This window comes from Martinezella sp. CNPSo 3890, from assembly GCF_057784455.1.
On sequence record NZ_JBXSOR010000002.1, the window covers coordinates 746073 to 803207 of the forward strand.

Annotated in this window: 54 protein-coding genes and 1 pseudogene (2 of these 55 running past the window's edge); 32 read left to right on the forward strand and 23 right to left on the reverse strand. The window is 59.5% G+C overall.

Annotated features, from left to right (window positions below; all coding sequences use genetic code 11):
* The 6 genes in view from AC13RC_RS09595 to AC13RC_RS09620 are tightly spaced (at most 12 nt apart) and all read left to right on the forward strand, a layout consistent with a single transcriptional unit that may run on beyond the window.
* Positions 1-1043, forward strand: partial view of an acyl-CoA dehydrogenase family protein gene (locus AC13RC_RS09595; protein WP_488556991.1) — the 3' portion only. Its footprint begins 136 nt before the window's first position; only the last 1043 of its 1179 coding nucleotides appear in the window; the start codon falls outside the window, past its left edge; its stop codon occupies positions 1041-1043.
* An 11-nt stretch (positions 1044-1054) separates the two neighbouring features.
* On the forward strand, positions 1055-2410 hold the full coding sequence (locus tag AC13RC_RS09600) for an LLM class flavin-dependent oxidoreductase (RefSeq protein ID WP_488556992.1): 1356 nt from the start codon (positions 1055-1057) through the stop codon (positions 2408-2410).
* Positions 2411-2421: 11 nt separating this feature from the next.
* On the forward strand, positions 2422-2760 hold the full coding sequence (locus tag AC13RC_RS09605) for a DUF3088 domain-containing protein (RefSeq protein ID WP_488556993.1): 339 nt from the start codon (positions 2422-2424) through the stop codon (positions 2758-2760).
* Between the two features lie 12 nt (positions 2761-2772).
* The gene (locus AC13RC_RS09610) at positions 2773-3993 is read left to right on the forward strand and encodes an acyl-CoA dehydrogenase family protein (RefSeq protein WP_488556994.1); all 1221 of its coding nucleotides are present in this window, start codon (positions 2773-2775) and stop codon (positions 3991-3993) included.
* The gene (locus tag AC13RC_RS09615; protein WP_113395171.1) at positions 3990-5318 is read left to right on the forward strand and encodes an LLM class flavin-dependent oxidoreductase; all 1329 of its coding nucleotides are present in this window, start codon (positions 3990-3992) and stop codon (positions 5316-5318) included. Before AC13RC_RS09610 ends, AC13RC_RS09615 begins: the two co-directional genes overlap by 4 nt.
* A 12-nt stretch (positions 5319-5330) precedes the next feature.
* Positions 5331-6179 carry an NADPH-dependent oxidoreductase gene (locus tag AC13RC_RS09620; RefSeq protein ID WP_113395172.1) on the forward strand — a complete coding sequence of 283 codons (849 nt, stop codon included), beginning with the start codon at positions 5331-5333 and terminating at the stop codon, positions 6177-6179.
* Positions 6180-6187: 8 nt separating this feature from the next.
* Here AC13RC_RS09620 and AC13RC_RS09625 read toward each other — a convergent pair whose 3' ends face one another.
* Entirely contained in the window at positions 6188-7198 is a 1011-nt protein-coding gene (locus tag AC13RC_RS09625; RefSeq protein ID WP_152095086.1) for a LysR substrate-binding domain-containing protein, read from the reverse strand.
* Between the two features lie 316 nt (positions 7199-7514).
* On the opposite strand from AC13RC_RS09625, the gene AC13RC_RS09630 reads away from it, so the two are divergent.
* Positions 7515-9131, forward strand: coding sequence for an ABC transporter substrate-binding protein (locus AC13RC_RS09630; RefSeq protein ID WP_152095085.1), 1617 nt, complete (start codon positions 7515-7517; stop codon positions 9129-9131).
* A gap of 61 nt (positions 9132-9192) precedes the next feature.
* On the opposite strand, the gene AC13RC_RS09635 is transcribed toward AC13RC_RS09630, so the two are convergent.
* The 7 genes from AC13RC_RS09635 to AC13RC_RS09665 all read right to left on the reverse strand — a co-directional run bounded on the left by AC13RC_RS09635 (position 9193) and on the right by AC13RC_RS09665 (position 16883).
* On the reverse strand, positions 9193-10614 hold the full coding sequence (locus tag AC13RC_RS09635) for an FAD/NAD(P)-binding protein (RefSeq protein ID WP_488556995.1): 1422 nt from the start codon (positions 10612-10614) through the stop codon (positions 9193-9195).
* 3 nt (positions 10615-10617) lie between these two features.
* Complete coding sequence (locus tag AC13RC_RS09640; RefSeq protein WP_488556996.1) at positions 10618-11853, reverse strand: acyl-CoA dehydrogenase family protein; 1236 nt, start codon at positions 11851-11853, stop codon at positions 10618-10620.
* 61 nt (positions 11854-11914) lie between these two features.
* A complete protein-coding gene (locus tag AC13RC_RS09645) occupies positions 11915-12973 on the reverse strand; it encodes an aldo/keto reductase (protein WP_113353474.1) in 1059 nt (352 codons plus the stop codon).
* Between the two features lie 14 nt (positions 12974-12987).
* Complete coding sequence (locus tag AC13RC_RS09650; protein WP_113388814.1) at positions 12988-13923, reverse strand: oligopeptide/dipeptide ABC transporter ATP-binding protein; 936 nt, start codon at positions 13921-13923, stop codon at positions 12988-12990.
* Positions 13901-14896: an ABC transporter ATP-binding protein gene (locus AC13RC_RS09655; protein WP_113388815.1), complete on the reverse strand. Its 996-nt coding sequence runs from the start codon at positions 14894-14896 to the stop codon at positions 13901-13903. Before AC13RC_RS09655 ends, AC13RC_RS09650 begins: the two co-directional genes overlap by 23 nt.
* Positions 14893-15897 (reverse strand): ABC transporter permease, encoded by a 1005-nt coding sequence (locus AC13RC_RS09660; RefSeq protein WP_145321177.1) that lies wholly within the window; start codon positions 15895-15897, stop codon positions 14893-14895. The genes AC13RC_RS09655 and AC13RC_RS09660 overlap by 4 nt, the downstream gene beginning before the upstream one ends.
* Positions 15894-16883, reverse strand: coding sequence for an ABC transporter permease (locus AC13RC_RS09665; RefSeq protein WP_113388817.1), 990 nt, complete (start codon positions 16881-16883; stop codon positions 15894-15896). The genes AC13RC_RS09660 and AC13RC_RS09665 overlap by 4 nt, the downstream gene beginning before the upstream one ends.
* A gap of 288 nt (positions 16884-17171) precedes the next feature.
* Here AC13RC_RS09665 and AC13RC_RS09670 point away from each other — a divergent pair, with 288 nt between their 5' ends.
* From AC13RC_RS09670 to AC13RC_RS09685, 4 genes are read left to right on the forward strand one after another with little or no spacing between them, the layout of a single operon-like run.
* Positions 17172-18776, forward strand: coding sequence for an ABC transporter substrate-binding protein (locus AC13RC_RS09670; RefSeq protein ID WP_488556997.1), 1605 nt, complete (start codon positions 17172-17174; stop codon positions 18774-18776).
* A 23-nt stretch (positions 18777-18799) separates the two neighbouring features.
* Positions 18800-19978 (forward strand): LLM class flavin-dependent oxidoreductase, encoded by a 1179-nt coding sequence (locus AC13RC_RS09675; protein ID WP_488556998.1) that lies wholly within the window; start codon positions 18800-18802, stop codon positions 19976-19978.
* An 11-nt stretch (positions 19979-19989) separates the two neighbouring features.
* On the forward strand, positions 19990-21027 hold the full coding sequence (locus AC13RC_RS09680) for an ABC transporter substrate-binding protein (RefSeq protein ID WP_488556999.1): 1038 nt from the start codon (positions 19990-19992) through the stop codon (positions 21025-21027).
* 16 nt (positions 21028-21043) lie between these two features.
* The gene (locus AC13RC_RS09685; RefSeq protein WP_488557000.1) at positions 21044-22192 is read left to right on the forward strand and encodes an acyl-CoA dehydrogenase family protein; all 1149 of its coding nucleotides are present in this window, start codon (positions 21044-21046) and stop codon (positions 22190-22192) included.
* Positions 22193-22229: 37 nt separating this feature from the next.
* Here the strand turns inward: AC13RC_RS09685 and AC13RC_RS09690 are convergent, their stop codons facing one another.
* Both AC13RC_RS09690 and AC13RC_RS09695 read right to left on the reverse strand, forming a co-directional pair.
* Positions 22230-23831: an ABC transporter substrate-binding protein gene (locus AC13RC_RS09690; RefSeq protein ID WP_488557001.1), complete on the reverse strand. Its 1602-nt coding sequence runs from the start codon at positions 23829-23831 to the stop codon at positions 22230-22232.
* 327 nt (positions 23832-24158) lie between these two features.
* On the reverse strand, positions 24159-24737 hold the full coding sequence (locus AC13RC_RS09695; protein ID WP_488557002.1) for a TetR/AcrR family transcriptional regulator: 579 nt from the start codon (positions 24735-24737) through the stop codon (positions 24159-24161).
* 138 nt (positions 24738-24875) lie between these two features.
* Between AC13RC_RS09695 and AC13RC_RS09700 the strand changes: the two genes are divergently transcribed.
* The 6 genes from AC13RC_RS09700 to AC13RC_RS09725 all read left to right on the forward strand — a co-directional run bounded on the left by AC13RC_RS09700 (position 24876) and on the right by AC13RC_RS09725 (position 30096).
* Entirely contained in the window at positions 24876-25610 is a 735-nt protein-coding gene (locus AC13RC_RS09700; RefSeq protein ID WP_488557003.1) for an SDR family NAD(P)-dependent oxidoreductase, read from the forward strand.
* A gap of 60 nt (positions 25611-25670) precedes the next feature.
* Positions 25671-26438 carry an SDR family NAD(P)-dependent oxidoreductase gene (locus AC13RC_RS09705; RefSeq protein WP_488557004.1) on the forward strand — a complete coding sequence of 256 codons (768 nt, stop codon included), beginning with the start codon at positions 25671-25673 and terminating at the stop codon, positions 26436-26438.
* Positions 26422-27066 (forward strand): NADPH-dependent F420 reductase, encoded by a 645-nt coding sequence (locus AC13RC_RS09710; RefSeq protein ID WP_488557005.1) that lies wholly within the window; start codon positions 26422-26424, stop codon positions 27064-27066. Before AC13RC_RS09705 ends, AC13RC_RS09710 begins: the two co-directional genes overlap by 17 nt.
* A 10-nt stretch (positions 27067-27076) precedes the next feature.
* Positions 27077-27697, forward strand: a complete 621-nt coding sequence (locus tag AC13RC_RS09715) for an NADPH-dependent F420 reductase (protein ID WP_488557006.1) — start codon at positions 27077-27079, stop codon at positions 27695-27697.
* Positions 27698-27840: 143 nt separating this feature from the next.
* Complete coding sequence (locus AC13RC_RS09720) at positions 27841-28830, forward strand: AraC family transcriptional regulator (protein ID WP_162748844.1); 990 nt, start codon at positions 27841-27843, stop codon at positions 28828-28830.
* Between the two features lie 57 nt (positions 28831-28887).
* Positions 28888-30096 (forward strand): MFS transporter, encoded by a 1209-nt coding sequence (locus tag AC13RC_RS09725; protein WP_488557007.1) that lies wholly within the window; start codon positions 28888-28890, stop codon positions 30094-30096.
* 201 nt (positions 30097-30297) lie between these two features.
* Here the strand turns inward: AC13RC_RS09725 and AC13RC_RS09730 are convergent, their stop codons facing one another.
* The 5 genes from AC13RC_RS09730 to AC13RC_RS09750 all read right to left on the reverse strand — a co-directional run bounded on the left by AC13RC_RS09730 (position 30298) and on the right by AC13RC_RS09750 (position 35332).
* Positions 30298-31125 (reverse strand): carbohydrate ABC transporter permease, encoded by an 828-nt coding sequence (locus AC13RC_RS09730; protein ID WP_488557008.1) that lies wholly within the window; start codon positions 31123-31125, stop codon positions 30298-30300.
* Positions 31122-31979: a carbohydrate ABC transporter permease gene (locus AC13RC_RS09735; protein ID WP_488557009.1), complete on the reverse strand. Its 858-nt coding sequence runs from the start codon at positions 31977-31979 to the stop codon at positions 31122-31124. The genes AC13RC_RS09730 and AC13RC_RS09735 overlap by 4 nt, the downstream gene beginning before the upstream one ends.
* A gap of 35 nt (positions 31980-32014) precedes the next feature.
* Positions 32015-33232: an ABC transporter substrate-binding protein gene (locus AC13RC_RS09740; protein WP_488557010.1), complete on the reverse strand. Its 1218-nt coding sequence runs from the start codon at positions 33230-33232 to the stop codon at positions 32015-32017.
* A 207-nt stretch (positions 33233-33439) separates the two neighbouring features.
* A complete protein-coding gene (locus AC13RC_RS09745) occupies positions 33440-34609 on the reverse strand; it encodes a mandelate racemase/muconate lactonizing enzyme family protein (RefSeq protein ID WP_488557011.1) in 1170 nt (389 codons plus the stop codon).
* 27 nt (positions 34610-34636) lie between these two features.
* The gene (locus tag AC13RC_RS09750; protein WP_488557012.1) at positions 34637-35332 is read right to left on the reverse strand and encodes an RraA family protein; all 696 of its coding nucleotides are present in this window, start codon (positions 35330-35332) and stop codon (positions 34637-34639) included.
* Positions 35333-35669: 337 nt separating this feature from the next.
* Here AC13RC_RS09750 and AC13RC_RS09755 point away from each other — a divergent pair, with 337 nt between their 5' ends.
* From AC13RC_RS09755 to AC13RC_RS09775, 5 genes are all read left to right on the forward strand, one after another.
* Positions 35670-36866, forward strand: coding sequence for a mandelate racemase/muconate lactonizing enzyme family protein (locus tag AC13RC_RS09755; RefSeq protein ID WP_488557013.1), 1197 nt, complete (start codon positions 35670-35672; stop codon positions 36864-36866).
* A gap of 161 nt (positions 36867-37027) precedes the next feature.
* The gene (locus AC13RC_RS09760; protein ID WP_488557014.1) at positions 37028-37903 is read left to right on the forward strand and encodes a carbohydrate ABC transporter permease; all 876 of its coding nucleotides are present in this window, start codon (positions 37028-37030) and stop codon (positions 37901-37903) included.
* Positions 37900-38808, forward strand: coding sequence for a carbohydrate ABC transporter permease (locus AC13RC_RS09765; protein WP_488557015.1), 909 nt, complete (start codon positions 37900-37902; stop codon positions 38806-38808). The genes AC13RC_RS09760 and AC13RC_RS09765 overlap by 4 nt, the downstream gene beginning before the upstream one ends.
* 4 nt (positions 38809-38812) lie before the next feature.
* The gene (locus AC13RC_RS09770; protein WP_488557016.1) at positions 38813-39916 is read left to right on the forward strand and encodes an ABC transporter ATP-binding protein; all 1104 of its coding nucleotides are present in this window, start codon (positions 38813-38815) and stop codon (positions 39914-39916) included.
* A gap of 40 nt (positions 39917-39956) precedes the next feature.
* Entirely contained in the window at positions 39957-41204 is a 1248-nt protein-coding gene (locus AC13RC_RS09775; RefSeq protein WP_488557017.1) for an ABC transporter substrate-binding protein, read from the forward strand.
* Positions 41205-41284: 80 nt separating this feature from the next.
* Here AC13RC_RS09775 and AC13RC_RS09780 read toward each other — a convergent pair whose 3' ends face one another.
* Positions 41285-41728 (reverse strand): VOC family protein, encoded by a 444-nt coding sequence (locus tag AC13RC_RS09780; RefSeq protein ID WP_488557018.1) that lies wholly within the window; start codon positions 41726-41728, stop codon positions 41285-41287.
* 3 nt (positions 41729-41731) lie between these two features.
* Positions 41732-42166: a VOC family protein gene (locus AC13RC_RS09785; protein ID WP_488557019.1), complete on the reverse strand. Its 435-nt coding sequence runs from the start codon at positions 42164-42166 to the stop codon at positions 41732-41734.
* Between the two features lie 259 nt (positions 42167-42425).
* Here AC13RC_RS09785 and AC13RC_RS09790 point away from each other — a divergent pair, with 259 nt between their 5' ends.
* Entirely contained in the window at positions 42426-43223 is a 798-nt protein-coding gene (locus AC13RC_RS09790) for an IclR family transcriptional regulator (RefSeq protein ID WP_488557020.1), read from the forward strand.
* Positions 43224-43718: 495 nt separating this feature from the next.
* On the opposite strand, the pseudogene AC13RC_RS09795 reads toward AC13RC_RS09790, so the two are convergent.
* A pseudogene (locus AC13RC_RS09795) lies at positions 43719-44795 on the reverse strand (nucleotidyltransferase family protein); the annotation flags it as partial.
* 309 nt (positions 44796-45104) lie between these two features.
* Here AC13RC_RS09795 and AC13RC_RS09800 point away from each other — a divergent pair.
* From AC13RC_RS09800 to pqqE, 8 genes are all read left to right on the forward strand, one after another.
* A complete protein-coding gene (locus AC13RC_RS09800; RefSeq protein ID WP_488557021.1) occupies positions 45105-45599 on the forward strand; it encodes an NUDIX hydrolase in 495 nt (164 codons plus the stop codon).
* An 881-nt stretch (positions 45600-46480) separates the two neighbouring features.
* On the forward strand, positions 46481-46738 hold the full coding sequence (locus tag AC13RC_RS09805; RefSeq protein WP_113391326.1) for a type II toxin-antitoxin system ParD family antitoxin: 258 nt from the start codon (positions 46481-46483) through the stop codon (positions 46736-46738).
* Between the two features lie 5 nt (positions 46739-46743).
* A complete protein-coding gene (locus AC13RC_RS09810; protein ID WP_488557022.1) occupies positions 46744-47040 on the forward strand; it encodes a type II toxin-antitoxin system RelE/ParE family toxin in 297 nt (98 codons plus the stop codon).
* Between the two features lie 799 nt (positions 47041-47839).
* On the forward strand, positions 47840-47935 hold the full coding sequence (gene pqqA / locus AC13RC_RS09815; protein WP_069614208.1) for a pyrroloquinoline quinone precursor peptide PqqA: 96 nt from the start codon (positions 47840-47842) through the stop codon (positions 47933-47935).
* A gap of 32 nt (positions 47936-47967) precedes the next feature.
* Positions 47968-48873 (forward strand): pyrroloquinoline quinone biosynthesis protein PqqB, encoded by a 906-nt coding sequence (gene pqqB / locus AC13RC_RS09820; protein ID WP_488557023.1) that lies wholly within the window; start codon positions 47968-47970, stop codon positions 48871-48873.
* Positions 48857-49642: a pyrroloquinoline-quinone synthase PqqC gene (pqqC, locus tag AC13RC_RS09825; RefSeq protein WP_113355818.1), complete on the forward strand. Its 786-nt coding sequence runs from the start codon at positions 48857-48859 to the stop codon at positions 49640-49642. The genes pqqB and pqqC overlap by 17 nt, the downstream gene beginning before the upstream one ends.
* Positions 49639-49935: a pyrroloquinoline quinone biosynthesis peptide chaperone PqqD gene (gene pqqD / locus AC13RC_RS09830; protein ID WP_488557024.1), complete on the forward strand. Its 297-nt coding sequence runs from the start codon at positions 49639-49641 to the stop codon at positions 49933-49935. The genes pqqC and pqqD overlap by 4 nt, the downstream gene beginning before the upstream one ends.
* A complete protein-coding gene (gene pqqE, locus AC13RC_RS09835; RefSeq protein ID WP_113355820.1) occupies positions 49932-51080 on the forward strand; it encodes a pyrroloquinoline quinone biosynthesis protein PqqE in 1149 nt (382 codons plus the stop codon). The genes pqqD and pqqE overlap by 4 nt, the downstream gene beginning before the upstream one ends.
* Before the next feature lie 357 nt (positions 51081-51437).
* Here pqqE and AC13RC_RS09840 read toward each other — a convergent pair whose 3' ends face one another.
* Together AC13RC_RS09840 and AC13RC_RS09845 are read right to left on the reverse strand one after the other, a co-directional pair.
* Positions 51438-51650, reverse strand: coding sequence for a type II toxin-antitoxin system RelE/ParE family toxin (locus AC13RC_RS09840; RefSeq protein ID WP_488557025.1), 213 nt, complete (start codon positions 51648-51650; stop codon positions 51438-51440).
* Positions 51651-51742: 92 nt separating this feature from the next.
* Positions 51743-52009: a type II toxin-antitoxin system ParD family antitoxin gene (locus AC13RC_RS09845; protein WP_113421323.1), complete on the reverse strand. Its 267-nt coding sequence runs from the start codon at positions 52007-52009 to the stop codon at positions 51743-51745.
* A gap of 441 nt (positions 52010-52450) precedes the next feature.
* Between AC13RC_RS09845 and AC13RC_RS09850 the strand changes: the two genes are divergently transcribed.
* Positions 52451-52765, forward strand: a complete 315-nt coding sequence (locus AC13RC_RS09850; protein WP_488557026.1) for a hypothetical protein — start codon at positions 52451-52453, stop codon at positions 52763-52765.
* Between the two features lie 341 nt (positions 52766-53106).
* Here the strand turns inward: AC13RC_RS09850 and AC13RC_RS09855 are convergent, their stop codons facing one another.
* The 3 genes from AC13RC_RS09855 to AC13RC_RS09865 form a co-directional block, all read right to left on the reverse strand.
* Positions 53107-53883, reverse strand: a complete 777-nt coding sequence (locus AC13RC_RS09855; RefSeq protein WP_488557027.1) for an SDR family oxidoreductase — start codon at positions 53881-53883, stop codon at positions 53107-53109.
* A 508-nt stretch (positions 53884-54391) separates the two neighbouring features.
* A complete protein-coding gene (locus tag AC13RC_RS09860) occupies positions 54392-55348 on the reverse strand; it encodes an HD-GYP domain-containing protein (protein ID WP_488557028.1) in 957 nt (318 codons plus the stop codon).
* A 68-nt stretch (positions 55349-55416) separates the two neighbouring features.
* Positions 55417-57135: the 3' portion of a bifunctional diguanylate cyclase/phosphodiesterase gene (locus AC13RC_RS09865; protein WP_488557029.1), read on the reverse strand. 114 nt of this gene lie beyond the right edge of the window; only the last 1719 of its 1833 coding nucleotides appear in the window; the start codon falls outside the window, past its right edge — the gene reads right to left on this strand; it ends in the stop codon at positions 55417-55419.

The following is a 57135-nucleotide window of genomic DNA, read 5'->3' on the forward strand; positions in this document are numbered from 1 at the left end:
GCGGATTGCCTTCGGCGCAGATTCCGACCCGATATGGCGGTCGCGGCGCTTCCTGGCTCTCCATCTTGCGGATCGTGCGTGAATTCGCGCGTACCGACGGCTCGCTGGCGCATCTCTTCGGCTACCACCACCTCCCCTTGAGCCTCGTGCTCTTTCGGGGGTCGGACGTGCAGCGGGAGCGCCTGCTCAGGGCATCCGCCGCCGGCAATTTCGTCTGGGGCAATTCCGGCAACGCCATGTCGAAAACCTCGTCCGGAAGGCGGATCGGCCGCGGCTGGCTGGTCAACGGCAAGCGCCCGTTTTCCTCCGGCTCGCACATATCAGACTATATTCAAATCTCCTTCGAAAATGCCGAGGGCGAGCGCCTGACCGCAGTCGTTCCCGCCAATCGAAACGGCATTGTCATCGAGGACGATTGGGATGGCATCGGCCAGCGCCAGACCGGCAGCGGCACGGTCAGCTTTCACGACCTCGAGATTGGGGATGACGAACTCATCAGTTCCCCGGCGGTCCCGCTGACACCCTATACGTCGCTGACCTCCCTGCTGCAGCAAAGCGTGCTGCTCAACGTCTTCGTCGGCAGCACCCAGGGCGCACTGGAAGAAGGCCGGGCTTACACGACGACATCGTCTCGGCCATGGATCTATTCCGGCGTCGACAAACACACCGACGACCCCTGGATCAAGCGGCAATATGGCGATCTCTACATCCGCACGCTCGCTGCCATCGAGCTCGCCGACAAGGCGGCGCTGAGCCTTGATAAGGCCTTTAACCAGGGACCGGGCCTGACGCATGAAGATCGTGGCGCCGCCGCCATCGATATAGCCACGGCCAATGTCTATGCCGGCGAAGTCGGGCTTGCCGTCTCCAGCGAGATCTTCGAGGTCATGGGCGCGCGATCGGCAACGACGGCAAACGGTTTCGACCGCTTCTGGCGCAACGTGCGGACCCATACGCTGCACAATCCCGCCGAGTACAAGAAGCGCACGCTTGGCACATGGCTGCTGACGGGCGAGTTCCCCGTTCCGGCGATGTATCGCTGAAAGGACATTCCATGGCTAGACGCAAGGATCAGATCAAGCTCGGCGCCTTCCTGCTCTTCACCGGCCACCATGTCGCCGCCTGGCGGCATCCGGAAGCATCGGTGGGTACCGAGTTCGAGAACTATCTCGAGCTCGCCAAGCTCGCCGAAGCCGCTAAGTTCGACACCATCTTCTTTGCCGACGGTGTTGCCGCTCGTCTGAGGGACCTGGATGCGGCAAGCCGGAAGGCGCATAGCGGCATCTATCCGTTCGAACCGATCACGCTGCTCTCGGCGCTTGCCAGCGTCACCCGCAATATCGGCCTGATCGCAACCGCCTCAACAAGTTTTTCCGATCCCTTCAACCTCGCGCGCCAGTTCGGTTCACTCGACCGCCTAAGCGGCGGCCGCGCCGGCTGGAACCTCGTGACCTCCTCCGATCCGGACGCCGCCTTGAACTTCGGCCATGACGCGCAGGTTCTGCATGCCGACCGCTACGACCGAGCCGAAGAATTCGCCGATGTCGTGCTGGGCCTCTGGGACAGCTTCGAGGACGATGCCTTCATCCGCGATCGTGAGAGCGGCCGGTATTTCGATCCCGGCAAACTGCATAGGCTCGACCATAAGGGGCGCCACTTCAAGGTGCGCGGGCCGCTGAACATTCCACGTTCGCCGCAGGGGCGGCCGGTTGTCGTGCAGGCCGGAGCCTCCGAGCCCGGCAAGGAACTGGCCGCGCGCACCGCCGAGGCGATCTTCGCCGCGCAGATCACGCTTGGCGAAGCAAAAGCCTTCTATGCCGACGTCAAGGGCCGGCTCGGCAAATATGGCCGTTCGCCCGACGACTTGAAGATCCTGCCGGGAATCTTTCCTGTCGTCGGGCGAAGCGAAGCGGAAGCCGAAGACAAATTCCAGGCCCTGCAGAACCTCATCCAACCGGAAGTCGGTCTTAATCTCCTCTCGCAATTGACCGGCGTCGACTTGAGTTCCTATCCGCTTGACGGTCCCGTGCCCCCCGAGCCGCCTGTCACCAATGCCGGCAAGAGCCGCCAGGAACTGGTGCTCGATCTCGCGCGCCGCGAAAACCTGACCATCCGCCAGCTCTACCTGCGCATTGCGGGCGCACGCGGCCATTGGCAGGTTGTTGGGACGCCCGCACAGATCGCCGATGTCATGGAAGAACGCTTCGAAAACTTTGGCGCCGACGGCTTCAACATCATGGCGCCCATCATGCCCGGAGGCCTTGCCGATTTCATCACGCTTGTCGTGCCGGAACTGCGCCGCCGCGGCCTGTTCCGCAGCGACTATGAAGGCGCGACGCTGCGCGAAAATCTCGGGCTCAAGCGTCCGGCCAATCGTTTTTCCGCAGGCAATGCGGTCGCGGCGGAATAGGAGAAGATCAAGTGGCTCGTGACAAATTGTTCCTCATTTCCCCCGGCTTTGCCGATCCGAAACATCCAGGCGTCAGCTTCGTCTGCCCCTATTGCAACGCGATCGAGGGACTGCTCGCCTCATTCCCGGATCTTGCTTCGGCGATCGATGTCGAAAGGGTCGCGTTCCCGCGACCACGGCAAAAGGTGATCGAGGTTGCCGGCGAGGAAAACCAGTCGCTGCCGCTTCTCATTCTCGCGGAGAACCCGCCTGATGACGCCAGCGACTGGAACGGAACGCGCTTCATCAATTCGACCAATCGCATCCTCGAGCTGTTTGCCGAACGGCACGGCTTTCCGCGCCTACATTAGAACGAGGCCGTCATGACCATGAAACCAGATGGCTTCGAGCCACCCTATCCTCCACCCTCCCTTTTCGAGGCGGATCAATCGAATCCCCATCTCGCCAAAGCCGTGGAGCTTCGAGATATATTTGCCCTCGATGCCATCGAGAGAGATCAATCTGGCGGCAGGCCCGCCGAGCAGATCAGGCTCCTGAAGGAGAGCGGCCTCGTCAATCTGGTCATCCCGAAGGAATTCGGCGGTGCCGGCGAACCCTACTCCACCGCCATGCGCATCGTGCGTGAATTCGCCAAGGTGGACGGTTCGCTCGGTCATCTCTATGGCTATCATTTCAGCCCGCTGCAAAACGCCGTTACCACGCTCCGCGATGAGCGATCCCAAGACATCCTGCGCCGCTCCGCGACCGGTCGCTGGTTCTGGGGCAACACGACGAACAGTTTCTCGAAAAGTCTGTTCGGTCGAAAGAAAGGGGAAAAGGTCATCCTCAACGGCTTCAGGCCGTTCGCCTCGGGTTCGCATGTCGCCGACTATCTGATGGTCGCCTGGGAAGACGAGAACACCAACAAGCGGAGCTTTGCCTATATACCGGCCGACCGCAACGGCATCACCATCACGGACGATTGGGACGGGATCGGCCAGCGGCAGACCGGGAGCGGCCGTGTTCTCTACAAGGATGTCGAGATCAGCGACGAAGAGATCCTGCCGGAGCGCCCGCAGGATCCGATCGCCCTATTGGCACCATTGCAGCAGCAGAGCGTGCTTCTCAACGTGTTTGTCGGCTCCGCACAGGGAGCATTGGCAGCGGCGCGCGACTATACCGTCACGAAATCGCGGCCTTGGATCTATTCCGGTGTCGAGCGCCATTCCGACGATCCATGGATCAAGAGGCAATATGGCGAGCTGTGGATCAAGGTACAGGCGGCAACGGCGGTTGCCGACCGGGCTTTGGCGGCCGTTGATGCCGTTTATGCGAAGGGACACGATTTGACGGCGAAGGAGCGCGGTGAAGCGGCGATCGCGGTCGCCTCCGCCAATGTGCTTGCCGGACGCGTCGCGCTGGAGGTGACGAGCGAGATCTTCGAGGTCATGGGTGCACGATCCGCCGTCAGGCCACTCGGTTTTGATCGCTTCTGGCGCAACGTGCGCATCCACACGCTTCACAACCCCGCCGAATACAAGACCCGCAATGTCGGGACCTGGTTCCTCGATGGCGAGTTTCCCGAACCGGGGATATTCCAGTGAGCAGAAAACGCGAACTTCATCTCAACATCAACATATTGCACTCAGGATTTTCGCCGGCGGCGTGGCGTATGCAGGGAAGTGATCCGCGGGCGTCCTTCGATATCAATCACTATATCAATGTCGCTCGAATCGCCGAACGCGGTACCTTTGATGCGATCTTCCTTGCCGATCAGGCAGCCATTTCCGATCGCGTCGATTTCCGCCCGCTGACGTCTCTCGAGCCGACCATCGTGCTGGCCTCGGTGGCGGCCCATACCGAGCATATCGGCCTGATCGCCACCGCATCGACCACCTATAACGAGCCCTACAATATCGCTCGCCGCTTCGCGACCCTCGATCACGCCAGCGGCGGCCGCGTCGGCTGGAACATCGTCACCAGCGCCGATCTCTCGCAAAGCCGGAATTTCGGCCTGGAAAAGCCGGTCGCGCATCACGGCCGCTATGAGCGCGCCGAGGAATTTGCATCGGTCGTCAAGGCCCTATGGGACAGCTGGGAGGAAGATGCCTTCATCGGCGATGTCGAAAGCGGCCGGTTCGTCGATACCAACAAGGTCCATGCGATCGCACATCGCGGCAAGCATTTTTCCGTTCATGGCCCGCACAACGTCCCACGCCCGCCGCAAGGACATCCCGTCATCGTGCAGGCCGGCGGCTCGGATGATGGGCGGGGGTTGGCAGCGAGGCACGCTGAAGCGGTGTTCTCAGCCTCGCAATCCCTGGAGGAGTCGCTCGATTACGCGCGCGACCTCCGAACAAGGGCCGCCCGCCATGGCCGCGCGCCCGACAGCCTGCTGGTGCTCGCCGGCCTCGCCACCATCATCGGCAGCACGGAGGCGGAGGCCAGGCGACGGCAAGAGGAGCTGCGCGACCTCATTCCGCTGGAATACAGCCTTGCGCGCCTGTCCGGCGTCCTGCAGGTCGATCCAGGCAAGCTGAAACTCGATGAGCCCCTGCCCGACGATATTCCCTTGCCGGCTGACGGCGGGCATACCTTTTTCCGGGCAACGCTTGCTCTTGCCCAGCGCGAGAAATTGACCGTACGCGGCCTCATCCGCGCCTTGAATGGCGGGACCGGACACCGCACCATTGTCGGCACGCCCTACGCGATTGCCGATGATATCGAAAAATGGTTCGAGGCGGGCGCGGCCGATGGCTTCAACCTGATGCCCGATGTGCTGCCGCATGGTCTGGAGGTCTTCGTGGACGAGGTGGTGCCCATCCTGCGCCGCCGCGGCCTGTTCAGGAAAGTATATACGGGGCATACCCTACGGGACCATCTCGGCCTTTCCCGGCCGGCCAACCCCTATGCCGTTGCCGCCGAATAAAGGAGAAACAGCATGACATCAGCAACGACGGCGAAACTTCCCGACGATGATCGGCTCGCCTCTCTCGTCGGCGAGCGCTATCGCAACAGCCATCATATCGGCGCCGACTGGAATGAGACGATCGAGACGTTGCTGTCCCACCGTAGCGTGCGCGACTATCTGCCAAAGCCGGTTCCGGATGACATTCTCCACCTCGCGGTCGCCGCGGCCCAATCGGCGCCGAGCTCGTCCAACCTGCAGGCCTGGAGCGTCATTGCCGTCAGGGACGATACGCGCAAGGAAAAGCTGAATGCCGTTGCCGGAACACAGAGGCAGATCACGCAGGCGCCGCTCTTGCTGATCTGGCTCGCGGATCTTTCGAGGCCACGCCGCATCGCGGCGGACCAGGGTTCAGCCGCCGATGGCCTCGACTATGTCGAAAGCTTCCTGCTCGGTGTCATCGACGCGGCGCTCGCGGCGCAAAATGCCGTCGTCTCCCTGGAATCGCAGGGTCTCGGCACCTGCTATATCGGCGCCATCCGCAACGACCCGGAGACCGTGGCGCGTGAGCTGGAATTGCCGGAGGGTGTCTTTCCAGTTTTCGGCCTGACGGTCGGCTATCCCGACCCGGCCATACGGGCCGCCGTCAAGCCGCGGCTACCGCAAACGAGCGTGCTCCATAGCGAACGCTACGATCACCGCCGGCGGTCGGAGGACCTACGACATTACAACACGGTCCTGCAGGACTTTCAGACCGAACAGCGCATGCCGCGCATTGAGTGGACGGTGCAAGTGAAAAACAGGATCGGATCCGTCGAAGCCCTGAAGGGACGACACCTTCTCGGCGTGGCGGCTCGCCGCCTCGGCTTCAGACTGAAATAATCGGCCGGCTATTCGGCGGCGGCAATGTCGAGCCCGCGCAATATATCGCGCGACAGGATGTCGCCGATCGTCCGCACGACCTTGGCCTCTGCCCGCAGCCAGTTGCGGAACAGTTCGACGCGCATCAGGCGCTCCTTGGCCGGCGTCGTGACGAAGAAATAGGAAAAGCTCACGGCTTGCGAACCGCCGAAGGGCGTCACCAGACGTCCCGCCTTCAGCTCGGCCTCCGCCAGGCGGATTTTCCCAAGACCAAGTCCTTGCCCCGCCAACGCGGCATCTATGACGAGAGATGATTGACTGAGGCGGAAGCCGCCCTGTGGCAAACGCAGGGATAGTCCTTCGGCACGCAGCCAGCCATTCCAATCCGGGCAGGAATGATCATGCTCCGCGCCATCCTCGTGCAAGAGAGGCACCCCTTCGATCGCCCGCGGGCCGTTCCACAGCCAATGCCGCTCGGCGAATTCAGGGCTGCAGATCGGCACGACGGCCTCGGAGAAAAGGTGATCGACGACAAGGCCGGGATAAACGCCGCTGCCATAACGGATGGCGCAATCCGTGTCGCCTTTATTCAAATCGGTCAAATGCGTCGAGGCATCGACCAGAATCTCCAGGCCAGGGGCTGCTTGCCTCAGACCATCCAGTCTCGGGATCAGCCATTTGCTGGCAAAGGACGGCGCGACCGATACGCGGATCGGAAGATCGTGATCGCTGGCGATGAATTGCGTCATCGTCGCCAGAACCACGTCGAACGCATTTGTCAGTCCCGGTACAAGTGCCATGCCGGCAGCCGTCAACTGGAGTTGACCGCGGACCCTGTGAAACAGCGACTGCCCCAGATAGTCCTCCAGAAGCCGGATCTGTTGGCCGACGGCCGCCGAGGTGACGTGCAATTCCTCGGCGGCGCCAAGGAAACTCAGGTGCCGCGCTGTCGCCACGAAGGCGCGCAACGAAGTCAATGGCGGCAACCGCGCCAAGGTCGGCTGGATGGGTTTTCTCCGAGTGTCGGCAATCGTGTTCATTAGCCGATTGCAGCACAATCGGCCATCTCAAGACGAGAACGCGCTTTGCGTTTACCGGTGAGCGGATGGATATTTTCTTCCATGCCCAGACGGCGTGGGGGAAGCAAAAACTAAAAATGCGAAATAGTCTATATTTTTAATGGACAAAAGATTTGACCGGCCCGTTTCAGGCGATCCGGCGAAGCTTTTCTTTCGCGGGCGATCAGAAAAACATTCTTCCGTTTTACCCGCCCGGCGCCCGAAGATGCGCCGATCGCGGACATCTCCGCCAGCGGTTCACCGAAGGACCGATCCGTTCAACCGGCAAGGAAAGCGAATGACCATCAACCGCCGCCGTTTCAACCAATTGCTTCTGCTGTCGACCGCAGCAACCCTTCTGCCAACCGCCGCGATGCGCGCGGCCGAAACACCGCCGCGCGGCGGCACGCTTAATTTCATCGTCGAACCCGAACCGCCTACCATCCTGGCGCTCGCCCATACCGCTGGCGGCACGCAGAAGATCAGTCCGAAGATCACCGAGGGGCTGCTTACCTATGATTTCGGTCTCGTGGCGAAGCCGCAGCTTGCGACCGAATGGTCGGTGGCCTCAGATGGCCTCACCTATACGTTCAAGCTTAGACCCAACGTCAAATGGCACGACGGCAAGCCATTCACCTCGGCCGATGTCGCCTATTCGATCGAGCTCCTGAAACAGGTTCATCCGCGTGGACGAGGCACGTTCGCCAACGTCATCGCGGTCGACACGCCAGACCCCCTGACGGCGATATTCCGTCTCTCCAAGCCAGCGCCTTACCTTTTGAAAGCGCTCTACGCGGCCGAATCTCCGATCGTGCCGAAACACATCTACGAAGGCGTCAAGATCGCCGATGTTCCGACCAATCCGAACGGTAGCGCCCCTATCGGCACCGGTCCCTTTGTTTTCCGGGAGTGGGTGCGCGGCTCGCATATCATCCTTGAGCGCAATCCCGATTATTGGGATGCCGGCAAACCCTATCTCGACCAGGTTGTGGTTCGCTTCGTGCCTGATGGCGCCGCCCGCGCGGCGGGCTTCGAGACCGGAGAGTTCGATCTCGGTGGCGACAATCCCATTCCGCTTGCCGATCTCGAGCGCATCAAGGCGCTGCCGAATATCGGCATCGATTCCCGCGGCTACGAGACGAAGGGCGACCAGACGCAGCTCATCCTCAACCTCGATAATGAATACCTGAAGGATGTCCGCGTGCGTCGCGCGATCGCGCATGCCATCGACCTCAACGTCATCCTCAATACGGTCTGGTATGGCTATGGCCACGTCTCGCCAACGCCTATCAGCACCTTCCTGCCGCAATATCTCAATGCCGCGATCAAGCCCCATGCCTTCGATCTCAAGGCGGCGGAGCAATTGCTGGACGAGGCCGGCTATAAGCGAAACGGCGGCGGCACTCGGTTTGCGCTTCGCCTGACGCACAATTCCTACAATGAAGGCTTCAAACGCGTCGCCGAATATCTGAAGCAGAACCTCGCTCGCATAGGTATCGACGCGAGGATCGATTCCTACGACTTCTCGACCTATATCCAGAAGGTCTATACCGAGCGCGCCTTCGACCTCACGGCGGAATATCTCGGCAACCAGTTCGATCCGACGCTCGGCGTGCAGCGCATCTACTGGTCGAAGAACTTCAAGCTCGGATTGCCTTTCTCCAACGCCAGCCACTATCAAAATCCGGAGGTCGACAGGTTGCTCGAGACAGCTTCGATCGAAGTCGACGAGGCAAAGCGCAAGCAGGAATTCAACGACTTCCAGAAGATCATCGCCGATGAGCTGCCCGTCATCAATCTGATCTCGCTCGAAAACGTCACGGTCTTCAATAAGCGCGTCAAAAACCACACGATCGGCGCGGAAGGCGTGCAATCGAATTTCGCCGATGTCTATATCAAGGAGGGCGAAGGCTGACACTAAAAGCAGCCCGTTCTGCTTGCGGGGGCGATGCGGCGCCCCCTTCCTTTATGTCGGATTACGAGGCGGCAAGGGCGAGCGGCGTCAGTTTGGCGAGAATACGATCGGCCAGCGCAATCGCCTGCGCTCGTTGCTCCGAGATCGAGCTAGACTCCCAGGCAACGCCGCGCAGCGGATGGCCGATGGCGCTGATGTTGCGGTGAACACGCCCCTCTTCCGAAATGACATCCCCTTGTTCCGTGGCATCGATGCCGAAACCGGTGCTGTGCGGGCGAACCTCTCCGCTTTCGATGAGGCTCCTGACGAAGGGATCGGAAATGCGTCGCCAGTCGTGCAACTGATGGCCACGGCAATCGATGACGCCGCCGAAAGAATGGAACTCGGTACCCGAACGCGTCTTCAACGTCGCCGTGATCAAGCGGCCAGCGGGCTTCATGGAAAGCAATCGCGCGGTCCCGTGCCGGAGCCTGCCATCGGCAATCGCCTTGGAGACGGCGCGATAGCTGTCAGGCGCGGCGCGATGCGCCGTAACATCCCAGAATGCCCGCAGATGACGTGCGAACCGCGCTCTCTCGACATCGTCAGCCTTTTGCCACAAAGGCAAAATGTAGGGCCGGATGGCGAGCGGCAGCGCCTGCCAATCCTTGGCCTCGGCCGCCAGTGCGCGACGTTCGGCCTTGACGATCGAGAGCAAGGACCGCGCTGTGGTCGGTAGAGGTCTCTCTGCGAGGAAATCACGCTCCAGCGCGACATTGCGCCGATCCTCTATGAATTGACCACGCCTGGATATGACCTGATAGCGGCCCTGGAAGCCTCGCGCTTCCATGCTTGCGACCGCATCGACCATCGACAGGCTCGAGCCGATGAGCAGTATTTCGTCTGCTTCCACCAAGCGATCGAGAGCTGCGGCATCCCACGGAGATGCCGCAAAACCTGGATGACGGGCGACGGCGGCTTCCTGTCGCGCAAGATCGGGCTGGAAGACGCCGAGGGCCAGAATCACCTCGTCCGCTTCGATAGTCTCGCCTTCACTTGTCGTGATCTCCACCCTGTGTGGAGCGGAAACGAGACGGCTCGCGATGGCCCTGACATGCCGGAATGTCGATCCGGAGCGTGCTGTCGATATCGCCCGGCGCAGCTCATCGCGGACATAGGTTCCATAAAGGTGGCGCGGCGGAAAACTGCCTGCGATATCGGCGGGCGGTGTCCAGCCGTAACGTAACGCGTTCTCCGCCAGCCAATGAGTGAGATGGTCGGGCTCTTCCGGATGAAGGGAAAAGGTACCAGCGGGGCCATTGACGAGATGCACGGCCTCGGTCGTGCTATAGGCGACCCCACGCCCAAGCTCCTCGCGGGGCTCCAATATCGTGATCGAAAGCGGTACCTCCGTCTTGTCGAGCAGCTTTATCGCGGTCAGCGCACCGGCAAAGCCGCCACCGATAATGACGACGGATTGGTGGGAATGCGGGTCGATGTACATGGCTCAGAAGACCTTGCCTTCTTCCAGATGGGTCGTGGTGCCGTTGATGTAGTAATCGCCAACCACCCGCGCCTTGTGCAGCAAAGGGTTATGGTTCAGCACCGTGCGAATATTGCGCCAATGGCGATCGAGATTGAAATGGCGCGACGTCGCCGACCCGCCGCCGAGCTCGAAGACGTTGGTCGCGGCGGTAAGCGCGAGCTGCGATGCAACGATCTGGGTGCGCGCCGTCGTCAGCGCGCTTTCGACCAAAGCCGTCTCCAAGATCCGCGGATCATCCCCTGCGAAGGTCGCGGCCGTCCGATCGAGCGCGCGAGCGCTCTCGCGGATCAGCGTATCGACGGCAAAGGAGTTTGCTGCGATCTCGCCTAATATCTTCTGGACGAAAGGATCGGCATTGGCCGTCTCGGCGGCGCTGTGGGCTGCCGAACGCGCCTGCCTGCGCACGTAATCCGTGCCTTCTGTCAGCGCGCCGCGGACCGCGCCCGCCATCGAGGCGGCAAGATGCAGCTGACGTAGCGTCGAGGTGTGCCTGCCGACCAGCGTGCTCAGCCCGCGCCTCGAAATCTCGTGCGGCAGCACTTCCACGTCATCGAGCAGGACGCCACCGCTTGCCGTCAGACGCTGACCCATGCCGTCCCAATCGTCGAGGATGCTGATCCCCTTACGGTCGATGGGTAAAAGCACGCTGACGAGCTGGTCGTCATCATCCTTGGCGCTGAAGGAGGCGAAATCGGCGAATGCCGTGCCGGTCGCATACCATTTGCGCCCGTTGAGCCTGTAGCTCTCGCCGGATTTCGTCAGCCGCGTTGTGACATCACCAGGACGCTTCGTCCCCTGCTCCGTATGTGCGCCGCCGAAGAGCTTACCGCTAAGGACGCGGGCAAGCTGCGTGCGATCGACCGAACTGTGCGGATTGAGCAGCAGCGCTTCCGTGAAGTTGAAATGGCTGCGGAGCGCGTGGGCAACATTGGAATCGGCCGCGGCGAGCGTCATCACCATCTCGATATAATCGAGCACCGATCCGCCCGGCCCGCCAAGCGCCGTCGGTATACGCAACGCGCCAAGGCCGGCCTCCTTGAACAGCTTGAAAGCCTCATGGGGCAGCTCGCGTTCGAGGTCTCGACGCGCAGCGCCTTTTGCGATCTCCGCGGCAAGATCGGGTATTCTTGCAAGCAACGTCGTGCGATTGGTCTCAACGGGTACGGAGGGAGCGGCTGATGAAACTGTCATGGGCATGAAGAGGCTCTTTGCGCCGGAAGGGAACGGCCCCGCTCAAGCGGGGCTCTAGGCTTGGCAATCAGGCGACGGCGCGAGCAAGCGGCACGACGTTTTCATTGTCGCGGGCGGCGCTGACGGGAACGCGACCCTCGACCGGGTGGCTCGGATCGTTGAACCCCGGGGTCGATGGATGGCCCGTCGTGACCAGACGGTCGACCAGAGCTTCGTCCTCGGCGGTCAGCTTGACGTCGAGAGCACGGATGTAGCTATCCCAATGCTCTTGCGTGCGTGGACCGGTGATCGCCGAGGTGATCAACTTGTTGTTCAGTACCCAGGCGATCGCGAATTCAGTCGGCGTGACCTTCTTGGCGGCGGCGTGAGCGGCGATTTCCTTGGCAATGGCGATCGATTCCGGACGCCATTCGGTCTCAAGAATGCGCTTGTCGCCGCGGCCGGCGCGGGTATCAGCAGCGGGCTCCTTGCCCGGCTCATACTTGCCCGTCAGCACGCCACGCGCCAGCGGCGAGTAGGAAACGACGCCTAGACCGTAATGATAGGCAGCCGGCAGCTGCTCGGCTTCGGCGGTGCGGTTGACGATGTTGTAGAGCGGCTGGCTTGCAACGGGGCGATCGATGCCGAGCTGATCGGCGAGATGCGAGATCTCGGCGATGCGCCAGCCGCGGAAATTCGAGACGCCGAAGTAGCGCAGCTTGCCCGCGCGGATGAGATCGGCGATCGCGCGCACCGGCTCCTCCAACGGCGCGTCGAAGACAGCGCGATGGAAATAAAGGATGTCGATATAGTCGGTGTTGAGACGGCGCAGCGAATTTTCGACCGTCTCGATTACCCATTTGCGCGAATGACCGCCGAGATTGGGGCCCTTCTTGTGCGAGTTGACGAACTTCGTCGCAAGCACCCAATGATCGCGATTTGCCTTGATGCCGCGGCCGACGACCTCTTCCGACTTGCCATCATGGTAGACATCGGCGGTGTCGATGAAATTGATGCCCTGGTCACGGGCCTTGTCGATAATGCGGAAGGCGACGTCGTCAGGCGTCGGCCCTCCGAACATCATCGTCCCAAGGGTGAGAGGCGATACCTTCAGGGCGCTACGCCCGAGATAGCGATAGTCGACCATGTCATTTCTCCATTTCATTGTGCGTGATGGCAGGCGACCATGTGGCCACTGCCGATTTGCCGATAGACCGGATCGTCGCTCCGGCAGATGTCTGTTGCGAGCGGGCAGCGCGTATGAAAGCGACAGCCGGATGGCGGGTTGTGCGGGCTCGGCAGATCGCCTGTGATCGGGGCGGCCTGCTTGCGCCGCGACGGATCAGGCACGGCGGTAAGCAGCGCGCGCGTGTAGGGATGCTTGGCATCGCTCCAGAGCCTTGCCGTCGGTGCGCTTTCGACGATGCGGCCGAGATACATGACCAGCACGCGATCGGCGAAATAGCGCACGACCGACAGGTCATGGGAGATGAAGAGATAGGAGAGCGAGAGCTCCGTCTTCATCTCGACGAGAAGATTGAGGATCTGCGCCTGGATCGACAGATCGAGCGCGGAAACGGGCTCGTCGCAGATGACGAGCTCCGGCTGCAGGATCAGCGCGCGGGCAATACCGATGCGCTGGCGTTGGCCGCCGGAAAACTCATGCGGATAGCGGTCGAGCGAATCCGCCGGCAGGCCGACATGGGCGACCATCGCGGCGGCGATGGCGTCCCGGCCCCTGCGATCACCGATGCCATGGACGGCGAGCGGCGCCGTCAGGATCGAGCGGATCGTCTGGCGCGGATTAAGCGAGGCGAACGGGTCCTGAAAGATCATCTGGATATGCCGGCGGATCGACCGCAACTCCTTGCCCGACATCGCGGCGACATCGCGCCCCTTGAAGGCGACACGCCCGGATGTTGGATCGACGAGGCGCATCAGGGATTTGCCGAGCGTCGACTTGCCGCAGCCGGATTCGCCGACCAGCGCCACGGTCTCGCCCGCAAGGATCTCGAGCGATACGTCATCCACGGCCCGCACCGTTCCGGCCCCGGCAGGATAATGCGTGGAAAGCCTATCGACCGACAGAAGCGACATGGGCTTTCTCCGTAAGGCCTGGAACATGGGGGCAGGCCACCTCGCGGCTGGCCGACACCTCGACGAGCGCCGGCACGGACTGCCCGCAGGCCGCTCGCGCCACCGGACAGCGCGGTCGGAAGGAACAGCCCTGTTCGCCGGTCGCCGAAACGATCGAGCCGCGAATTTCCGTCAATGGCCCATCGCGATAATGATAGTCGGCCTTCAATCGCGGCGAGGCCGCGAGCAGCCCCTGCGTATAGGGATGATACGGCGTCTCGAACAAGGCACCGGGCAGGCCCTGCTCGATCTTTCGCCCCGCATACATCACGACGACGCGGTCGGCCCATTGCGCGACGATGCCGAGGTCGTGCGTGATGAGGATGACCGCCATGTTGAGCTGACCGCGCAGGCGATCGAGCAGTTGCAGCACCTGTGCCTGGATCGTGACGTCGAGTGCCGTGGTCGCCTCGTCGGCGATCAGGAGCCGGGGACTGCAGGCGACCGCGATGGCGATCATGACGCGTTGACGCATGCCGCCCGAAAGCTGGTGCGGATAGTCGTCGATACGTTTTGCCGCCTCTGGAATGCTCACGAGATCCAGCAGGTCGATCGCGCGCTGGCGCGCCTGCCTGCCACTCAGTTTTTCATGGATGCGCAGGACTTCGACGATTTGGGCGCCGATCGTCAGCACGGGATTGAGCGACGTCATCGGCTCCTGGAAGATCATGGCGATGTCGTGCCCGCGAATGCTCCGCATCTCCCGTTCGCGCAATTTCAGGAGGTCGCGGCCGTTGAACAGGATTTCGCCCGCCGTCTTGGCGTGCCGGGGCAGGAGCCCCATGAGGCCGAGCGCGGTCAGCGACTTGCCCGAGCCCGACTCGCCGACAACAGCCAGCATTTCGCCGGCCGCCACGGTGAAACTGACGCCCTTGACGGGCTGAGCGCTACCGAAACCCACCGAGAAATCGCGAACGTCGAGAAGTCCCGTCATCGACGCTCCTCCGAAAAACGCGGATTAAGGGCATCGTTCAGGCCATCGCCAATGAGATTGAGCGATAGAACCGTGAAGACAATGGCAAGGCCCGGCAAGGCGGTGAGATACCAGGCCGTGCGGATGACATCGCGCCCCGCGCCGATCATCGAGCCCCAGGAGACACGATTGGGATCGCCAAGCCCCATGAAGGAAAGCGCCGATTCCATCAGGATCGCGCTCGCCACCATCACGGATGATGTGACGATCAGCGGCGGCAAGGCATTCGGAAGGATTTCTCGAAAAATGATGCGGGCATGACCGAAGCCGAGGCTGCGGGCGGCGAGAACATAGTCTTTCTCCTTTATGCCGCGAAACTCGGCGCGCGTCAGGCGCGCGACCGTCGGCCAGCTGACGAGCGCGATCGCGATCGTCACCGTCGTCGTGGTCGGCTGTGCGATAGCAACCAGCACGACAAGCAGGACGAAACTCGGCATGGTCTGGAAAATCTCGATGAGCTTGACGAGGAGGTCATCGACGACGCCACCGAAGTAGCCGGCAAGCGCGCCGATCGTCACGCCGGCGCCCAGGCCGAGCAGGGTCGCGGCGATGCCCACGGTCAGCGAAATCTGGGCACCATGAAGAATGCCCGCCAGCACGTCACGCCCCATGGAATCCGTTCCCAACGGATAGACCGGATTTTGGCCCGGCCAAAGGAAGGGTCGCGCCACCATCTCCAGGGGATCACCAGGATAGAGGATCGGCGCAAGCAGGGCCGCAAACACGATTGCCGCCAGGACAGCGATGCCGAAGAGCGCGTTGGGGTTGGAAAGAAAGATCCTGAGCTCACGCCGACGCCCTTGCCAGCGCGGGGCCGAAACAGCCGTCGTGCGGGCATCGGGCGCATGGATGTGGGTCCAACGGCGTTCGGGAACGGGCGCGGCCTTTGCCGCTGTTTCGGGCTCCTCGGCGCTGAAATCACGCGCCGTGTCCGCATAGATCTTGAGTTCCTGCGCTTTCATCGGCTTGCTCCGATCCGCGGGTCGAGCCAGGCTTGTAGAAGATCCACGGCAGCGTTGGCGATGATGACGAGAAGTGACGAGAGCAAAAGGATGCCAAGCAGAACGCTGAAGTCGCGAGCCATGACGGCCTCGAAAGCCAACCGTCCAAGGCCGGGCCAGCTGTAGACCGTCTCGACGACGACGGCGCCGCCGAGCATGCCGCCGAAATGCATCCCGGCCATGGTCGTGATCGGGATCAGCGCGTTGCGCAGCACGTGTCGGGTTGTCAACATGAAGGGCGAGACGCCCTTCGCCCGCGCGGTGCGAACGAAATCCTGTGACTTGACCTCCAGCATGGCGGCGCGTGTCAACCGTGCATAGATCGCCAGGTAGAAGAGGGCGAGCGATATGGCCGGCAGCACCATGTAGCGCGCCCGGTCAAGCAGCGCCGGCAGGCCGGTGAGCCGTGAACCGATGGTGCTGTCGCCGCCGCTCGGCAGCCATCCGAGCTTGACGGAAAACAGCAGGATCAACATCAGCCCGATCCAGAAACCCGGAATCGAATAGAAGAGGAGGGAGATGATCGAGATCAACCGATCCGGCAGCCGCCCGGCAAATGTTGCCATCAGCGATCCGAGGATCAGACCGATCGCGATCGCGGCGGCGAGCGCGGCCACCATCAGCGTCAGGGTACCAGGCAATCGCTGGCCGATCAGATCGGCGACAGGCATGCCGTAGCGCGGCGAAAAGCCGAGGCTGAAATGCGCGAGATTGTTCAAATAGTTCGCGAGCTGCACGAGGATCGGATTGTCCAGGCCGAAGCGCTCGCGCAGCGCCGCCATCGTCTCGACCGTTGCCGATCCGGCTTCGGCCGCCATGACATCGGCCGCATCGCCGGGCGCCAGCTTAAGCAGGAAGAAATTCAGGATGACGATGCCAAGTATCGTCGGCACCGCCTGCGTGGCCGTCCGACGTAGCGTTCTTCCTATCCGCATGTAAGCCGACATCGAAACTCCTCGGCAGCGCCACCGAAATTCCGAGCGCTGCATCGCAATAGTAGTTGACTAAATCTGTAGGTTTTGTCAAATCGTTATTGGTAGATATTTCCGAAATTTGTCAGATCAATGAGGTAAATTAGAAAATGTTTGCAGAAAGATAAAATTTACGCATCAATTTTCCCAAGAAGTGAGCACGAGGCAATAAAGCAACCTACGAGAACGGCTCCCTTCGAGAACATAAAACCAACGGCAGTTCAGACACGGCAACACGAGTTTAGACGGGTGAGGCAACTTCAGATGACCAGACTTTCCACGATTACACGCCGGAGTTTCCTGCTCTCGTCGGCAGCGCTCGGTGCGATCGCCGTAACAGGAACAGCCGCCCATGCGGCTCCATCACGTGGCGGCACCGCGACGCTTCTGCTTTCGGCCGAGCCGCCGGTCCTGACGACGATCGCCCATACGGCCTTCAACTCGGTTTATGTCTCCCCGAAGGTAACAGAGGGGCTGCTGACCTATGATTTCGATCTTAACCCACAGCCGCTGCTGGCCAAGCAATGGTCCATCAGCGATGATGGGCTACGCTACACCTTCAAGCTGCGCGATGGAGTCAAATGGCACGACGGCAAGCCTTTTACCGCCGATGACGTCGTCTTCTCGATCAGGACGCTCAAGGATGTCCACCCGCGCGGACGCAATACCTTTCTGAACCTCGTCGAGATCGAAACACCCGATCCCTTGACCGCGATCCTGGTCCTGTCCAAACCGGCTCCCTATCTGATTACCGCGCTCGCCGCGTCGGAATCGCCAATCGTTCCGCGCCATCTCTATGAAGGCACGAAGGCCGCCGAGAATCCTGTCAATCTGGCGCCAGTCGGCACTGGCCCCTTCAAGTTCAAGGAGTGGGTGCGCGGCAGCCATATCGTCTACGAGCGCAATCCCGACTACTGGGATCAGCCGCGTCCCTATCTCGACCAGCTGATTGTCCGCTTCATTCCCGACGCCGCCGCGCGCTCGATCGCGATTGAGACCGGCGAGATCGATCTGGCGCCATCGACGCCCGTCCCCTTGAGCGATCTCGACCGCCTCAAGGGCGTGGCGAGCCTCGCCTTCGAAACAAGGGGTTATCAATATTCGAATGGCGTCAGTCGTATCGAATTCAACCAGGAAAGGCCGGTTTTCAAGGATGTCCGCGTCCGGCGGGCCTTCGCGCATGTCATCGACCGAAAGGTGATCCGCGACACCATCAACTACGGCTATGGCGAACCGATCCCCGGCCCGATCAATCCCAATCTGGCGAAATGGTTTGTCGCCGATCTCAAGACCTATCCGATCGACCTTGCCGCGGCGGAGAAGCTGCTCGACGAGGCCGGCCATCCGCGCGGTTCGGACGGTGTGCGCCTGCGCCTCAATCTTGACTATGTGCCGAGCGGCGAACCCTACAGCCGTGGCTCGGAATATATCCGCCAGGCACTCGCGAAGGTCGGCGTCGAGGTGACGGTGCGCAGCCAGGATTTCGCGACCTACACCAAGCGCATCTACACCGATCGCGATTTCGATTTCGCCTATGAGGGAATGAGCAATCTCTTCGACCCTACGGTCGGCGTGCAGCGGCTTTACTGGAGCAAGAACTTCAAGCCGGGCGTGCCCTTCTCCAATGGCTCGGCTTACAGCAACCCCAAGGTCGACGCCCTTCTCGAGGCCGCCGCCATCGAGGTCGATCCCCAGAAGCGGGTCGAGCAATGGCGCGAGATCCAGAAGATCCTCGTCGAGGATCTGCCGGCCCTCGACATCGTCAGCCAGCCGGAACTGACCATCTACAACAAGCGTATCGCCGACCACACGCTCGGCGGCGAAGGCATCGCCGGCAGCCTTGCCCATGCCTACATCGCAACCGCCTGAAGCATCGAAAGCAAGGAAACGCCATGTCCATCCAGCACCGTCCTGGTTCCATCGTGGGCCTGCCGAAATTCGCGGCACCTACCGATTTTCCAGATAGCCCGCTGTCACAGGCACTGAAACAACCCATTTTGCTCGGCCTCTTCCTGCCGATCCAGGCCGGCGGCTGGACGCAGTCGACCCTGGAACGCTCGACTGACTGGCGCTTCGACTACAACAAGGCGCTGACGCTGCGCGCGGAGGAACTGGGTTTCGATCTGGTGTTCGCCCTGTCGCAATGGCTTCCCAAGGGTGGCTATGGCGGCGTCTTCGACGGTCACGCACTCGACAGCTTCGTTTCGACCGCAGCGCTCGCAGGCCTCACCAAGAAGATCATGCTCATCTCGACAATGCATGTTCTCTATGGTCCATGGCATCCGCTGCACCTTGCCAAGTTCGGCGCCACGCTCGACCACATCACCGGCGGCCGCTGGGGCATCAACGTCGTCACCGGGCACAGGGCCGTCGAGCACGAAATGTTCGGCTGGCAGCGTATCGAGCATGACAGGCGCTATGAGCTCGCGGCGGAATTTCTCGAGGTCGTGCAGCGGCTGTGGAGCGACGACGAGAACTACTCCTTCGAAGGTGAAAGCAGCTGGAAGCTCGGTGGCGGCTACGTGACACCAAAACCGAATTTCGGTCGGCCGATCCTCGTCAACGCCACCGGCTCGGATGCCGGTATCGCCTTTGCGGGCCGCTACTCGGATATCGTCTTCATCACCAGCCCGACCGGTGCTGACATCGACAGCGCCCTCGCCTCCCTTCCGGCTCATAGCAAGAAGGTGAAGGATGCCGCCGCCGATGTCGGACGCAGCGTGCGCACCCTGCTCAATCCGATGGTCATTTGCCGTCCGACCGAGAAGGAGGCATGGGAACTCGCCGACCGGATCGTCGCCCATGCCGACCAGCGTTCCCGTAAGGGCTTCCAGTCGCTGGATTCCGACGCCCATGCCTGGAAGGGCCGCGACGCACAGGATCCCTATCGCTTCATCGGCGGCAATATCCGTGTCATCGGCTCGCCGGAGCAGGTGGTCGACCAGTTCATCAAGCTGAGGGCGGCCGGTATCGACGGCCTGCAGCTCAGCTTTTTCGATTTCCGCGACGATCTCGAATTCTTCGGCAGCGATGTCCTGCCGCTGATGAAACAAGCCGGCCTGCGCCACTGAAAGGAACGATCATGACCAGCAATGCCATTTCCGAAATCTGGTACACGCGCTGCCCCGTTCCGACCCCTGTGGGCCTTGCAGCGCAGCTCGGCTATCTCGAAGACGGTTTTCGCGGCGAAGGCGTCACGCTGAAATCCATTATCGACTCTCCGGATCGCAACATCCGGCAGAGCCATTTCAACCATACGCTCGATTGGTCCTTCCGCCATGGCGGCAACGTGCCGCCCATTCGTGCGCGCTCCGAAGGCCGGCGCACGCGCCTTGTCGGCATTACCTGGACGGATGAGTTTCAGGCGATCATCACGCTGCCGGGAACCGGCATCAAGACGACCAGGGATCTCAAGGGCCGACGCTTCGGCATCGCCCGCCGCCCCGAAGGGATCGTCGATTTCATGCGTGCCACGGCGCTCAAGGGATTGATCTCGGCCCTGTCGCTCGAAGGCTTATCCATCAACGATGTTGAGATCGTCGAGATCGCGCTAACCGATTCCGTGCTCGCCAGCCAGGAAGGCCCCTCCCTCTTCGGTCTTAAGCGCCGACAGGCCTATGGCGAGGAGATTGCCGCTCTCCTGCGCGGCGAGGTGGACGCGATCTACGTCAAGGGAACCGCCGGGATCAACGTCGCCAATCTCATCGGCGCGGTGCAGGTTGCCGAGTTCGGTTTTCATCCCGATCCGAAAATCCGCATCAATTCCGGCTCGCCGCGCGTGCTGACCGTCGATGATCGATTGGCCGACGAGCGTCCCGATCTCGTGCGCAAATTGATCGAGGCGATTTTCAAGGCAGGCGCCTGGGCGGAAGCCCATCCGGAAGAAACCCGCCGCTTCGTGGCGCGTGAGTCCGGAGCGACGGAGGAGCAGGTTCTTGCCGCCAATGGGCCGCAAATCCATCACCATCTCGGCCTGGGATTGGAACCGGAACTCGTCGGCGCAGTCGAACACTACAAGAATTTCCTGCGCGACTTCGGCTTCCTGGCCGGCGATTTCGATATTGGCGAATGGGTGGACCGCCGCCATCTCGACGGCTTTACCGCACGCGCCGTCGCCTGAACCACGTTGTAACGAAATGACAGAGACCACTGATGATCTGATCGGCAAGGCGAAAAACCTTGCCGAGGACTTTTCCAGGAGGGCCGCGCATCACGATGCAACGGGCGCCTTCCCTTTCGAGAATTTCGACCGGCTTTTCGATGCCGGCCTACTCGGCCTCGTCAGCGACCGGGATCATGGCGGCCACGGCGAGGGCCTGACATCGGCGCAGGCCATCATCAGCGAGATCGCCCGTGGTGAACCCTCGACCGCGCTGGTGCTCGCCATGCACTACACCTCGCATTTTACTATCCGCCGCCTTGGCAAATGGCCCCGCCATCTCGCGGAGCGCGTCCTGTCGGCAAACAGGCAGGGCGTGGCGCTGATCAACAATGCGCAAGCCGAGCCGCGCATCGGTTCGCCCGCCCATGGTGCCCTGCCCGAGACGATCGCGCGCCGTGATGGCGATCGATGGCGCATTTCCGGCCATAAGAGCTATGTGACCGGCATCCCCGTGCTGAAATGGGTGTCGCTTCTGGCCGTTACCGACGAGGAGGAACCGCGCCTTGCTTCGTTTCTGGTGCCGACCGATGCCGCCGGCTTTCGGATCGAGAAGAGCTGGAATGCGGCCGGCATGCACGCGACGGCGAGCGATGACATCATTCTCGAAGACGTATCGGTACCGCTCGATGATCTCATCGAGGCGCAACCGGCCAGCGAACTGATCCGCCGCGACGAGCATGCCGCCGCCTTCTTCTTCGGCTTGCTTGGTGCGGTTTATCATGGCGTTGCCAGAGCCGCGCGGGACCGCGTTCTTGGCTTTGCTAGCACGCATAGCCCTGCCAGCCTTGGCGCACCAATCGCGACGGTGCCGCGCGTCCTGGACGGCCTCGGTGAAATCGAGGTGCGGCTTGCGACGAACGCCCGGCTGCTGCGCTCGCTTGGGGAAGATGTCGATGCCGGCCGGCCGGTGGGAATGGACGGCATGCATGTTCGCCATGTCGTCGTCGACAACGCCGTCGCGGTCACCAGTCTTGCGCTGGAGCTCGCCGGCAATCCCGGCCTCAATCGCGACTTCCAGCTTGAACGCCATCATCGCGATGCGATCACCGCCCGGGCGCACGCGCCGCAAAGCCATATGATCCGCGCGATCGCGGCCAGGAACGCATTGAACCGGCTTGGATAAGCCGGCTCCCGTTCACAATCGGCCCTGCCTACCCTGTTCAGGCATTCGGGCTCAGCCATATCTGGCCGAAACTGTTGTTGATGCCCTGTGCCCCGGGCGCGAAATTCTTCACCCGCTTGTTGGCAACGATCTGCGCGCCTGCCGCCACCAGATCGACGGAAACCACGTCGTCGTGGATGATATGCTGGAACTTGTACCAGAGCTGCCGGCGCTTGGTCTCGTCCGGCTCGATGGCGGCCGCTTCAAGAACCGCGTCGACCTCCGGGTTTGAATAGTGGCTGGCATTGGAGAAGACCAGGCCGATCTTGAAATTCTTCGACCAATAGGCGCGCTGTACGCCAAGGGTCGGATCGAAGGTGTTGGACAAGGATTCGATCACCAGATCCCATGCACGATCCGTATAGACCGTCTTCAGGAAGGTGGCGAGATCGAGCTTGAGTATCTCGGCATCAATGCCGACCGCGGCAAGCGACTGCTTGATGAAGTCGGCATAGGAGGGCTGCAGGAATGAATTATAGGCGAGCCGCAGCTTGAAGCGCGTGCCATTGGGACCGCGCGGATAGCCGGCATCGTCGAGCAGCCTGTTGGCGAGCTTAGGATCGGGCACGCGGGCCTTGATGCTGGGATCATACCATTTCGGCAAGGCTGTGCTGATCGGGCTCGGTGAGACCTGCGCATAACCGAAGAGGGCGATGTCCACGAGCTTCTGCAGATCGATGGCATGCGCGATCGCCAATCGCACATCCTTCTTCTTGAGAATCTCGTTCTCATAATTGAAGAACAGCTGCTGCTGTGGTCCGGAATAGGCGTAGGTCGTGGTGTCGACAACGAGGTTGGTATTGGCCTTCAGCCGCTCGATGTCGGATAACGGCACGGGATTCGCGCCAATATCGATCTCTCCCGTCTCCAAAGCCGCGGCCCTTGCCGCTGGATCGAGGATGACGCGCAGGACGACGCGGTCGAGATAGGGTTTCGGCGCGTCCCAATAATTCGGGTTACGGTCGAAGATCAGATGGCTGCCAGGCACCCATTCCTTCAGGATGAAGGGACCTGTGCCGATCGTCTGCGCGAGGGTCGGCTGCTCGCTCGGCTTGAAGGTCTCGTAGACATGCTTCGGCACGATCGGTGATTCCGAACTGCCGAGCGCGGAGATCAGATAGGGAGCCGGTTTGGACAGAACGATGACGGCTGTGAGCGGATCGGGCGTTTCGACGGATGTCACGTTCTGGAACGTAATGCGCCCGCGTGGATGCGCCTCCTTGAGGCGAAGGATGGTGAACTTTACATCCTCGGAGGTGAAGTCCTTGCCATCGTGCCATTTGACGCCCTTGCGAAGCGCGAAGGTGTAGCGCAGACCATCGTCGCTTGCCGACCATGACGTCGCCAGAAGCGGCTTCGGGTTGAGATCGTAATCGAAATCGAGCAGTCCCTCGTTGATCTTCGGTCCGATCGCCTGGCCCGTACCGGAGGACGTGTTGATCGCGATCAGCGCCGTCGGATCGGGATAGTAGGCCCAGTTCAGGGTTCCGCCGCTCACCGGCGTTTCCGCGGCGCTTGCCCATGACGGAGAGCCTCCCCAGGCAAGACCCGCGCCGCCAAGGAGCAGCAATTGGTTGAAGTGACGGCGATTGATCGACATTTGCTCGCTCCGAAAATTGGCGTTACCGGGCACCAGTCCCGTCGCGGAAATGATCGTGTCGAAACCCGAAGATCCAAAGGCAGTTTTTCTAGCGTGAGGCGAAAGCAATCCTTCCCGCCAGCATTATCTGGCGTCCGCCGCATGGAGCGGTGCAGACGTCCACTTCCCTTCCGATCACAAGAAATCATGCGGGTTGGCGGCCGCATTTCATGGCGTTCGCGCGGCCGCGTCAGGCTTCCGCTACTCAAAGGCGTGGCTTTGTGCCAGGCGGCGATCCAGTCCGCTTCGTTGCGTGGGGCAATTTGAGGAAAAGTGCCCGGATCTTATTCAAACCGCTGCCTTCTTCACATCGTCGCGAGGCCAATGTGTCAGGATGGCGCTCGCCACGAGGTGAACGAGATGATCCGCCCGTGGCGCGAATGAGGGTTGATCGACCGCCCAGCCGAGAGCCGTTATCAGGGCAAACAGGTCGTCCCCATTCATATCGGGGCGCGCCGTTCCCTCGGCCTGGGCGCGCAGCAGTAGTCGCGCGCCCGCCGCGTGCACGGCCGCGCACGAGGCATAAAGGGCGGAGTCGGGGTTCGTATGAGCGGCCGCCATCATGGCGACAACGCCCCTAGAGCTTTGGGTGAATTCCACCAATTCTCGAAACCAGGAGAGAAGTGCTTCGTCGGCCGAAGTCGTCAGTTCGAGTTCGGTTGCCCTCCGGGTCAGAGCGTCCAGACGGGTACACAGCAGCGCTTCGAACAACGCCTCCCGCGTCGGGAAATGACGGAGCAGCGTGGCCAAGCCGACGCCGGCCCGGCGGGCAATGTCACGCATCGACGCGTCCACACCATGCTCGGCGACAACGTCACGCGCGACGGTGAGAATTTGGCTGCGATTTTTTTCCGCGTCGGCTCGCATGGACTACCTTGCTAAATGGATCAGTGATCCATATATGTGGATCGGTGATCCATTTATGAATCGGATCAGTGATCCATTAGATAGCGTCCGTCGGCGCAAATGACAACAGGCGCTGTCGACAGAGCGTAAGGAGACGTCATGGGAAAGCTTGAGGGTAAGATTGCAGTCATTACGGGTGGCGCCACCGGCATCGGTCGCGCCGCGGCGAAGCGGTTCATCGAGGAAGGCGCCTTCGTGTTCATTTTCGGCCGCCGGCAGGAAGCGCTCGATGCCGCCGTGGTCGATCTCGGGCCGAATGCCCGCGCGGTGAAGGGCTCGGTTTCCGATGAAGCCGATCTGGATCGGCTCTATGCGGCGGTAAAGGCGGAGCGCGGAACCCTTGACATCGTCTTCGCCAATGCCGGGGCGGGCAGCCCGCTTCTGCTCGGCAAGATCACCGCAGAGCATATTGACGAGACTTTCGACACTAATGTGAAAGGCACGATCTTCACGGTCCAGAAGGCGCTGCCGCTGATGGGCCGGGGCGGTTCGATCATCCTGACCGGATCGAGCGCCGGCACCACGGGCGCCCCGGCATTCAGCGCCTATAGCGCGAGCAAGGCGGCAGTGCGCAATCTCGCGCGGACCTGGGCCGAGGACCTGAAGGGCACGGGCATCCGGGTGAACGTGCTATCGCCCGGAGCGACGGCGACCGAACTCGCGAAGGAAGCGCTCGGCGAGGAGGGCCAGAAGGCCTTCGCCGCGATGACACCGCTCCAGCGCATGGCCGATCCGGCGGAGATCGGAGCAGTGGCCGCCTTCCTCGCGTCCGACGACAGCAGCTTCATGACCGCCAGTGAAGTCGCCGTCGACGGCGGCCTGGCTCAACTCTGACGTGCCCCGCACGGCCGGGTCAGTCATCCAATTATGCATACATCCACGGAAGGAAATGAAATGGCACATCCTCTCAAAGGAAAAACCGCTCTCGTAACCGGGGCGTCGCGCGGCATTGGTCGTGCCATCGCCGAGCGCCTCGCAAAGGATGGCGCGACGGTCGCGCTAACCTACAACACCTCCAAATCTGGCGCCGACGAGGTGGTGGCGGCCATCGAGAATGCTGGAGGCACCGCGTTCGCGATCCACGCGGACCTCGTTGACCCGGCGACCGTCCCGATCTTATTCGAGAGACTCGACGACGAGTTCACCAAGCGAAACGGAAGCAAAGCCCTCGACATTCTGGTCAACAACGCCGGCAACTCCGGCTGGGTTGGCTTCAAGGACGCGACGCCGGACAGTTGGGACACCCTGATCGCGGTCTATGCCCGCGCGCCCTTCTTTATCATTCAGGCGGCCCTGGAGCGTCTCGCCGACGGCGGATGCATCATCAACATCTCATCCGCCGCCGCCACGAAGCCCGTGACGGCCGCGCCTGTCTACTCGATGGCCAAGGCGGCCATCAACAACCTGACCCATGCGCTGGCGGCGGAACTGGGACCGCGCGGAATTACCGCGAACGCTGTCGCGCCCGGCTACACGCGAACGGATGTCAACGCCGCCATTCGAGAAAACCCCGAACTCGTCAAGGCGGTCGAGGCCGAAATCGCGATGGGACGCTTTGGAGAGCCTTCGGAAATCGCCGCCGTCGTCGCGTTCCTGGCCTCCGATGACGGCCATTGGGTGACGGGCCAGACAATTGAAGCAAGCGGTGGCTACAAGCTCTGACCGCGCCGAACAATCGAAGGAGAATATCATGAGCTACGCGATTATCGGCTTCGGCAAGATCGGCCGAGCTCTGGCCAAAGCGTTTTCCCGCAACGGCATCGAGGTGTCCGTTGCAACCACGCGCGACCCGGCAAGCTTCGCATCCGATGCAGCCGCGATGGGGCCCGAGATCATTCCCAAGACCCTGACAGAAGCCGTGAAGGCCGACGTTATCTTTCTAGCTGTCCGCTTCGAACAGCACCCGGACGTCGCCAAGGTGCTGTCCACGTGGCAGGGGAAGACGATCGTCGATGTGACCAATGCCTACGGCGTGCCTCCCGAGAAACTGGGAGGGCAGCCGTCGTCCAAATTCGTTGCGCAGGCCTTCTCCGGTGGAAGACTGGTCAAGGGCTTCAATCATCTGGCTGCCGCCGTGCTCGACCAAGATCCGGCCGTGCATGGTGGCAGGAGAGTCGTGTTCCTGGCGAGCGACGACGGCGGCGCGACAGCGGAGATTGCCGCGCTTGCCGAACAACTCGGTTTCGCGCCGATCAACCTTGGCGGCCTTTCGGAAGGTGGGCTGCTCGTTCAGGCGCGCGGCAACGACTGGGGTCATCTGATCTTTAAGGATCTGGTCAAGTTCGATTGAGGAATCATGCATGAGCACTATCAGCATCATTGGATCCGGCGGCATGGCCGCGGCAATCGGCGGCCTTGCCGCCAAGGCCGCGCATACCGTCGAGGTGGCCAGCCGCGATCCCGCCAAGGCGCGGGCGCTCGCCGAGCAGATCGGAGCCGGAGCGACGACAGCGACTTATGGCGCCGCTCCGACCGGGGATATCGTCGTCCTGGCAGTGCCTTACACCAGCGCCGCGGCTGTGATCGCCGATTACGGGAACTCGCTTGACGGCAAGGTGATTATCGACATCACCAACCCCGTTGCCACCGACCTTTCGGGTCTCGTCACTCCGCATGGCGGTTCTGGCGCGCACGAGATCGCCAAGCGCCTCCCTGCCCGCGCGCCTGTCGTGAAGACGTTCAACACGATCTTCGGTCACGTGCTGGCCAAGGGTGGACGCCTCGACGCGTTCATCGCAGCCGACGACACGAAGGCGAAGGCACGCGTCTCGACCTTCCTTGAAAGTCTAGGGCTCCGTCCGTTTGACGTTGGTGGCTTGCACATGGCCCAGACGCTGGAAGCGCTCGGCTTGATGATGATCAGCCTGGCCAGGAACGGCGCCGGTACCTGGGATTTCGCCATGAAAATCGATCTTGGCTGAACCATCGGCGCGGGCCGGATATTGGGAGCCCGCGCTTGACGGCATTCGTATGATTGAGACAGCGTTCCTTGCTGGCTAGGAGCGGTCATATTTGCATCGCTGACCCGCTTGAATGCTGGACGCTTGAGACCTAAATTGGCTCGATGCTTGATCATTCGTCTCAACCATTGTCGCCGTCAAATGTCCCAATGGACGCCCTAAGCGAAGTCCTGCAAGACTTTCGCTTGAGTGGCGTCAATTATGGACGCTGCGAACTCAGACATCCATGGAGCATCGCCTTTCCGCAACAACAGCTGCTTCGTTTTCACTTTGTCAGCCAGGGTCCGTGCTGGATCCATACCGAAGCGCAAGGATGGCAGGAATTGAACGATGGCGATCTGGTTCTGCTGCCGCAAGGTGTCGCACACCGGTTGGCCAGCGCGCCAGATGTCGAGGGTGACTCGCGCAAGAGCTGCCAGATAACAAGATTGGGAAGCAACGTATGCGACGTGGTGCGGGACGGAACGGGTGCGACGAGCACCCTCTTCTGCGGCTCCATGGTCTTGGGCGCGCATGCACTTAATCCCTTGATCGCCTTGATGCCGCCAATCATCAAGGGCTGTGATGTGGCCGGCAATGACCCGATCGTTGGCCCCCTGCTGGCGGCCATGTCGGCGGAGGCGACACAGCCGCAGATGGGAAGCGCGACCGTCTTGTCGCGCATGGCCGACTTGCTCGCGGCAAGGCTCATCCGCTGCTGGGTCAATTGCAGCGGGGGCTCGACCACCGGCTGGCTCGCCGCCATCCGCGATCCCCATGTCGGTCGTGTGCTGGCGGCCATGCACCGAGACCCCGGCCGTAACTGGACCCTCAAAAGTCTCGCGGGCTTGGCGGGTCAATCGCGTTCGATCTTCGCCGAGCGCTTCAATGCTATGTTAGGAGAAGGCGCGGCCCATTATCTCGCCCGTTTGCGGATGCAGCTTGCCCGCGACCTGTTGGGGCAAAGCGGCATGTCAGTCGCCGAAGTTGCTTCTCGGTTGGGCTATGAATCCGAGGCATCCTTCGCTCGCGCCTTCAAACGCATCACCAGCGTCTCACCGGGCGTTGTGCGACGCACAAGTTCCGGACGAATGGACATGGATTTCGGATTTTAGGACACATACCGTCCCGAATAGTTCGTCTATGACCTCTCCTAACTTAAGGAGATACCTATGACGGACACGACATCGCAACTTGACGGGGTAGCCATTGACCCGGATACCCCGGAACCATCCACGTGGAGCGCGGCGACCTGGTTCGCCGTCCTTTCAATGGCGGCCACCAGCTTCGCGCTGGTATCGGCTGAATTCCTGCCGGCGGGTCTGCTAACCCCGCTGGCGCGCGATCTTGCGATTACCGAGGGAACAGCCGGACAGGTCGTCACCGCCACAGCTTCCGTCGGCGCTGTCACCGCCCTATTGAGCAATGTTCTGATCGGCAGGCTGAACCGCAAGACGGTGTTGGTCGGCCTCAGCGCCTTGGCGATCGGCTCCAATGTCCTTGCGTCATTGGCGACGGACTTTTGGCTATTGTTGTTGGGCCGGGCTGGGCTGGGCATCGCGCTGAGCGGTTTCTGGGCGCTTTCAGTCGCCGTCGTGGCGCGACTGGTCGGCGCCAATTCGACGGGTCGGGGCATGGCCATCGTCACCCTCGGCGTCTCGCTCGCCACCATAGCTGCGCCCTCGGTTGGAGCTTTGATCAGCGACTGGCTGGGATGGCGCGTGGCAATGGCGATGACCGCCGGACTTGCCGCGCTCGCCTTGCTGCTGCAGGTACTGAGCTTACCGACACTGCCCGCGAGCACAAGCAACAGTCTCGCCGATGTTTTCCGGCTGACGCGGCGGCGTAGCGTTCAGCTGGGGATGCTTGCCATTCTTTTGCTGATGACGGGCCATTTTGCCGGCTCGGTCTATGTGCGTCCCTTCCTCGAACAAGTGACGCTCCTTGAAACCAGATCGATCGCCCTGGCTCTGCTTGGGTTTGGCATCGCTTCCGTGATCGGCAATGTGGCCGGTGGCCGAATGGCCGACGCCAGCATTCGCCTGGCCCTGGCTCTCACGGCGGCGCTGATGGCGTTTGCCGCGCTTGCCTTGGTGCTTTGGGGCGCTCAAACCGGTATTGCCTTCGGCCTCGTGGCGCTTTGGGGCTTCGCCTTCGGCATGGCACCGGTTGTACTGCCGACCAATCTTTCCCGCGGGGCAACCGACGCTTTGGAGGCGGCCGGCAGCCTGATGGTCGTCTCTTTTCAGGTCGCCATCAGCATCGGCGCGGTTTTCGGCGGCTATATCGTCGATCGCTATGGCGCTGTCGGCCCTCTGACGCTTACCGCCGTCCTAGCCGTATCGACACTCGCCTTGGCGCTGACACAACCTCGCGGCTAATCCTTGCTTCTGGATTGAGAAGCAACCGCGATCGAACCGAGGATGCCATGAGCCTCGGCCATCCGGCAAGCGCCGAGGGGGCAATCCATGCCAGGCCGAGTGCCGCACTTGTGGCGCTCCGAAGACGAAGCCGCCGACCATCGCCGGCGGCCTGGGCGATGCTCTTGAGCGGGTTGAACCTATTTATCATTCGTCATGCTATCATCCCTTGGTTGCGCCGGCCGTCAGACCGCCGACGAACAGGTTCTGAAAGAAGAGAAAAAGCACGGCGATCGGAACGGTCATCACCATGGATGCCGCCATGACACCACCCCAATCGGTGTTGAATTCGGTCGAGAACTCTGCAAGCCCAATCGGTAGGGTTTTGACCGACGAGTCGGTCGCAAAGCACAGTGCGAAGATAAATTCGTTCCAGGTTGTGACAAAGGCATAGACTACGACGGCGACCAGCCCGGGGGTCGACAATGGCAGCGTGATTCGGAACAGAATGCCGAGGCGCGAAGCGCCATCGATTGTCGCTGCCTCTTCAAGCTCGACTGGCAGCGCCTTGAAATAGCTGGTCAGCATCCACACGCTGAGCGGCAGGGTAATGATCATATAGACCAGGATCAGTCCCCAATAGGTGTTGACGAGATGCAGATATCGCAGCGTGATGAACAGTGGCACGATGATCGCCGCCGTCGGCAGCAATTGTCCAATCAGGACCAATGACTGCAGCAGGCGCTTGCCGCGGAAATCGAAGCGCGCAAATCCATAAGATGCGAAGATCGCCAGGATCAACGCCAGCGCGGTCGAACCGACCGAGATGATGACGCTGTTCAAGAAATAGCGGGGAATATTCGAGTTGAAGACGACGTTGATATAGTTGCCGATCGTAGGAACCGAGGGCAGCCAGTGCGGCGGCACGGTGTAGAGCTCCGGCAGCGTCTTGATGGAAGACAGCGCCATCCAGGCGAAGGGAAACAGGCAGATAAAGGCCAGCACGAGGCAGGAGGAGACGATTGCCAGGGAGCTGAAGCGGATTTTCATCGTGCCTCTCCCTCAGCGGCCGAGGACACTCTCAGATAAAGCGCGACCAGAGTGCCGGCGACGACGACGAAGATTACGGAAAGCGCGGCTGCCTGATTGAACTGAAAGCTTTCAAAGGCGAGGCGGAAGATCTGGATCGGCGTAATCAGCGTTTTATTGGCGGGCCCGCCCTTGGTAATCGCATAGATCAGCGTGATGGAGTTCAGCCCCCATATGACGAGAAGCAACGTCACCGCCACGATGACGGAGCGCACTTGCGGCAGCGTGATGTACCAGACCTCCTCGAAAAACCCCGCTCCATCCACCTTTGCTGCCTCATAAAGCTCTTTCGGGATCGCCTGCAATCCCGCGAGCACCATGATTGCGACAAAGGGGAAGAGCTTCCAGACATTGATTGCGATCAGCACTGGCATGACAGTATTGCCGTTCGTCAGCCAGCTGATCGGCGCAGGAAAGAACCCAATACCCGTCATCATATAATTGATGATGCCGAATTCAGTGTGGAACATCCACGCCCAGGTCGTGGCGGCAACGATGCCCGGCACGACCCAGGGGATCAGCGTAATCGAGCGCAACAGGGCGCGGCCCGTGAAATGCTGGTTCAGCAGGATCGCTACAGCCGTGCCCAGCACGACCTGAAAGATGATGGATCCGCCAACAAAATAGACGAGATTGAAGAAGGCCTGCCGCGTGACCGGCGCGCGCAACACGTTGGTAAAGTTTCGCACCGTCAGCGCGCCGTGCATATCGGTCGCACTGAGAAATATCGTATAGGCGACGGGATAGGCTATCAACATGGCCAGCACGATCATGGCGGGAAGAACGAACAAAAGACCGGTAGACTGGCGATCCATTAATCACCTTTTTCTCTCATCCGACCACGGCAAGCTCAATTATCGAGCAGGGCTTCAATCTCATCATTGGCCTGATCCATCGAGGCTCTTGGATCCTGATCGCCAGACAATATGCGCTGAACGCCATCAAACAGCGTCTGTGAGATCTCCACCCAATGAGGCGTATTCGGCGCGGGCCGGCCATAGGGCAGCATTGCGGCGAATTGTTTCAGCATCGGGTCCTGGAAGCGCGGCAAGTTCAGCGCCGATGCTCTGGCAGGGAAGGTGTCTGTGAAGAAACCCTGATTGTCCGATCTATTCAGAAATTGAATGAGCTTTTTGGCATCGTCCGGGTTTTTAGCCTCCTTGGGGACGACATAGCTCCAGCCGCCGATGACGGCCGCCGTCTGCCGGCCATCGGGATGGGGCGTTGCCATAGCGCCAAGCTTCAGATCGGGCCTTTCCTTGATGATCGGCGCGATATCAAACTGTCCCGTCTGGTACATGGATATCTTGCCGGCAATGAACAGTTGCCGATTGGCGATGCCATCGTTCTGGAGCGTCGAGTCCGGCGAATACTTGTTCTTGTAGAAATCCGTATAGAACTTAACGGCCGCGACTGCTTCCGGCGAGTTGACGACAGCACGTTTGCCATCGGTGCTGATAATGTCGCCACCGTTCATCCAGATCAGCGGCAGCAGGCGCGTGATCGTGTTTCCGACCTCCCCGCCTCCGGTGATCGCCATGCCGAATTTGCCGCCCGTCGTCATCCTCCCGGCGGCATCCATCCATTGATCCCAGGTCTGTGGTGGATTGGCGGGATCGAGACCGGCAGCCTTGAAGTCGTCGAGATTATAAAGAAGACCAACGCATTCGATGCGGTAGGGAATTCCGTAAAGCTTGCCTTCATAGGTGTCGTAGTTAATCGACGCCTGGTTGTAGTCGTCCTTATCCTGGATGACGTCGTCAAGCGGCTGCACGAGATCGGATTGAGCATAGCCCTGCACCCAGGGGTGCTGCACCTCGATAACATCGGGTGTGGCTCCCGATTGCAATGCTGTCAGGATGCGTTGCGGCAGGCCGTTGGCGGTGGTGATCTCCATTTTGATGGTAATGCCGGGGTTGGCCTTCTGGAAGTCCGCCGCCAACTTCTCGGCGCGAGCCTGACCCCAGTTGGGCGTCCACCAGACAACTTCGCCGGCAAAGGCGCCGCCGGCCGTCAATGCAAATACCAAGACCGTGGCGGGCGCGGCCGCTATCCTCGAACTCTTCATCGCTTGCTCCTCCGTCGCGCGGTTTCAGCGCCGCGCCTGTCTCCTTAATTCACCTCTATCCTGCGCAAGGATCGGGCGGCTCCTCTTTCCGGCCCAGGCGCGGTGAGCTCTGTCGGTCGCGACATCAGATCGCCGCTTGCGTCACCCCCCTTATTCACATGCGAATTACACAATTTCCCCCACAACTTCGCGCGGTGCCCGCCGGTGTCAATCGCGGGGAAAGGTCGCCGCGCCCGTCGCAACACCGCTGTTATTCAGGCTGCCGTCGAAAAGTGGCACATTGTGAGGTGTATAGGGATAGCGGGCGCAGGCCTCCTCAATGAGCTCCACACCCAGGCCAGGTGCTGTCGGCGCAAGAATCGAACCGTTCTCGAATTGCAGCGTTTCGCGGACAAGCTCCTTGCGCCACGCCACGTCGACGGAGACGGTTTCGAATATGGAGAAATTCGGGATCGCGACCGACATATGCAGCGTCATCGCATTCATAACCGGTCCAACGGGATTATGCGGAGCAACAGGGATCAGATGATGATGCGCCATGTGCGAGATGCGCTTTGTCTCGCCGAGACCGCCCGCATGCGAGACGTCTGGTTGGAGAACATCGACGGCTTTCTTGCTGAGCGCTTCCAGAAATTTTACCGGTTCGAACCAGCGCTCGCCGGCGGCGATCGGCACAGGGCTTGCGGCGCGAACATCGACCAACGCGTCGATGCTTTCGGGCGGCGTCGGCTCCTCGATCCAGCGCAGATCATAGGATGCGAGTTCACGACACATGGCAATCGCTGTCGGCACGTTCAGCCGGCCGTGGACGTCGAGCATGAGATCGACATCAGTGCCAACCGCATCGCGCACCGCGGCTACGATATCAATCGTCTGACGACGCTGTTGCCTGTCCATTTCCAAATCGGCGGCATCGAAGGGATCCCATTTCAGGGCGCGATAGCCCATCGCGACGGCCTTACGGGCGTTTTCGGCATATTGTTCGGGCGTCACCGCGCCGAAGAACCAGTGATTGGCATAGCAGGCGACGTGGTCACGGTATTTCCCGCCAAGCAGTTCGAAGACCGGTATACCGAGCGCCTTGCCCTTGATGTCGAGCAGCGCCGCCTCGACGGCGCCGAGCGCGGTACGAAAGACGGCGCCCGTACGCCAGTAGGAGTCGCGATGCAACTGCTCGATCGTGGCGTCGATTGCGAAGGGATCGCGGCCGATCAGAACGCGCTCCAGCTCTTCCAGAGCCGAGACGATGGTTAGCGTCTTCCATTCAAGCGTCGCCTCGCCCACGCCCTCGTAGCCCTCGTCTGTATAAAGCTTCACGAAGACAAAGTTGGTGCGCGAGACATTGGCAGTGAAAACTTTCTGCGCCGTGATCTTCATGCTTCCTCCCAGCCGATCATGCCATGCTCACAGCCGCCCATATTTCGCATAGATATCGGCGACATCACCCCCGGCGCGGATTTCGTTGCGGGAGCGATTCTCGATCGTCGTCACCTCTTCCGCCTTGGCCAGAACGATATCCACCTTGTCGGCGGGAATGACGACCACGCCGTCCATGTCGCCGAACAACCAGTCGCCAGGATTGACGCGAATCTGCGTCGTGAGCGTACCCGCCACGGCAATCGGAACCTCAATGCCGCCGATGCGCGTGCGGCCGCGGGACTCGATCGGCGAGAGATAACGGGTAAAGACCGACCAGTCCTCCATGCCCATCAGAATATTGCCGTCGCGAATGCCGCCATCGACCACGATGCCGACGGCGCCGCGCGCCTTTGAGGCAGTACTCATCAGCTCGCCCCAATGCCCGGCCTTGCGCTCACCGGCCGCTGATATAAGCACAACACAGCCCTGATACATACGGCGAAAGAAGGTAAAGCTTTTAACTTCCTCGAGATCATATTCATCGTCGCTGCGCATATCCGCTGTCACGGCGACCGTGAAAGCGGGGCCGGCGATCCGCATCGCGCGATCCAGTGCGCGAATGCCGAGATCCAGGCACTGATTGGGCAAGCCCATCTCATCCATGATGTCGTAGACTGCGGCCGTATAGAGTTTCTTGAACCGCTCGGCCCTGCCGGCGATTTCGCGAGCTTGCTTGTCCATGGCTTTCCTCCGCTGGCGGACCGCCGACAAGCCCGCCTGGATTGATCGATCTTTGTCAATCAATTCACATTTGAACATCCCTTGTTCACATTTGCATGGTAGTGGGATGGATGGAGGATTGTCAATCTCCGTCGGTAGATGGGACGGAATGAGTGTTCCGTGGGACGAAGCCGCGCCCGTCTTTGATCGCCCGGTCCTGATGGTCTCGGCTGCCGGCATGCTTCCTTCGCAGGCACGGATACCGCGCGCCTGGAGGAATTCCGCATCGCGGCGATCGAACCTCCGTCCAGCCAGCGAAGCGACGCCGATCTAAAACCGCTTTTAGGGAGGATCAGGAATGAAGATCGTTGATCTCAAATGTGCCGTCATCGGCAAGAGCCCGGTCGTGCGTATCATCACCGACGAAGGCATTTGCGGCTATGGCCAGGCGGAAACCTGGAAACCCTACCTGAAGACCCATATCCTCGCATTTCGCGAGGCGCTGGTGGGCGAGGATCCGACAGACATCGAGCGCATCATGCTGAAGATCCGCCAGCGCGGCGGCTTCAAGCCTTGGGGATCGGCGGTCAGCGTCATCGAGATGGCGCTCTGGGATACGGCCGGCAAGGCCGCTGGACTTCCGGTCTACAAGCTGCTTGGCGGCAAGGTGCGCGACCGCATTCGCGTCTATAACGGCGCGATCCGCTTTCCGCTGTTCGGCTATCGCCCGGAGGATTATGCCGACGATCTTAAGAAGATGATGGCCCTGCCAGAGGGCTTCACCATCATCAAGCAGCCGATCGGCTTTCATTCGCCGATGAAACGCGAAGTTCCGAACTTCTATTACGGCGAACCATCGGACGGTCCTTTCCACGGCGCCCTGGATCGCGGTCCGATCACCGAAAAAGGGCTTCGCCATCTTGTGGATTGCGTTGCCGCGATGAAGCAGGTCGCGGGCGAGGCGATAGGACTGGCCCTCGACTGCGGCCCGGGTTGGCTACTGCCGGACGCCATTCGTCTAGCGCGGATGGTGGAACCCTATCACCTGATGTGGCTGGAGGATCTCATCTCCGGTGACTATACGCCCTGGGTCAATGCCGGCGTCTATCGGGAATTAACACGCGTCAGCACGACACCGATCCACACCGGCGAGCAGATCTATCTGCGGCAGAATTTCAAGGAGCTGATCGAGACCCATGCGGTCAATATTATCGGGCCGGATCCTGCCGATGTCGGGGGCATCGCCGAGCTGAAATGGATCTGCGAATACGCCGACCTCCACTCGATCCTGATGGCGCCGCATGGCACCGCCAATGGTCTGCTCGGCCTTGGTGCACTGATCCAGGTCTGTGCCACGCTACCGAACAATTTCATCGCTTTCGAATACACGACCGGAGACCCGGACTGGTGGTATGACATCGTGGAGGGCCTGCCGCAGACCATTGTCCGCGATGGCTTCGTCGACGTCTTGGAGCGTCCCGGCATGGGAATCGATCTCGTGCCGGAGAAGGCAAAGCGCTATTTGGGACCGGATGATCTGAGCTTCTTCGATTGAAGTCATGCAACCCCCAAGGACGGCATGGCTAGCCGAAACCGTTTGACATCGGAAGTTTTCGATTCCTATATTTGGTCTGTTATGAACAAGATATAGTTCATATAGAAACTGATTGCGACGTTTCAGAGGAGTGAAGCGCTTGCGGTCGTAGGAGGAGGCTCATGGGAATCCGATGGAGCCGCGCCGCCCCGCATCTGGCCATTGTGCCGGCGGTGCTGTTGACGCTTGTCTTTTTCATTGGTTCGATCGGCTGGACCGTTTATCTCTCGTTCACCGCGAGCCGGCGTTTTCCGGACTACGAACTGGTCGGTTGGAAACAATATTGGCGGCTGTTTCACGACGCCTCTTGGCTGCTGTCGCTGCAAAACCTTCTCATCTTCGCCCTCGGCAGCCTGCTTTCGATCGTCCTGGGCTTCGTACTGGCGGCACTCGTCAATAAAGAAGTCCATGGAGAAGGCATCTTCCGTACGGTCTTTCTCTACCCTCTCGCCGTTTCGTTGATTGTAACGGGCCTCGTCTGGCGCTGGCTTTTCAATCCCGGTCTCGGCGTGGAAAACGTGCTTCATTCGCTCGGTTGGCAGAGCGCATCATTCAACTGGCTTGCGAGCCAGGATACGGTCATGTTCGGCGTCATTCTCGCCGCCGTCTGGCAGTCGACGGGCTTCTTCATGGCACTGATGTTGTCAGGCCTCAAATCCATCAACACGGAAATCTGGCAGGCGGCGAGACTCGATGGCGTACCTTTCTGGCGGCTCTATATCGAGGTCATCATCCCCACGATGAAGCTCACCTTCCTGACCTGTATCATTCTGCTCTGCATCGGGGTCGTGAAAGCCTATGACATCATTGTCGCCATGACCAATGCGGGACCAGGCGGCGCCTCCATCATGCCTGCCTATTTCGTTATCGACGCCTACTGGCAAAAGCAGAATCTCGGCTTCGCCTCGGCGGGCGCCACCGTCATGCTCCTGACGACCCTCGTCCTCTTTCTGCCCCTCGTCATCATCACCGTTATCCGACAGAGGAACGGGACATGACGGCCATTTCCGTGGTATCGCAGTCTGATCGCCAGGCGAAGGCACGGCGCCGTCCAATCATCCGGCCGCATCGCATCGTCATCTTCGTCTTCCTGCTGATGGCCGCAGCTTTCTTTGCAGTGCCGCTCTACGTCATCGTCGTTACGTCCTTCAAGACCATGAACCAGATCCGCGAAGGCCAGATCTTCTCCTGGCCGCACCCCTGGACGGTGGACGCCTGGGTCTATGCCTGGACACAGGCCTGCTCCGGCATGAATTGCAACGGGGTGCGCGTCGGCTTCGTCAATTCGCTCTATATTCTCGCGCCGAGCCTGGTGCTGACGATCTCGCTCTCGGTCATCACTGGCTACGGACTCGCGCTCTGGAACGTCAAATGGGCGAACGGCTTCCTGTTCGTGCTCTTCATCTGCGCCTTCGTGCCCTTCCAGATCATCATGTATCCGCTGATCAAGATTGCCGGCACGCTGCACATCTATGGCACGACCTTTGGCATCGCCGTCATCCATAGCGTCCTGTCGCTCCCCTTCTTGACGCTGATCTTCCGCAACTATTTCCGTGGGATGCCGCCGCAGATCATCGCAGCGGCGATGATTGATTCCGGCTCCTTCTGGCGAATCTTCTTCGAAATCGTGCTGCCCATGTCCGGCAACATCATGATCGTCGTTTTGATCCTGATGATCACGGGCATTTGGAACGACTTCCTGGTGGGCCTCACCTTCGGGGCGCAGGATGCGCAGCCGATGACAGTCGTGCTCAACAACATCACGGTCACGACAACGGGCGCCAAAAACTATGCGGTAGACATGGCCTCGGCTCTGCTGACCGCCCTGCCGCCACTCGCCATCTATTTCGTTCTCGGCAAGTTTTTCGTGCAGGGCATCACGGCCGGCGCCATCAAGGGATGAAAGCATGCCATCCATCTCATTCAACAATATCGTCAAGAAGTTTGGCGCACTCACCGTCATCGAGAATCTCAACCTCATTATCGGGGACGGGGATTTTCTCGTTCTTCTTGGACCGTCCGGCTGCGGCAAGACCACACTTCTCAATCTGCTGGCCGGCCTGCTCGAAATCGACAGCGGTCAGATATTCATCGGCGAACGCGATGTCAGCCATCTGGACCCGAAAGACCGGGGCCTTGCCATGGTTTTTCAGTCCTACGCGCTCTATCCGACCAAGACGGTCCGCGGAAACATGAACTTCGGTCTTTCCTCGCGCGGCATCACCAGGGCGGAAGCGGATCAGCGCATCGCTTGGGCGGCCGAGCTTTTGCAGATCGGGCACCTTCTCGATCGCAAGCCCTCCCAGCTCTCCGGCGGTCAGCGCCAGCGCGTCGCGATCGGGCGGGCTCTCGTCAAGCAATACGGCGTTTGTTTGTTCGATGAACCACTCTCCAATCTTGACGCCAAGCTACGCAACGAAATGCGGATCGAGATCAAGAAGCTGCACAACCAGCTTAAAAATACCGTTGTTTATGTGACGCATGATCAGGTCGAAGCCATGACCATGGCGACGAAAATCGCGGTGATGGACAAGGGCGTCATCCAGCAGTTCGGGACGCCGGACGAAATCTACAACGAGCCCGCCAACCTGTTCGTAGCCGATTTCGTCGGCTCGCCGGCTATGAACCTGCTCGACTGCACCATAAAAAGCAACGGTCGCGATTTCGTGGCAGCCGATGAAACAAACATCGTCGAAATCGACCTTGGGCAATACAAATGGAAGAACCGGCCAATCGACGGCGCGGCGGTCAAGATCGGCTTCCGCGCTGAGGACCTTCTGACCGAGGAGCGTAGCGATGCCGGTGATGCCATCCGCTTCGATTGTCCGGTCGAATATTTCGAAAAGTCCGGCCCTGACGCCTTCGCTTTCTTGACCTTTTCCGGCCGGAATATCGCCGTCCGCATCGACGGTCGCAGCGCCAACCGCTATCGCGGCAGGCAAGTACTGCCAATCTATCTGCCGCTCGACAAGCTGAACGTTTTCGACGCACCGAGCGGCCAACGGCTTTAGTCAAAGTCCCGTGCCGGAATTTCAAAGGGAGGAATGACGCATGAGAAGATTAAATTTTGTAGCGGGAATGTCCCTGCTGATCACCGCCGCCGCTTTTGGTGGCACCGCGCGTGCGGATGAGGTTGTTGTCTATCACACCTGGTCGAAGCCTTCCGAGATCGCAGCACTCGGCGTGCTGCGCGATGCCTGGGCCAAGGACGGGCACCAATGGAAGGACCTTTCCATCGCGCATGATTCCGGCGCCAATGTCAGCCTGATGAACATGATCACCGGCGGCAATCCGCCGGCGATCTTCATGAATTCCGATCCAGGCATCTACCGTGATCTGAACAAGCAGAATCTCGGCGTGCCACTGAACAAGCTCTTCGACAGCATCGGTGCGACGAAGAACTTCCCACCTTCGGTGCTGAAGAACATCACCGTCGACGGGCAAATCATGAAGGCGCCGGCGACCGTGCATATCGATGGCATGATTTATTATAACAAGCATGTCGCCGATGCAGTCGGCATCGATCCGAAATCCTGGACGTCGCTCGATGATCTGTTCGCCGCCTTCGATAAGGTGAAGGCCGCCGGTTATATCCCAATCGCCCAAGGCGGCGACCAATTCCAGAAGGCCTATCTGCTGCAGGCATTGATCGCGGCCGAGGAGGGCCCCGATATCTATAATCGCTTCTACGGCGAAAAGCCCGACAAGAGCGTACTCGACACACCGGAAATGCGGGCCGCACTGAAGCGATTTCGCCAGATCGCCGACCACACCGATCCCGGTTCGCCAAACCGTCAGTGGAACGACACGACGAACCTCGTGATAACAGGCAAAGCGCTGCTGCAGATCCACGGCGACTGGATGAAGGGCGAATTCTTGGCGGCGAACAAGAAGCTTGGCACCGATTTTGACTGCATGAACATTCCAGGCACCAAGGCTGTGGTCGTGACGGTCGACGCCTGGGGCTTCCTCAACACCAACAATCCGGAGACTGCCAAGGCGCAGGAAGATTTCGCCAAGCTTGATGTCGACCCTAGACTCAACGCAGAATTCGTTCTCAAGAAGGGCGCAAGCCCTGTGCGCACCGATGCCGATACCACCAATCTCGATGCGTGCAACAAACTCGTATTGGATACACTGAAAGACCCGAACAAGCAGGTCTCTAATCCCTTCAATACAGCCGATGCCGATTGGTACCGGACGATATGGGAGGAGGCCGACAAATACTGGAGCGACCCGAAGCGTACGGACGAAGACTTCATCCATGCCATGCAGGATGCCTATGATCAGATCTTCTGATCGTAAGCCTTCCCAGCTCTCGTCAGAAGAAGACCGCCCGGCTAGGGCGGCCACTCACCTATCATCGTCAGGCAGATTCGTCAGGCAGCTTCCGTGCGCAGTCTTTCGATCGCCTTCAATTGAATACAGTCAGGTGCCATTTCCATGATCTCGATCTGCGTGCCGTCGGGATCTTCGATCCACCCGCCGCGATTGCCATCGACGCCGCGGTTGGTCGGTCGCGGCTGGCTCGGTTGGATGCCGGCCTTTGCAAGCTCCGCGAATGTCTTGTCGATGTCGTCGACCGTAAGGCAGATATGGAAAATGCCAATCATGTCCGGGCCGGTTTGTGGCCGTTTCACGCCTTTTGGGAAAAGTTCGAGATACTGGTCGTCGTTGATCCTGAGATAGACGATCCACGCCTCTCCCTGCTCATTGAGCAGGCGTGTCATTTCGCGAAAGCCAAGCTTTTGGTAGAAGGAAAGCGACTTGTCGAGATCGCTCACGCGCAGGGCGATATGCCCGAGATGTCGGAACAGATCCATGGCTCATGCCTGTCCATTGATGCGGCGGATGGCCGCCGTCTGCATGGCGTTGGCGCCAAGTTGCATAAGCTCGATTCGATTGCCTTCTGGATCGGCGATCCAAGCCTGGTAGTTGTGGTCGACACCGAGCTTCTTTTCGGCCGTGAGCGTCACTCCGCGCGCCGTGATTTCGGCTATCGCCGCATCGATATCGTCGACTTCGAGGCAGAGGTGATTGTAACCAACATTGGCGAAGGGCGGTGCGCTATCGCCCACGCCATCGGGAAAGAGTTCAATGAACTGCGTGTCCGTAATGCGCAGATAGACAATCCAGAGGCGGCCGTCCCGCTCCAGCCGGAACATCTCCTCGAAACCAAGCTTGTTGACGTAAAAGTCCATCGAACGCTCGATGTCCTTTACGCTAACGGCAATATGGCCAATTGCTTTGACATTCTTCATTTCACATCCTCCTCGTTGGAAACCTCTCCGCCTGCGACGGCTGCCGTGTCGGTGAGCAGCCGTGCGCTTACCAAACCAAGGCAAACAGAAAATCGAAAGCGGCGACTGACTTGTTTATATTTGAACTGATATAAGTTCATTTATGAATTTACCGAGGATGTGTCGCGGAAGTCAACCGAGGCGAACCGCGATTGCGCCAAAAGCAAGCATTGCTTATTGAAGTGGGAGCTTTACCTGAAGAAGCCGACCAAGGTTGCGAATGAACGAGATCAGTGAAGACGCCGCACAGAAATATCGTATTCCGGTCATCGAACAGATGGTGGAAGTCTTCGCGCTATTGGAACGTACCCCAGAAGGCGCGACGATCCGTGATGTTGTCAAGGCCGTGAAGCTGTCGCGCACGACGGTTTACCGCATGTTGAACACGCTGAGCGCCCATGACTTCGTCCATCGCTCGCCTGCGGGCAGCTATACACTCGGCCGGCGGCTGCTGACGCTTGCCGCCCATGTCGCGCCGAATGTCGCAAGCTACGATCTCTTGGCGATTGCACAGCCGCATCTCAACAGGATTTCGGAGCTGACTGGCGAAGGTAGCAAGCTCACGGTGCCCTCGGGCGACAGCGTTCTCGTCGTTGCGGCTGCGCAAGGGCATGGCCAATACGCACTGACCGCGGTGGCGGGCCAGCGGCTCCCTTTTCATGCTGGTGCTGCTGGCAAGGTCCTTCTCGCCTTCGCCGCACAGGAGGATATCAATCGTCGGCTGACAAAACTCGAGCGTTTCACCAGTCACACGATTTCCGATCCGGACCGCATGCTGGAAGAACTGGAGCACATCCGCACCACTGGCTGGGCGCGGGATATAGGCGAGCAGATGTCCGGCGTTCATGCCATTGCTGCCCCTATACGCGACCATGAAAATACGGTCATCGCGGCGGTCAGCATTCCATTCGTCGCTGGTGTCGATGAGAAAAGGATCGGGGAAATCAAGCGCGCGGTGCTGTCGACGGCGGAGGCGATCACCAGAGAGATCGCTCGGGCAAAACCTTCAGCCCTGTGAGCCGAAATCATTGTCTCACCACAATTCCAAAAGGAACAATAAGGGCTATCGGTTTTGAAAGAATGGAACTTGCAGCCCTCTTCGTCGATCAGCGGATACGTCGAAATAACCGTACAATGTATCACGGAACTGACAAGATCGTTCCAAGGAGCAGTTAAGTTTTGTTTGTGCTCAGATTCGATCTGCACGAATGCAGGCTATGGGCACGCGCTTGCAAGCAAATCTGATACCTTCTGCGCACTAGATGTAATCTTGCTCACAGGAGTGACCGCGTTCGGTCGAAGGCGTTCAGCGCTATAAGCCGAGTCTGACCGTCCAGGGTGTTGCCACCTGTACTGACCGGATCAGCAACGCAAGCGCGGGTGTCGGTTCCGTTAGTGTGACTAACGCCGAGTAGTTTTCAGGTTCTTGAGAGGACTCGAACTCTCGCCATATCTGACCTTCACCGCTTCTAATCAGATCAACTGCTTGGCTTTCGAGACGGAATAGTGCATATTCTCCAGACGGGAGTTCAATTTCTTCACGTTTTTTTTTCGCGCCCTCGATCAGGACCGCTCTAAACTGCTCGGCATCTTGTGCCGTTAGCATTCCCACGCCAGTTCGAATAATTGCTTGCCACGCAGGCCCGCGCTCCCTGGCTTCCTTGTAGGCGAGCGCCAAGTCAGCAGATCGCCTTGTCTGCTGTAGGGCTTAAAAGAGCAGCGCAGCCTGGCGAAGATCCTTCTCTCGCTTTGTCAATCCGTGCCCGTCGATGTGTCTGCGGCTGGTTACTATGAGCTTATGGACTGCATAGCGGGACGGGTCAGGAACGATAACTGGGACTTCGCTTCGGTGGAGCAGCATTGTCCTGACGGGCTCCCTCATGAGGAAGTCGAGAAAGCGTAGTGGGTCGGCGCTGGCGCCGAGGGCGGGCATCATCGCCGGATGATCGATATAGTCGTCTGAATCGCGGTTCGACGTCAGGAACTCAACCCTGACCCTCGGCATTCTGAAAGGCCGCCGATCCCGATCAATGTGGAACTGGACGAAAGCTGGCGTCGCCGGCCCGCAGCAGCTCAAGGATCGGAGGCAGACTATCTTCAACCCCTCGACTGATGGCATAATCTTGAGCGATTTCGGCATCGCCGGTTAGGATTGCAGCCATGGGAAGGCGGGCGCCCAGCAATCCCGAATAGTACTGAAAGGCTACCGTGCCGATGAGAACACTCCCGAGCCGAACAAGACCACCATTGGCAAGAGCCTCAACGATGTCTCCCGACATGGCATCAGGGGCGATCATGCCGCCGCCGCGTGTCAGGATATTTACCAAACGTCTGCGAGCGCGTAGATCGTCCTTGTCCCGCCTATGATCAGCGACACGCCGCGCGATGTCCGGATCGTCAGCAGGACCGACGTAACGCCGTTTCGTACTGTCATGGCCATCTGGGATGTCGAATTACCAATAGTTTCGCCCCTTGATGTTCGCCGGAGTGAACCGACCCTCGGGAGGAAAATCGGCTGTGCAAGCGGCATCGAGCGAGCGCTGACCGAATTCGGCGAGCATCGTCTGATAATGAGGTCGATGGATTTCATAGGCTCGACTCCGGCGTTATACTGTTTTTGAAAAACAGTATAACAATCGAAGAAAAAGTCGCGAGATGTCGTCAGTGGCGGCATAGCCATCCTGACGATCCGACAATCATTGTGCTGCAGCGAGAATTCCAACGATGACAATTCTCTGCCGTTGTTCGTACCTTTGTTGGAGGCCTGTGAATATCTTGCTGATCAGGATAGTCTGGGTGGGTTAACCACTTTATTAGCACATTCAAACGCGGTTTTGGCTGTCAACAAATCCGAGTTTGCATAAGGGCCAGTCTCGCCTCCCGGCGGAAATGATCAGCCATGAAGAAAAGCGCTGGCATCTTAATGTACAAAGAGGCGGAAAGCGGTTTTTTGGTCCTGCTTGTCCACCCAGGCGGCCCCTTCTGGCACAAGCGAGATGAGGGCGCGTGGTCCATTCCCAAGGGCGAGTATAAGGAGGATGAGGAAGCTGAGGCCGCGGCCCGGCGGGAATTTGCCGAAGAAATGGGACACGTGCCCGAAGGCAAGCTGCAACCGCTTGGCCAATTACGCCAGAAGAGCGGTAAGCATGTCATTGCCTTTGCGCTGGAGGGGGAATTCGACACCTCCAGCCTGCGCAGCAACATGTTCGAAATCGAGTGGCCGCCGCGAAGCGGACGCATGCAAGCATTCCCCGAGGTCGATCGTGCCGAGTGGTTCGCCCTGGCCGAGGCGCGCCAAAAGATCGTCAGCGGCCAGGCCCCCTTCCTGGAACGTCTGGAGGAGCTCCATGTGGCAGCCGCGCGACGCGTCGTCGACCAGACGGGCAAAAAGTAATGCTGTATCATAGCTGTGGCGAACTCCGAGATCGCCGGCTGACATTCTAACAACAGGGCGTCGACGTTCGCGAAAAATGACAATTTACTTGACCAGGATCAGGGTTTATCGCCGCCGCCCAGTGTCCAGTGTCTCCCATGGATATTTTCGATCCTTGGGAGAAGATCATGACTTCGATCGGCATAAAACTTGTTACCTCGACCGAGCCGGTCGCGGTTAATGGGAAATTGCGACTGTGCGCGCCAATGAAAGTTTACTTTACCCCGGACAAATTCTGGCAATTCGAGGTTCTACCGGGGAGCTCCATGACGCACTAGATCTCAGGGAGGGCGGGCGTCATGGCGGTGGAAGAGCTGACGAAGACTATTACAAACGCGAACAACAATATTGCGTTCTGTGGGATTGCGCCTGACGTTATAAAGACACCGCCACGTCGTGCGACAACGTGAAAGGCGGATAACGATGCTTCCGCGGTCGGGAAAGTAGGAAGCGGCGTCTCAACGGCCGATGTGAGGGCGAAAGCAATCGTTTCACCCCTTGCTGCAACACCACTTTTACAGATCACGACCCACGGTCAGCAAAATCGGAGCCGTTGATGTGATGAGATTCGAACGCGCAATCACTTTGGCCGCTCGCCAAGTCCTCGAAATCCCTGATAATGTCCTTTACCATGGAAATGGGAGAACACACTGGCGCGCGTATCGATCTCGAATGAAGATGCTCCGAAAGGAGGACAATGTTGCCGTGCAGCGTCATCTTTTTCTCTTCCTTGCCACTTTCCAATCTCACCTCACACATTCGGACGGAGGGTGAGAGGGAAGAGGATTGATAATAGTTGATAAACGGCCTATCTTCTTTCATCACATTCGATGGAGTACAGCATGATTAGTGCCGATCTGGGAAAGCAGCTCGAAAGCTATATCCAGCAGCTCGTTGACACAGGTCGCTATGGCTCGAAAAGCGAAGTCCTGCGGGAAGGTGTGCGACTGGTCCAAGACCGCGAGACCCGACTTGCCGCGTTGGATGCTTCCGTCATGCGCGGCATTGCCGATGCCGACGCGGGGCGAACGAGGCCAGCGAACGATGTGTTCGAGCGACTTGAGGCAAAATACCGCGCGATGGCTGACCAGGCCGAATAATCGGTATGATCCTTGAGTTTTCCAACGAGGCGGAAAGCGATCTTGAGCAGATCGCCGACTATATCGCACGGGACAATCCCTGGCGCGCCCTTTCATTCGTTCGAGAGCTGCGGAGCAAGTGTGAAGATCTCGCCGATAATCCGAACGGCTTCGCGCTTGTGCCCCGCTACGAACACCATGGTATCCGCCGCCGCGTTCATGGCAATTATCTGATCTTTTACCGCGTCGAAAACGCGAAGGTGGTCATCATCCATGTGTTGCATGGCGCTACCGACTATGGCGCCATCCTGTTCGGTGATTAAGTCCGGTCGGCCTTGGACAATCTCTCTCCAAACCGCTGGGCTATGCGGCGATTTTATACGTCCCGGCATCCTCCCGCGCTAAGGTGGCGAGCGCCCCCCTCGACCTCACGCAATGCTTTGCGCTTCTTCGCGTGTTCATCAATGAAGCCGAATACACCGCCCCGCCGGGACTGATAGGATACGAGACGGCGCCGGCAATCGTCCAACTCCTGGCGATAGCGTTCCCGCTCCACCTCGAACCCGTCCATCCATGCTGGAACTGCTGCGGCTAACTACCCTTTATTTGGCTCGAGAACATACACAACTTCGCCACGTGGCGAGGTGTCTCAACATGCAATTGCACCTACCAGTCAGTCCAGTACTTGAAGATCAACGTGCGTCCAGTTGGCGCAAACACGCATTTCATTTAAAGCATAAGCTTGCCGACGAACGGTCAAGAATGGACCTATGCGATGGTGGATATCGCCTACCCCTCGCGGAACGTTTCGGCGGCGGCGTATCTTTCCGCTGAGCTCGTCCGTCTTAGGTGTTGATAGGCGGTCGTCCTTAGCATCGCCTCCAAACCAATGGACAAAGCCGCGTCACCAGGCACGCCGATGGCCAGCCCTTCGCGGTATCAGACGATCAGCAGTAACGATTTCTTGCGCAAGGACGTCCCCTTGACGTTCTTCATTAAGGGACCACCTCAAGGGTAGGGTTAGAGCGTCATATATGCGTGTGGCGAATATCCTCAAAGGATCCCCGAGCTCCGGCGAGCGGTGGCTCGCAGAAACAAAGCAACGCAAACAAGGAGATGATCATGAAATGGCATGCACCGAAGTTTATTGAAGTCAGCTGTGGCATGGAAATCAATCGTTACGCTCCGGCGGACGGCGGCGAACCCATTCTGTTCTGAGCCCGCAACACGTGCGGCACGAGGCCGACAAGTTGCGTTTTCTCGTGCTTGGCGCGGCAGCCGGTGGTGGGTTGCCGCAATGGAACTGCGGCTGCCTTAACTGCAATATGGCGCGAGACCCCAGCGCGGCGCTCAGTCCGCAGACCCAATCGTCCCTCGCTGCCACGCTGGATGGAGAGAACTGGACGATCATGAATGCCTCTCCCGACATCCGCCAGCAACTTATCGATAACCGTCCACTCTCCCCGAAGAGTTTGCGAGATACGCCGATCGAAAGCGTCATCATCACTAACGGGGACATCGACCATATCGCCGGTCTTCTGGTGCTGAGGGAAAGCCAGAGTTTCAAGCTGTTCACCAGTCCCTCCGTGGCAAACATCTTAGGCGACAATCCTATCTTCCGTGCGCTGAATCCGGCTTTTGTTGCCATAAGCGCAGCAAATCTGGACCACCCCTTCCAGCCGCTTGCCGGCATGTCGGCGACGCTGTTTGCCGTACCGGGCAAGGTTCCGCTTTTCATGGAGACAGACGATTTGCAGATCGGGATCGAAAACGACCTGACCATCGGTGTCGAAATCGTCGTAGGAGATGCGAGAGCCTACTACATTCCCGGCTGTGCCCAGATCACCGATGCGCTTGCTGCGCGCCTTGATGGTGCGTCGCTGGTATTCTTCGACGGCACGGTTTTCAGCGACGATGAGATGATCGTAACGGGAACCGGTCATAAGACCGGACGGCGCATGGGTCACATCCCGATCAGCGGCGCGGAAGGCAGTCTGGAAGTTCTTTCCCGACTGAACATCCCCCGCAAGATTTACGTTCATATCAATAACACCAATCCGATCTGGCGACATAGCCCGGAACGAGACTTCGTTCTGGAACATGGCTTTGAGATAGCCCGGGATGGCATGGAGGTGACGCTTGCCCTCGACCCCTGACAAAGCCGAATTCGAACGCCGCCTGAAGGCAATCGGCGCGGAGCGCTACCACGACAAGCATCCGTTTCACCGAATGCTGCACGGCGGTGAATGTACCATGACCCAGGTGCGGGCCTGGGTGATCAATCGCTATTATTACCAAAGCCGGATACCGATGAAGGACGCAGCGTTCATGTCTCGTGTCGAAGATCCGGAGCTGCGTCGCATCTGGCGACGACGCATTGAGGATCATGATGGCGGCATCGAAGAAGGCGGCGGGATCCGCCGCTGGCTCAAACTCGCGGAGGCGGTTGGCCTTGATCCCGACTACGTGGCCTCCACCAAGGGCGTTCTCGCCGCAACGCGGTTTGCGGTCGATGCCTATGTTTCCTTCGTTCGTGAAAAGCCGATGCTTGAGGCCGTCGCCTCATCGCTAACGGAGATGTTTGCGCCGGCGATCCATGCGGATCGTATTGCCGGCCTGCTTAAACATTATGGCTTCGCGAACGATGCCGCACTCTCCTATTTCCGCCAGCGACTGAACGAGGCGCCGCAGGAGGTTGCTTTCGGCCTTTCCTATGTGCTGGACAATGCGGACACGACAGAGAAGCAGAATGCAGCGGCGGCGGCGCTCACCTTCAAGACAGATGTCCTATGGTCACAGTTGGACGCCCTTTATTCCGCTTATGTAGCGCCGGCGCGGATCCCCCCGGGCGCCTGGGATGGATTTGAAGCCGTGACGCCGGGAACTGTCTCCGACCGGACGGCAGCCTTGGGAGCTGCATCATGACAGGCGACGCGCCGCTTATCGGTCCCTTCTCCATCGTCAAGCTCTCCCGTGGCGTGCGACTACGGGAAGATAACGTCCGAAATCAGATGGTTCTTCTGGCTCCGGAACGCGCAATTGCGTTGGATGACATCGCGTTAGCGATCGTCCAGGCTCTTGACGGGCATAAAACACTCGACGACATCGCCTCCGATTTTGCACAACAGTTCGAGGCTCCGAAGGAGCAGGTGCTTGGCGACATCCTCTCGTTCGTCCGGGAATTTGCCAACCGGCGGATGCTGGAGGCAGTCGAATGAATGCGAATACGCGTCAGCGATTTCCTTTGCCGGAGGCGAGGCGAGCACCGCCTCCGATGGCGATGTTGGCGGAGTTGACGCATCGCTGTCCGCTCGCCTGCCCTTATTGTTCCAATCCGCTGGAGCTGACGAAACCGAACGATGAGCTATCGACCGACGAGTGGATTGAGACATTCCGTCAAGCAGCTAATATTGGCGTTCTTCATCTGCATTTGTCCGGTGGAGAGCCAGCATCACGTCGCGATCTCGTCGAACTTGCGGCTGCCGCGACCTCGTTCGGGCTTTACACCAACCTTATCACGTCAGGCGTCGGCTTGACGCGCGAAAGAGTGGAGGCGCTCAGCGCTGCAGGCCTTGATCATATCCAACTGTCGATCCAGGGCGCGACACCCGAGAAAGCCGATCTAGTCGGCGGTTATAAAGGTGGTTATGCGCGGAAGATCGAGGTCGCGGAATGGGTGCGCTCTACGGGCCTGCCCTTGACCGTCAATGCAGTTTGCCACCGACAGAATATGGACGAACTTGAAAGCATGATTTCGCTGGCTGTCGAACTCGGGGCACGACGACTTGAGGTCGCGACTGTTCAGTTCCATGGATGGGCCGAGCTTAACCGGCAGGCGCTAATGCCAAGTGCAAACCAGGCCTCCAAGGCAAAAGCGGTTGTCGAAAGGGCGCGCGAAAAACTCGAAGGCATTTTGGTGATCGATTACGTGCCTGCCGATTATCATGCGCGATATCCAAAAGCTTGCATGGGCGGATGGGGCAGAATTGGCCTCAATGTTACGCCCGCAGGTCTTGTCCTGCCCTGCCACGCTGCAGAGACGATTCCTGGCCTGAGCTTTGAGAATGTTCGCGAAAAACCTCTTGCTGAGATCTGGTATGATGGCAGCGCCTTTAACACCTATCGCGGCGATGAATGGATGGAAGAGCCGTGCCGGAGTTGTGACCGCAAGCATATCGATTTCGGGGGCTGCCGCTGTCAAGCTATGGCATTGGCAGGCGATGCCAACGCTACCGATCCCGTCTGTGTCCTTTCAACGCTACGCTGGATCGTCGACGAAAGGGTAGCCGCGTCGGGGGAAATGGACTTGCAACCGTACCTCTACCGCGGACGGAAGGCTTCCTGCCGGCGTTCAAACTCATAAACTCGCACACCTTTGAGAATCTTAGGCTTGTCAAAGCAACCTAAAATCAATTCTCTCGGAGCTTTGGAAAGAGGGACCGCCGAACCTGCTGTCGCCACCCCTGTTTAACGTCCTCAAATCGGCGGTCGAAGCGTGCGATATTTCGCCGACCTGCATCATTGCTGCTCTTCCAATCGCGAGATCGGAAACAAGGCTCTGCCGGCAGAATTTGCCGTTACCTGCTCACGGCAGGTATTGCTAAGATTTCTTGCGGCTCTGCCAACTCGACCACCCAGTACCAGAGTGAGGGAAGTCCTTTGCCCCTCACCTCCACTCTCCTTTCGCCCGAGGAGCGGGACAAATCACCTATAGGCGTTCCTAGAGGATCTCAGCCGTGATGTCCCGTCCGGCATAGAAGATCCCTAACACCAGCACCTCGGCCTCCTCTACAACAAAGGCGATACTCACGCTCCTACGATAACCAATAATCCGAAGACCGGGGATGAGGTTGTCTCTCACCGTGCCGCGTTTGGGAAACGTCGCAAGCTCCTCGATAAACTGCCGGATGCCGTTGACATAGCTCCACGCCACCTGGGTCCAGCCCTTTCAACGCTGGCGAGATCCCGGTACAAGTCACGCAACTCAGCCTGCGCCTGCTTATGCAGGACAATTTTATTTCATACCTACTTGGTTTTCGCCAGTTGAGCCCGATGCTCAGCTTCCAACTGGTCAAAAGCCTCATCCAGAGTCACGCCAGCGGACGGGTCGCGCTTCAGATCTGCATAACGGCTCGGGATTTCCTGAGTCAGCCAGCGTTCGCGGGCGTCTTCCTGATCTTCAAGCAATCTCAGGGCCGCGCGAACAACTTCACTTGCGTTGTTATAGCGACCGGATTCAAGCTGCCTTTTGATGAAGCGCTCGTGGTGTTCATTGAGTGCGAAACTTGCCATGACGATTACCTCCTGTTCTAAATATGAGCTACGAGCGCGGAATTATCAACTATTGTTATCTATTGATAGTCGCCCCGCCCATAAGCTCAGAAATGAAATTGATGCGGAACTACCCCGCATAGTTCAAACGGATCAATGGGTTCAGGAAGGTAGTCTTCACTTGCTACTTGATGCGATCCAACGCGCAGACGGCATCATATGGCGTCGCTCCAGTATGGCCGAGAAGCCTGGCATTCGCTGAGGCCGTTGTTGAACAGAGGCAACCCGACCCGAAGTGCCTGAAGGCGATATCGATTGAGCCTTCGCCCAATACAAGTTCGCCATCCGCAGCCTCCGAAATCCCGCCAAATTCCGAAACTCGATTTCTGTCGAACTGGGTTGCGTAAAGGGCTTCGCTTCTGGCGTGTTCGAAAGGCATCGTCAACTTAAATTTCCAGAGCGGTGGGATGGTGGACTTGCTTCTGGCGGCAGTTGGTTCCCGCCGCGGACGATTTGACGATCCGCGCGAGCCAACGAAGAGATATCCTGAACTTTGGAGGCATCGTCGTGCTGGCCTTTGGTTCCATCAAGCTTTCCCGCCGTCACGCTGAGTTTCGCCGGGCGGGGATGACGTGGTTTTACCGAGACTACACACCCCACGTATCGTTCGCGCTCGACAGCCTGAATTTACGAGACATCCGGCCATTTGACGGCCGCCTCCGTTTTGGACCGGAGATTTTCAAGCCTGATCCGATCCTGGATTCATTGCCAACCTGACGAAACGTTGTCTCTAGGCCACTCCCGACGTCGTTTCGGGTTGCACGTTCAACAGGGAGCATTTGCCCTTTGCGAGTATGAGGACTGATTTCGCGCCGGCCAGGGATGAGATCGACGTGTTCACCGTCCCGCGATCAACCAAACGATGTGCGAAACGTAATCACCTTGATAAGAAGCGCGCTCAGAGCATAGTTCTGAGCCTCATTGAGGTACCGCTGGAAACTCGGCCACGGTTGTCATCCTGGAAAACGGTTGAGCGGTGTGCGCCGGCTTCAAAACACCCAGAGCGGAGATCTCGTCACGGTTCGCAGGGCCTGAACCGACGCGGCGGATATCTGATACTATCGGAGCAGACCTTGGCCGCCATCGACCCAGATAGGCGAGCCAGTGATATGCCGAGACTTATCGGATGCGAGAAAGATGATGAGGTCGGCGACGTCTTCACTGCGACCCGGACGCCCTCCGGTAATGGGTACCTGCCCCTCGGGCCAGACGACAGGTATCGACGTTTCGTCTTCCCTTCGGGCCTTGGTGTTAGCTTCGATGTTCGTCTCGATTTCACCTGGACACACGGCGTTGACACGAATGTGGAGACGGGCAAGTTCGAGAGCGAGCTGCTGCACCATCGCGACCTGCCCTGCTTTCGTGGCCGTATAGGCTGTCGCGCCCGGTGTCGTGAACGTTCTCGTTCCGTTGATGGACGATACAACGATGATGGATCCTCCGCCCGATCGCTTCAGCTCGGGCACGGTCGCGCGGATCGTCAGGAAGGTGCCAGTCAGGTTGACCGAAATCGTGTCGTTCCATTCCGAAAGCTTCAGATCGTCGATGGGCGCCCATACGCCATTGATGCCGGCATTGGCGACTACAACATCGAGGCGGCCATACTGCTTAACGAGCTGATCCACAGCTGCATCCATCTGCCACTCATCCGATATGTCCGCCAGCAGGGAGATAGCTTGTCCTCCGTTCGCCAAGATTTCCTCCACCGTGGTGGAGATCTCTCCGGGCGTACGCCCGAGCGCACCGATTTTGTATCCCTCTCTGGCCAGACCTAACGCCGCCGCTTTTCCGATTCCGGATCCCGCTCCAGTGACAAGGGCGACGGCAGGCTTCATGACGAACTCCGAGCTGTTGAGTAGCAGTGGAACTTGTGGATCGGCTTGAAGTTCCACCAAACGGAGGTTCTGTACGGTGCGGGACGTTGTTTAGAACCATGTTGACTGAGCGCCGTCGACGTAGAATGTTCACTGGGCACGCGCGGGAAGATCTCAATCGCCGCAACCCTTCTCGGCTCGCCGCCGTTGCTGACCTTGATGAGCCCCCGAAAGGCCTGGATCTACCGGCCGCTTGGGAGATGAAGTCCCTGTTGATGGAGCTGGCCGCAAGCGGAAGACGTGCAGTCCTCATCTCCACTCACGACGTGGAAATCATACCTCGCTTATGCAGCCGAGCCGTGTTCCTTGCCAAGGGCAAAGTTGTACGATCATGGAGGGGTAATGATGTTACCACACTGCGGGTAACACGCGGTGCTATCGAGGAGTGCCTGATCAGCACGCTTAAGGCTCAACTGGAGGCGTGAAACGGGGAGTGGGCCGGCTCGCCTTTCCGTGCCAGATAACAAAGCTAGTGTAGCGTGCCGCTTATGACCATCTTCGAGACGAACGCTGACAGGAGATTCTGATCGAAATGTCCGGAAGAGTTCATCATCGTATTGATGGCTTCAGCCTGTGAGAATGCCGGCTTGTAGGGGCGGATGGTTGTCAGCGCCTCGTATACGTCGCAAATGGCAGCAATGCGTGCGACGTACGGGATCTTCCTGCCCGATAAGTGATCGGGATAACCTCCGCCATCATACCGCTCATGATGGAAACGGCAGATATCAAGGACCTCGGCCGGCGCCGACCCTGCTTTCGCCACCATCTCGTAGCCCTTTTGCGGATGGGCGCGAACAAGATCCATCTCCTCGCCGGTCAGTTTGCCTGGCTTGTTCAGAATGTGATCGGGAATGGCCATCTTTCCAAGATCGTGGACGAGGCCGCCTAGACCGAGAACACGGACATCTTCTTGCCTGTGGCCGAGACCCCGCCCGAATGCGATCATTAAAGCGCTGACGGCGAGCGAGTGAAGAAACGTGATCTCGTCCTTTTGCTTGAGCTTGGCGACAGCAATGAGCGCGCCGGTGTTGTCGAGCGTCTCCAACATGATGCGCTCCACGGCAGTGCTGGCTGCCTCGTCGGCGAAACAACCGTTCACGCGAGCATCCTCCAGCACGTGGCGAAGATGTGGTGCGACATCATGGATCGACTGTCTTGCGCGGCTGATCTCGCTCTTTGAGAATGCGTTCAGCAGCTGCGCCTCGAAGCTCTCCGGTCCGTCGCGTTGCGGCATGCCAGCGACATCTGCGCCCTTCGTGATATCGATGACGACGCTTCTGACATGTTCATTAGCAAGCCTTCTCACCTCATCGCCTCTTGAGACCAGAAAAGGCTTGAAGCGCGCAGCACCGACCTCGGTCGCGAATTCCATGTCGTTGATGAACATGCCGACCCGGAGCTGGTTCAATGGGATGCGTTTGAGCATTTATGATCTTCCTGAAAGTCTTGCATTATCGACTGATGAAAACCACGCGTATGAAAGTGATGAAGGAGCTATCTTAGCTGGAGCACCTTGAGTGGCTCCGAGAAGGAGCCGCTTGGCACGAGCCGTTGGCCATGCGCGCTCAAGAACTGTCCTGCTTTCATGGCGTCCATCGCTCTGGCGAAAAGGTAGCCTTGACCAAGCTTGCACCCGAAGGCTTCGAGACGGCAGGCTTGTTCTTCGTCCTCGATACCTTCCGCCACCACGCGGATACCAAGCTTATCTGCGATCGAAAGCACGCCCTCGACGATCACCATCCCGGCGTCACCAAGCCTCGTTTGGTCGATGAAGGATTTGTCTATTTTGATGATGTCGACCGGCACCGTCAGAAGATGGGTCAAGGACGCATAGCCGGTCCCGAAGTCGTCGAGCGCGACTTTCAGGCCCTCTAAGCGCAGCGCTTTGATCTCATCCGCCACAACGTGGTCTCGCTGTCCTAGGTAAACGGACTCCGTCACCTCGAGGATTAGGTGCTCAAGGGGAACGTTAGCATCTTCGAACACTCGGCAGATTTTGTCACGCAGTCTACCCTTGCGGAAGTCTGCAGCCGACAGGTTGACGCCGACATGCCGCAGAGGAAGCCCACCGTCGAGCCATGTCCGCATGTCCTTAGCAACTTTGCTCAACATTCGTTCCGTCAGTGTTGAAGCAACGTGAGCGTCTTTGGTCGCCTCATGAAAATGAGCTGCTGCGACGATGTCGCCGGAATGGGTCTTCATCCGGCATAACGCCTCAAGGCCCACAGCCTCGCGTGTATCAAGTCGCACGATCGGCTGGTAGTAGGCCTCGATGCGGTTGTCGGATAGTGCAAGGCTGACGTCTCTTATCGCCCTGAAGCGGCGCGTCAACGCTGTCCCGAGACCCGAATGGTACTCGACGAATTGTCCACGGGCATGCTCCTTGGCATGGTAGAGCGCAATATCCGCATTTTGCCGGACTTGCTCGGGATTGATATCGTTGGTAGCCAAGGCGCCGCCGAGTGTCGCCGCAGGAAAGATGACGTGACCCCCGCAATCTGTTGGAAGCTCGATTTCCCTCAGGATCTGAGCCGCCTCGCTCTGCAGATCGAGCTCGCCTTCGCCGACAACGATGACTGCAAATTCATCACCACCGAGCCGATAGCTCCTTTCCCTGCCCGCGGCTGCCGCGATGCGCTCCGCAACAACGCGGATCAGAGCATCGCCAGCCGCGTGACCAAACGTATCGTTTACCATCTTCAGGTTGTCGACATCGGCGATGATAATGCCCCAGCCGTGATTTACAGGCGGCGCCAGGGTTCGAAGAGCGAGATCGAAAGCAGCCCGATTCCGAAGCCCAGTGAGGCCGTCCGTGTATGTCAGACGCTGACGCTCCGCCACCCGTTCTTCACGCTCGATTGCGATCGAGCAGAGATGCACACACGCATCCACGATCGTCTGCTCAAGCTCACTTGGTCCGCGGCTCTCGCGGTAGTAGAATGCGAACGTGCCGACCACCCGGTCCCCGCTCTTGATGGGACTTGACCAGCAAGCCTTCAGGCCAAGCGGGAGAGCGACTGCCGCGTAATCGGTCCACCTAAAGTCGGTTTCTATGTCGGTGACAACAACGGGCCATCCATGGAAGGCGGCGGACCCGCAAGAACCCGAGTGAGGCCCCACTTTAAGATCGTCCACAGCGGCTGAATACGACGCTGGAAGTGACGGCGCCGCCAGCGTCGATAGACGGACGCCATCAGACTTTAAGACGGTGGC

What these genes read in the sequence shown, in the direction of transcription:
- AC13RC_RS09600 (WP_488556992.1), top strand. Translation starts at nt 1,055, where the DNA reads ATGGCTAGACGCAAGGATCAGATCAAGCTCGGCGCCTTCCTGCTCTTC.
- AC13RC_RS09610 (WP_488556994.1), top strand. Translation starts at nt 2,773, where the DNA reads ATGACCATGAAACCAGATGGCTTCGAGCCACCCTATCCTCCACCCTCC.
- AC13RC_RS09620 (WP_113395172.1), top strand. Translation starts at nt 5,331, where the DNA reads ATGACATCAGCAACGACGGCGAAACTTCCCGACGATGATCGGCTCGCC.
- AC13RC_RS09625 (WP_152095086.1), bottom strand. Translation starts at nt 7,198, where the DNA reads ATGAACACGATTGCCGACACTCGGAGAAAACCCATCCAGCCGACCTTG.
- AC13RC_RS09630 (WP_152095085.1), top strand. Translation starts at nt 7,515, where the DNA reads ATGACCATCAACCGCCGCCGTTTCAACCAATTGCTTCTGCTGTCGACC.
- AC13RC_RS09635 (WP_488556995.1), bottom strand. Translation starts at nt 10,614, where the DNA reads ATGTACATCGACCCGCATTCCCACCAATCCGTCGTCATTATCGGTGGC.
- AC13RC_RS09640 (WP_488556996.1), bottom strand. Translation starts at nt 11,853, where the DNA reads ATGCCCATGACAGTTTCATCAGCCGCTCCCTCCGTACCCGTTGAGACC.
- AC13RC_RS09645 (WP_113353474.1), bottom strand. Translation starts at nt 12,973, where the DNA reads ATGGTCGACTATCGCTATCTCGGGCGTAGCGCCCTGAAGGTATCGCCT.
- AC13RC_RS09650 (WP_113388814.1), bottom strand. Translation starts at nt 13,923, where the DNA reads ATGTCGCTTCTGTCGGTCGATAGGCTTTCCACGCATTATCCTGCCGGG.
- AC13RC_RS09655 (WP_113388815.1), bottom strand. Translation starts at nt 14,896, where the DNA reads ATGACGGGACTTCTCGACGTTCGCGATTTCTCGGTGGGTTTCGGTAGC.
- AC13RC_RS09660 (WP_145321177.1), bottom strand. Translation starts at nt 15,897, where the DNA reads ATGAAAGCGCAGGAACTCAAGATCTATGCGGACACGGCGCGTGATTTC.
- AC13RC_RS09665 (WP_113388817.1), bottom strand. Translation starts at nt 16,883, where the DNA reads ATGTCGGCTTACATGCGGATAGGAAGAACGCTACGTCGGACGGCCACG.
- AC13RC_RS09670 (WP_488556997.1), top strand. Translation starts at nt 17,172, where the DNA reads ATGACCAGACTTTCCACGATTACACGCCGGAGTTTCCTGCTCTCGTCG.
- AC13RC_RS09675 (WP_488556998.1), top strand. Translation starts at nt 18,800, where the DNA reads ATGTCCATCCAGCACCGTCCTGGTTCCATCGTGGGCCTGCCGAAATTC.
- AC13RC_RS09680 (WP_488556999.1), top strand. Translation starts at nt 19,990, where the DNA reads ATGACCAGCAATGCCATTTCCGAAATCTGGTACACGCGCTGCCCCGTT.
- AC13RC_RS09685 (WP_488557000.1), top strand. Translation starts at nt 21,044, where the DNA reads ATGACAGAGACCACTGATGATCTGATCGGCAAGGCGAAAAACCTTGCC.
- AC13RC_RS09690 (WP_488557001.1), bottom strand. Translation starts at nt 23,831, where the DNA reads ATGTCGATCAATCGCCGTCACTTCAACCAATTGCTGCTCCTTGGCGGC.
- AC13RC_RS09695 (WP_488557002.1), bottom strand. Translation starts at nt 24,737, where the DNA reads ATGCGAGCCGACGCGGAAAAAAATCGCAGCCAAATTCTCACCGTCGCG.
- AC13RC_RS09700 (WP_488557003.1), top strand. Translation starts at nt 24,876, where the DNA reads ATGGGAAAGCTTGAGGGTAAGATTGCAGTCATTACGGGTGGCGCCACC.
- AC13RC_RS09705 (WP_488557004.1), top strand. Translation starts at nt 25,671, where the DNA reads ATGGCACATCCTCTCAAAGGAAAAACCGCTCTCGTAACCGGGGCGTCG.
- AC13RC_RS09715 (WP_488557006.1), top strand. Translation starts at nt 27,077, where the DNA reads ATGAGCACTATCAGCATCATTGGATCCGGCGGCATGGCCGCGGCAATC.
- AC13RC_RS09720 (WP_162748844.1), top strand. Translation starts at nt 27,841, where the DNA reads ATGCTTGATCATTCGTCTCAACCATTGTCGCCGTCAAATGTCCCAATG.
- AC13RC_RS09725 (WP_488557007.1), top strand. Translation starts at nt 28,888, where the DNA reads ATGACGGACACGACATCGCAACTTGACGGGGTAGCCATTGACCCGGAT.
- AC13RC_RS09730 (WP_488557008.1), bottom strand. Translation starts at nt 31,125, where the DNA reads ATGAAAATCCGCTTCAGCTCCCTGGCAATCGTCTCCTCCTGCCTCGTG.
- AC13RC_RS09735 (WP_488557009.1), bottom strand. Translation starts at nt 31,979, where the DNA reads ATGGATCGCCAGTCTACCGGTCTTTTGTTCGTTCTTCCCGCCATGATC.
- AC13RC_RS09740 (WP_488557010.1), bottom strand. Translation starts at nt 33,232, where the DNA reads ATGAAGAGTTCGAGGATAGCGGCCGCGCCCGCCACGGTCTTGGTATTT.
- AC13RC_RS09745 (WP_488557011.1), bottom strand. Translation starts at nt 34,609, where the DNA reads ATGAAGATCACGGCGCAGAAAGTTTTCACTGCCAATGTCTCGCGCACC.
- AC13RC_RS09750 (WP_488557012.1), bottom strand. Translation starts at nt 35,332, where the DNA reads ATGGACAAGCAAGCTCGCGAAATCGCCGGCAGGGCCGAGCGGTTCAAG.
- AC13RC_RS09755 (WP_488557013.1), top strand. Translation starts at nt 35,670, where the DNA reads ATGAAGATCGTTGATCTCAAATGTGCCGTCATCGGCAAGAGCCCGGTC.
- AC13RC_RS09760 (WP_488557014.1), top strand. Translation starts at nt 37,028, where the DNA reads ATGGGAATCCGATGGAGCCGCGCCGCCCCGCATCTGGCCATTGTGCCG.
- AC13RC_RS09765 (WP_488557015.1), top strand. Translation starts at nt 37,900, where the DNA reads ATGACGGCCATTTCCGTGGTATCGCAGTCTGATCGCCAGGCGAAGGCA.
- AC13RC_RS09770 (WP_488557016.1), top strand. Translation starts at nt 38,813, where the DNA reads ATGCCATCCATCTCATTCAACAATATCGTCAAGAAGTTTGGCGCACTC.
- AC13RC_RS09775 (WP_488557017.1), top strand. Translation starts at nt 39,957, where the DNA reads ATGAGAAGATTAAATTTTGTAGCGGGAATGTCCCTGCTGATCACCGCC.
- AC13RC_RS09780 (WP_488557018.1), bottom strand. Translation starts at nt 41,728, where the DNA reads ATGGATCTGTTCCGACATCTCGGGCATATCGCCCTGCGCGTGAGCGAT.
- AC13RC_RS09785 (WP_488557019.1), bottom strand. Translation starts at nt 42,166, where the DNA reads ATGAAGAATGTCAAAGCAATTGGCCATATTGCCGTTAGCGTAAAGGAC.
- AC13RC_RS09790 (WP_488557020.1), top strand. Translation starts at nt 42,426, where the DNA reads ATGAACGAGATCAGTGAAGACGCCGCACAGAAATATCGTATTCCGGTC.
- AC13RC_RS09800 (WP_488557021.1), top strand. Translation starts at nt 45,105, where the DNA reads ATGAAGAAAAGCGCTGGCATCTTAATGTACAAAGAGGCGGAAAGCGGT.
- AC13RC_RS09805 (WP_113391326.1), top strand. Translation starts at nt 46,481, where the DNA reads ATGATTAGTGCCGATCTGGGAAAGCAGCTCGAAAGCTATATCCAGCAG.
- AC13RC_RS09810 (WP_488557022.1), top strand. Translation starts at nt 46,744, where the DNA reads ATGATCCTTGAGTTTTCCAACGAGGCGGAAAGCGATCTTGAGCAGATC.
- pqqA (WP_069614208.1), top strand. Translation starts at nt 47,840, where the DNA reads ATGAAATGGCATGCACCGAAGTTTATTGAAGTCAGCTGTGGCATGGAA.
- pqqD (WP_488557024.1), top strand. Translation starts at nt 49,639, where the DNA reads ATGACAGGCGACGCGCCGCTTATCGGTCCCTTCTCCATCGTCAAGCTC.
- pqqE (WP_113355820.1), top strand. Translation starts at nt 49,932, where the DNA reads ATGAATGCGAATACGCGTCAGCGATTTCCTTTGCCGGAGGCGAGGCGA.
- AC13RC_RS09845 (WP_113421323.1), bottom strand. Translation starts at nt 52,009, where the DNA reads ATGGCAAGTTTCGCACTCAATGAACACCACGAGCGCTTCATCAAAAGG.
- AC13RC_RS09855 (WP_488557027.1), bottom strand. Translation starts at nt 53,883, where the DNA reads ATGAAGCCTGCCGTCGCCCTTGTCACTGGAGCGGGATCCGGAATCGGA.
- AC13RC_RS09860 (WP_488557028.1), bottom strand. Translation starts at nt 55,348, where the DNA reads ATGCTCAAACGCATCCCATTGAACCAGCTCCGGGTCGGCATGTTCATC.